Source organism: Mucilaginibacter sp. L3T2-6 (genome assembly GCF_030519355.1).
Classification (GTDB): domain Bacteria; phylum Bacteroidota; class Bacteroidia; order Sphingobacteriales; family Sphingobacteriaceae; genus Mucilaginibacter.
The window spans coordinates 1-57500 of the sequence record NZ_JAUMKC010000013.1 but is presented as its reverse complement, the minus strand read 5'-3'; the positions used below and the strand labels follow the sequence as shown (position 1 = coordinate 57500).

The 57500-nt window shown below is 44.3% G+C and carries 55 protein-coding genes and 2 tRNA genes (1 of these 57 running past the window's edge); 31 read left to right on the top strand and 26 right to left on the bottom strand.

Annotated features, from left to right (window positions below):
- Window positions 1–240 carry the 5' portion of an STAS/SEC14 domain-containing protein gene (locus tag Q3W13_RS15140; RefSeq protein WP_302865127.1) on the bottom strand. The gene continues 126 nt to the left of window position 1, outside the view, so 240 of the gene's 366 nt are visible here — the first part of the coding sequence; the start codon lies at window positions 238–240; the stop codon falls past the left edge of the window.
- A 150-nt stretch (window positions 241–390) separates the two neighbouring features.
- On the opposite strand from Q3W13_RS15140, the gene queG reads away from it, so the two are divergent.
- Window positions 391–1332: a tRNA epoxyqueuosine(34) reductase QueG gene (queG, locus tag Q3W13_RS15135; protein ID WP_302865126.1), complete on the top strand. Its 942-nt coding sequence runs from the start codon at window positions 391–393 to the stop codon at window positions 1330–1332.
- Window positions 1333–1437: 105 nt separating this feature from the next.
- Here the strand turns inward: queG and Q3W13_RS15130 are convergent, their stop codons facing one another.
- The gene (locus tag Q3W13_RS15130) at window positions 1438–2481 is read right to left on the bottom strand and encodes a 3'-5' exonuclease (RefSeq protein ID WP_302865124.1); all 1044 of its coding nucleotides are present in this window, start codon (window positions 2479–2481) and stop codon (window positions 1438–1440) included.
- 176 nt (window positions 2482–2657) lie between these two features.
- On the opposite strand from Q3W13_RS15130, the gene Q3W13_RS15125 reads away from it, so the two are divergent.
- Both Q3W13_RS15125 and Q3W13_RS15120 read left to right on the top strand, forming a co-directional pair.
- Complete coding sequence (locus Q3W13_RS15125; protein WP_302865123.1) at window positions 2658–4640, top strand: DUF3857 domain-containing protein; 1983 nt, start codon at window positions 2658–2660, stop codon at window positions 4638–4640.
- Window positions 4640–6547 carry a DUF3857 domain-containing protein gene (locus tag Q3W13_RS15120; RefSeq protein ID WP_302865121.1) on the top strand — a complete coding sequence of 636 codons (1908 nt, stop codon included), beginning with the start codon at window positions 4640–4642 and terminating at the stop codon, window positions 6545–6547. Before Q3W13_RS15125 ends, Q3W13_RS15120 begins: the two co-directional genes overlap by 1 nt.
- 176 nt (window positions 6548–6723) lie before the next feature.
- Here the strand turns inward: Q3W13_RS15120 and Q3W13_RS15115 are convergent, their stop codons facing one another.
- The 3 genes from Q3W13_RS15115 to Q3W13_RS15105 all read right to left on the bottom strand — a co-directional run bounded on the left by Q3W13_RS15115 (window position 6724) and on the right by Q3W13_RS15105 (window position 10667).
- Window positions 6724–7290, bottom strand: a complete 567-nt coding sequence (locus Q3W13_RS15115; RefSeq protein ID WP_302865120.1) for a C40 family peptidase — start codon at window positions 7288–7290, stop codon at window positions 6724–6726.
- A 353-nt stretch (window positions 7291–7643) separates the two neighbouring features.
- Window positions 7644–10253 carry a DNA mismatch repair protein MutS gene (mutS, locus tag Q3W13_RS15110; protein WP_302865119.1) on the bottom strand — a complete coding sequence of 870 codons (2610 nt, stop codon included), beginning with the start codon at window positions 10251–10253 and terminating at the stop codon, window positions 7644–7646.
- Window positions 10254–10430: 177 nt separating this feature from the next.
- A complete protein-coding gene (locus Q3W13_RS15105; RefSeq protein WP_302865117.1) occupies window positions 10431–10667 on the bottom strand; it encodes a 4a-hydroxytetrahydrobiopterin dehydratase in 237 nt (78 codons plus the stop codon).
- A 175-nt stretch (window positions 10668–10842) separates the two neighbouring features.
- Between Q3W13_RS15105 and Q3W13_RS15100 the strand changes: the two genes are divergently transcribed.
- Window positions 10843–11070 (top strand): hypothetical protein, encoded by a 228-nt coding sequence (locus tag Q3W13_RS15100; protein ID WP_302865116.1) that lies wholly within the window; start codon window positions 10843–10845, stop codon window positions 11068–11070.
- 19 nt (window positions 11071–11089) lie between these two features.
- Here the strand turns inward: Q3W13_RS15100 and Q3W13_RS15095 are convergent, their stop codons facing one another.
- Together Q3W13_RS15095 and Q3W13_RS15090 are read right to left on the bottom strand one after the other, a co-directional pair.
- On the bottom strand, window positions 11090–11497 hold the full coding sequence (locus Q3W13_RS15095; protein WP_302865114.1) for a CoA-binding protein: 408 nt from the start codon (window positions 11495–11497) through the stop codon (window positions 11090–11092).
- 1 nt (window position 11498) lies between these two features.
- A complete protein-coding gene (locus Q3W13_RS15090; RefSeq protein ID WP_302865112.1) occupies window positions 11499–12734 on the bottom strand; it encodes an alpha/beta hydrolase in 1236 nt (411 codons plus the stop codon).
- 179 nt (window positions 12735–12913) lie between these two features.
- Here Q3W13_RS15090 and Q3W13_RS15085 point away from each other — a divergent pair, with 179 nt between their 5' ends.
- From Q3W13_RS15085 to Q3W13_RS15075, 3 genes are read left to right on the top strand one after another with little or no spacing between them, the layout of a single operon-like run.
- Window positions 12914–13297, top strand: a complete 384-nt coding sequence (locus Q3W13_RS15085; RefSeq protein ID WP_302865110.1) for a DUF2809 domain-containing protein — start codon at window positions 12914–12916, stop codon at window positions 13295–13297.
- A 5-nt stretch (window positions 13298–13302) separates the two neighbouring features.
- The gene (locus tag Q3W13_RS15080; protein ID WP_302865108.1) at window positions 13303–14067 is read left to right on the top strand and encodes an oxygenase MpaB family protein; all 765 of its coding nucleotides are present in this window, start codon (window positions 13303–13305) and stop codon (window positions 14065–14067) included.
- A 32-nt stretch (window positions 14068–14099) separates the two neighbouring features.
- Window positions 14100–14975 carry a DUF817 domain-containing protein gene (locus Q3W13_RS15075; protein WP_302865107.1) on the top strand — a complete coding sequence of 292 codons (876 nt, stop codon included), beginning with the start codon at window positions 14100–14102 and terminating at the stop codon, window positions 14973–14975.
- Here the strand turns inward: Q3W13_RS15075 and Q3W13_RS15070 are convergent.
- Complete coding sequence (locus tag Q3W13_RS15070; RefSeq protein WP_302865105.1) at window positions 14964–15173, bottom strand: hypothetical protein; 210 nt, start codon at window positions 15171–15173, stop codon at window positions 14964–14966. The two genes, Q3W13_RS15075 and Q3W13_RS15070, sit on opposite strands and share 12 nt — an antisense overlap.
- Before the next feature lie 264 nt (window positions 15174–15437).
- On the opposite strand from Q3W13_RS15070, the gene Q3W13_RS15065 reads away from it, so the two are divergent.
- The 14 genes from Q3W13_RS15065 (at window position 15438) to Q3W13_RS15000 (ending at window position 28779) form a co-directional block, all read left to right on the top strand.
- Window positions 15438–15635 (top strand): hypothetical protein, encoded by a 198-nt coding sequence (locus tag Q3W13_RS15065; protein ID WP_302865104.1) that lies wholly within the window; start codon window positions 15438–15440, stop codon window positions 15633–15635.
- A 141-nt stretch (window positions 15636–15776) separates the two neighbouring features.
- Entirely contained in the window at window positions 15777–16325 is a 549-nt protein-coding gene (locus Q3W13_RS15060) for a DUF6252 family protein (RefSeq protein WP_302865103.1), read from the top strand.
- A 187-nt stretch (window positions 16326–16512) separates the two neighbouring features.
- Window positions 16513–17004, top strand: a complete 492-nt coding sequence (locus tag Q3W13_RS15055; RefSeq protein ID WP_302865102.1) for an HAD family hydrolase — start codon at window positions 16513–16515, stop codon at window positions 17002–17004.
- A 92-nt stretch (window positions 17005–17096) separates the two neighbouring features.
- A complete protein-coding gene (locus Q3W13_RS15050) occupies window positions 17097–18593 on the top strand; it encodes a hypothetical protein (RefSeq protein ID WP_302865101.1) in 1497 nt (498 codons plus the stop codon).
- A gap of 61 nt (window positions 18594–18654) precedes the next feature.
- The gene (locus Q3W13_RS15045) at window positions 18655–19887 is read left to right on the top strand and encodes a DUF2264 domain-containing protein (RefSeq protein WP_302865100.1); all 1233 of its coding nucleotides are present in this window, start codon (window positions 18655–18657) and stop codon (window positions 19885–19887) included.
- A gap of 324 nt (window positions 19888–20211) precedes the next feature.
- Complete coding sequence (gene hisG, locus Q3W13_RS15040) at window positions 20212–21063, top strand: ATP phosphoribosyltransferase (RefSeq protein ID WP_302865099.1); 852 nt, start codon at window positions 20212–20214, stop codon at window positions 21061–21063.
- Between the two features lie 101 nt (window positions 21064–21164).
- Window positions 21165–22451: a histidinol dehydrogenase gene (hisD, locus tag Q3W13_RS15035; RefSeq protein ID WP_302865098.1), complete on the top strand. Its 1287-nt coding sequence runs from the start codon at window positions 21165–21167 to the stop codon at window positions 22449–22451.
- Window positions 22452–22544: 93 nt separating this feature from the next.
- The gene (gene hisC, locus Q3W13_RS15030; RefSeq protein WP_302865097.1) at window positions 22545–23624 is read left to right on the top strand and encodes a histidinol-phosphate transaminase; all 1080 of its coding nucleotides are present in this window, start codon (window positions 22545–22547) and stop codon (window positions 23622–23624) included.
- Window positions 23621–24769: a bifunctional histidinol-phosphatase/imidazoleglycerol-phosphate dehydratase HisB gene (gene hisB, locus Q3W13_RS15025; RefSeq protein WP_302865096.1), complete on the top strand. Its 1149-nt coding sequence runs from the start codon at window positions 23621–23623 to the stop codon at window positions 24767–24769. The genes hisC and hisB overlap by 4 nt, the downstream gene beginning before the upstream one ends.
- A 75-nt stretch (window positions 24770–24844) precedes the next feature.
- On the top strand, window positions 24845–25435 hold the full coding sequence (gene hisH, locus Q3W13_RS15020; protein WP_302865095.1) for an imidazole glycerol phosphate synthase subunit HisH: 591 nt from the start codon (window positions 24845–24847) through the stop codon (window positions 25433–25435).
- A 4-nt stretch (window positions 25436–25439) separates the two neighbouring features.
- Window positions 25440–26189, top strand: a complete 750-nt coding sequence (locus Q3W13_RS15015; RefSeq protein ID WP_302865094.1) for a 1-(5-phosphoribosyl)-5-[(5-phosphoribosylamino)methylideneamino] imidazole-4-carboxamide isomerase — start codon at window positions 25440–25442, stop codon at window positions 26187–26189.
- Window positions 26190–26318: 129 nt separating this feature from the next.
- On the top strand, window positions 26319–27077 hold the full coding sequence (gene hisF, locus Q3W13_RS15010; protein ID WP_302865092.1) for an imidazole glycerol phosphate synthase subunit HisF: 759 nt from the start codon (window positions 26319–26321) through the stop codon (window positions 27075–27077).
- A gap of 131 nt (window positions 27078–27208) precedes the next feature.
- Entirely contained in the window at window positions 27209–27796 is a 588-nt protein-coding gene (hisIE, locus tag Q3W13_RS15005) for a bifunctional phosphoribosyl-AMP cyclohydrolase/phosphoribosyl-ATP diphosphatase HisIE (RefSeq protein ID WP_302865090.1), read from the top strand.
- Between the two features lie 74 nt (window positions 27797–27870).
- The gene (locus tag Q3W13_RS15000) at window positions 27871–28779 is read left to right on the top strand and encodes a WD40 repeat domain-containing protein (RefSeq protein WP_302865089.1); all 909 of its coding nucleotides are present in this window, start codon (window positions 27871–27873) and stop codon (window positions 28777–28779) included.
- On the opposite strand, the gene Q3W13_RS14995 is transcribed toward Q3W13_RS15000, so the two are convergent.
- Entirely contained in the window at window positions 28730–29536 is an 807-nt protein-coding gene (locus tag Q3W13_RS14995; protein ID WP_302865087.1) for a C40 family peptidase, read from the bottom strand. The two genes, Q3W13_RS15000 and Q3W13_RS14995, sit on opposite strands and share 50 nt — an antisense overlap.
- 107 nt (window positions 29537–29643) lie before the next feature.
- The gene (locus tag Q3W13_RS14990) at window positions 29644–29997 is read right to left on the bottom strand and encodes a 4Fe-4S dicluster domain-containing protein (protein WP_302865085.1); all 354 of its coding nucleotides are present in this window, start codon (window positions 29995–29997) and stop codon (window positions 29644–29646) included.
- Window positions 29998–30097: 100 nt separating this feature from the next.
- Between Q3W13_RS14990 and Q3W13_RS14985 the strand changes: the two genes are divergently transcribed.
- Entirely contained in the window at window positions 30098–31129 is a 1032-nt protein-coding gene (locus Q3W13_RS14985; RefSeq protein ID WP_302865084.1) for an acyl-CoA reductase, read from the top strand.
- A gap of 66 nt (window positions 31130–31195) precedes the next feature.
- On the opposite strand, the gene Q3W13_RS14980 is transcribed toward Q3W13_RS14985, so the two are convergent.
- The 3 genes from Q3W13_RS14980 to Q3W13_RS14970 form a co-directional block, all read right to left on the bottom strand.
- Window positions 31196–32533 (bottom strand): polysaccharide deacetylase family protein, encoded by a 1338-nt coding sequence (locus Q3W13_RS14980; protein WP_302865083.1) that lies wholly within the window; start codon window positions 32531–32533, stop codon window positions 31196–31198.
- 61 nt (window positions 32534–32594) lie between these two features.
- The gene (locus Q3W13_RS14975) at window positions 32595–33179 is read right to left on the bottom strand and encodes a hypothetical protein (RefSeq protein ID WP_302865082.1); all 585 of its coding nucleotides are present in this window, start codon (window positions 33177–33179) and stop codon (window positions 32595–32597) included.
- Window positions 33180–33213: 34 nt separating this feature from the next.
- Window positions 33214–33657, bottom strand: coding sequence for a secondary thiamine-phosphate synthase enzyme YjbQ (locus tag Q3W13_RS14970; protein ID WP_368077632.1), 444 nt, complete (start codon window positions 33655–33657; stop codon window positions 33214–33216).
- A gap of 220 nt (window positions 33658–33877) precedes the next feature.
- Here Q3W13_RS14970 and Q3W13_RS14965 point away from each other — a divergent pair, with 220 nt between their 5' ends.
- The gene (locus tag Q3W13_RS14965; protein ID WP_302865081.1) at window positions 33878–34675 is read left to right on the top strand and encodes a 5'-nucleotidase, lipoprotein e(P4) family; all 798 of its coding nucleotides are present in this window, start codon (window positions 33878–33880) and stop codon (window positions 34673–34675) included.
- On the opposite strand, the gene Q3W13_RS14960 is transcribed toward Q3W13_RS14965, so the two are convergent.
- The 7 genes from Q3W13_RS14960 to Q3W13_RS14930 form a co-directional block, all read right to left on the bottom strand.
- Window positions 34668–35477: an SDR family oxidoreductase gene (locus tag Q3W13_RS14960; RefSeq protein ID WP_302865080.1), complete on the bottom strand. Its 810-nt coding sequence runs from the start codon at window positions 35475–35477 to the stop codon at window positions 34668–34670. The two genes, Q3W13_RS14965 and Q3W13_RS14960, sit on opposite strands and share 8 nt — an antisense overlap.
- 1309 nt (window positions 35478–36786) lie before the next feature.
- The gene (locus tag Q3W13_RS14955) at window positions 36787–37647 is read right to left on the bottom strand and encodes an SDR family NAD(P)-dependent oxidoreductase (RefSeq protein ID WP_302865079.1); all 861 of its coding nucleotides are present in this window, start codon (window positions 37645–37647) and stop codon (window positions 36787–36789) included.
- Between the two features lie 64 nt (window positions 37648–37711).
- Entirely contained in the window at window positions 37712–38617 is a 906-nt protein-coding gene (locus Q3W13_RS14950) for an AraC family transcriptional regulator (protein WP_302865078.1), read from the bottom strand.
- Between the two features lie 138 nt (window positions 38618–38755).
- Window positions 38756–40579, bottom strand: coding sequence for a beta-L-arabinofuranosidase domain-containing protein (locus tag Q3W13_RS14945; RefSeq protein ID WP_302865077.1), 1824 nt, complete (start codon window positions 40577–40579; stop codon window positions 38756–38758).
- Window positions 40580–40734: 155 nt separating this feature from the next.
- Window positions 40735–41496, bottom strand: a complete 762-nt coding sequence (locus Q3W13_RS14940) for an SDR family NAD(P)-dependent oxidoreductase (RefSeq protein ID WP_302865076.1) — start codon at window positions 41494–41496, stop codon at window positions 40735–40737.
- Between the two features lie 176 nt (window positions 41497–41672).
- Complete coding sequence (locus tag Q3W13_RS14935) at window positions 41673–42596, bottom strand: AraC family transcriptional regulator (protein WP_302865075.1); 924 nt, start codon at window positions 42594–42596, stop codon at window positions 41673–41675.
- A 26-nt stretch (window positions 42597–42622) separates the two neighbouring features.
- A complete protein-coding gene (locus Q3W13_RS14930; RefSeq protein ID WP_302865074.1) occupies window positions 42623–43153 on the bottom strand; it encodes an HdeD family acid-resistance protein in 531 nt (176 codons plus the stop codon).
- Window positions 43154–43248: 95 nt separating this feature from the next.
- Here Q3W13_RS14930 and Q3W13_RS14925 point away from each other — a divergent pair, with 95 nt between their 5' ends.
- Window positions 43249–44400, top strand: a complete 1152-nt coding sequence (locus Q3W13_RS14925; RefSeq protein WP_302865073.1) for a glycoside hydrolase family 105 protein — start codon at window positions 43249–43251, stop codon at window positions 44398–44400.
- A 1-nt stretch (window position 44401) separates the two neighbouring features.
- Here Q3W13_RS14925 and Q3W13_RS14920 read toward each other — a convergent pair whose 3' ends face one another.
- From Q3W13_RS14920 to recR, 4 genes are all read right to left on the bottom strand, one after another.
- Complete coding sequence (locus Q3W13_RS14920; protein ID WP_302865072.1) at window positions 44402–45016, bottom strand: hypothetical protein; 615 nt, start codon at window positions 45014–45016, stop codon at window positions 44402–44404.
- 171 nt (window positions 45017–45187) lie between these two features.
- Window positions 45188–46003, bottom strand: a complete 816-nt coding sequence (locus tag Q3W13_RS14915) for an SDR family oxidoreductase (protein WP_302865071.1) — start codon at window positions 46001–46003, stop codon at window positions 45188–45190.
- A complete protein-coding gene (locus tag Q3W13_RS14910; protein ID WP_302865070.1) occupies window positions 45990–46829 on the bottom strand; it encodes a glycosyltransferase family 2 protein in 840 nt (279 codons plus the stop codon). The genes Q3W13_RS14915 and Q3W13_RS14910 overlap by 14 nt, the downstream gene beginning before the upstream one ends.
- Before the next feature lie 251 nt (window positions 46830–47080).
- Window positions 47081–47698: a recombination mediator RecR gene (gene recR, locus Q3W13_RS14905; RefSeq protein ID WP_302865267.1), complete on the bottom strand. Its 618-nt coding sequence runs from the start codon at window positions 47696–47698 to the stop codon at window positions 47081–47083.
- 246 nt (window positions 47699–47944) lie between these two features.
- On the opposite strand from recR, the gene Q3W13_RS14900 reads away from it, so the two are divergent.
- From Q3W13_RS14900 to Q3W13_RS14885, 4 genes are all read left to right on the top strand, one after another.
- Window positions 47945–49444, top strand: a complete 1500-nt coding sequence (locus tag Q3W13_RS14900; protein ID WP_302865067.1) for a sodium:solute symporter — start codon at window positions 47945–47947, stop codon at window positions 49442–49444.
- Between the two features lie 110 nt (window positions 49445–49554).
- The gene (locus Q3W13_RS14895; protein WP_302865065.1) at window positions 49555–50262 is read left to right on the top strand and encodes a TIGR00730 family Rossman fold protein; all 708 of its coding nucleotides are present in this window, start codon (window positions 49555–49557) and stop codon (window positions 50260–50262) included.
- Between the two features lie 106 nt (window positions 50263–50368).
- Complete coding sequence (locus Q3W13_RS14890; protein ID WP_302865064.1) at window positions 50369–51625, top strand: TCR/Tet family MFS transporter; 1257 nt, start codon at window positions 50369–50371, stop codon at window positions 51623–51625.
- A gap of 61 nt (window positions 51626–51686) precedes the next feature.
- Window positions 51687–52904, top strand: a complete 1218-nt coding sequence (locus tag Q3W13_RS14885; RefSeq protein ID WP_302865062.1) for a TCR/Tet family MFS transporter — start codon at window positions 51687–51689, stop codon at window positions 52902–52904.
- Window positions 52905–53289: 385 nt separating this feature from the next.
- Here the strand turns inward: Q3W13_RS14885 and Q3W13_RS14880 are convergent, their stop codons facing one another.
- Both Q3W13_RS14880 and Q3W13_RS14875 read right to left on the bottom strand, forming a co-directional pair.
- Window positions 53290–53880, bottom strand: a complete 591-nt coding sequence (locus Q3W13_RS14880; protein ID WP_302865060.1) for a DUF502 domain-containing protein — start codon at window positions 53878–53880, stop codon at window positions 53290–53292.
- 11 nt (window positions 53881–53891) lie between these two features.
- Entirely contained in the window at window positions 53892–56354 is a 2463-nt protein-coding gene (locus Q3W13_RS14875) for a bifunctional UDP-N-acetylmuramoyl-tripeptide:D-alanyl-D-alanine ligase/alanine racemase (RefSeq protein ID WP_302865059.1), read from the bottom strand.
- Between the two features lie 235 nt (window positions 56355–56589).
- Here Q3W13_RS14875 and Q3W13_RS14870 point away from each other — a divergent pair, with 235 nt between their 5' ends.
- The 3 genes from Q3W13_RS14870 (at window position 56590) to Q3W13_RS14860 (ending at window position 57421) form a co-directional block, all read left to right on the top strand.
- The gene (locus tag Q3W13_RS14870) at window positions 56590–57072 is read left to right on the top strand and encodes a regulatory protein RecX (protein WP_302865058.1); all 483 of its coding nucleotides are present in this window, start codon (window positions 56590–56592) and stop codon (window positions 57070–57072) included.
- 120 nt (window positions 57073–57192) lie between these two features.
- Window positions 57193–57268, top strand: a tRNA-Gly gene (locus tag Q3W13_RS14865).
- Window positions 57269–57335: 67 nt separating this feature from the next.
- Window positions 57336–57421, top strand: a tRNA-Leu gene (locus Q3W13_RS14860).
- Window positions 57422–57500 lie beyond the last annotated feature (79 nt).

Here is a 57500-nt window from a genome sequence, read left to right as displayed (position 1 = left end):
CCCTACCCTTCCCCAGCTAAAAAAATATTTGAAACCGATTTTCACATTTCCGCACCAGGCACCCGAAACAAAGTTTTTGATATTAGTTTCGAGTATGAGCACAAAGTTTATTTTATGGTTACGGCTGAGTTGTTCATTTATAATTTTTATCAATGCTTCCTCATATTCAGTTTCCAGAACTTCACCGTGCGCGTGCAGCCCCGTAACATGAGGGGGTAAATCAGGAATCGGTCGCAGCATATATTATTTTGATCTTTCTTTTCCTATTGCAATAACTGCACCATTATGATGATTTAACAACTTAAATGTTAAATAAATATCATTTAAGTTAAAATATGTATATTATACCGTATACTTATCCCTTTTGTTTTGTATTATCTTTGTAACAAAATGCAGCAAAAAAAGGCATACAGCGACCAAATTAAAACCTGGGCAAAAGAACTGGGCTTTTTGTTTTGCGGCATTGCAAAAGCCGGTTTCCTGGAAGATGAGGCTCCCCGGCTTGAAGCATGGCTGAATAAAGGCATGCACGGTGAAATGGGTTATATGGAGAACTACTTTGATAAACGCCTTGACCCAAGGTTGCTGGTTGACGGAGCGAAGTCTGTAATATCCCTTGGTCTGAATTATTATACAGAGGACAAACAGACCGATCTGAACAGCCCTAAACTATCCAAATACGCTTATGGCGCCGATTACCATCATGTTATAAAAGGCAAGCTGAAACAATTGCTTGGATTGATGAACGAGCATATCGGGGAGATTGGCGGCCGCGCATTTGTGGATTCGGCGCCGGTGTTAGATAAGGCGTGGGCAAAAAAAACAGGGTTGGGTTGGGTTGGTAAAAACAGCAACCTGATCAATCAAAAGAAAGGGTCCTTCTTTTTTTTGGCCGAACTGATTGTTGACATTGAATTAGAATATGACATTGCGCCTACGGCCGATCATTGCGGCACCTGCTCCCGTTGCATTGATGCATGCCCTACCGAGGCTATTGTTGCGCCTTATGTGGTTGATGGCAGCCGTTGTATATCATACCTTACCATCGAGTTAAAGAATGAGATACCGCAGGAGTTTACCGGCAGAATGGATAACTGGATGTTTGGCTGCGACGTTTGCCAGGATGTATGCCCCTGGAACAAGTTTTCCGTACTGCACAACGAGCCTGCGTTTATGCCGCACAACGAATTACTTAGCATGAGCAAAAACGACTGGCAGGAATTAACCGAAGATGTTTTTCAAAAAGTCTTTAAAAACTCTCCCGTAAAGCGTACAAAATTCAATGGGCTAAAGAGAAATATATCTTTCTTAAAGGTAAAAGGCGAAAGCTAAAAGGTAAAAAAACACAGAACCGGCAGGCTAAACTGCATCTTAAAAAAAAACGTTTAGCTTTGGTGGTTCAACCTTCAGCTTAACCTAAGCTTTGAGCTCTAGCTCCTACCCCTTCTTAAATTTATCGGCCAGTGCCTTCAGCATATCATCATTAACGGGAGTCGCCGGTGTATCGTCTTTCTTTTTAAACGGGCGATTATCATATCGCGGCTGGTTATTGGTACGAGTATGGTCGGGTTTGTGGAACTCACGTTTAACAAGATTTTCTGCAGGCTTATTTTGCGCGGGTCCATCCAGTGGTTTTGAAGGCTGCTGTTGTTGTTTTAAAACCCGTTCAGCGTTCTTTTTGGCATTCCAGCGGGTGTATATCTGCTCTAACTTACGTTTAGTGTACAGCGGAAAATCACCCTGCATCATCCATGAATAATAGCTTGGTTCAATCCTGAATACATCTTCAACTGTTTTGCCCTTGTGCTTGCCGAAGTTAAAGGTTTCTTCCCCGTTCTCATTGTAAACCATTCGTCCTGCAAAATCAACAGGCTTGCTCAGGTTGGTAAAATGGTGCAGCGCTTCTATATCATTTACCACCGGAATGGTTCTATTTCCTTTTTTGTCCTCCCACTCCACATTTTCATATCGTGCTATCTGGGCAAGCAACACCTCCATGGTAGCCCGGGTGTCTGCCTCGGCGGAGTGTGCGTTCACAATCTCTTTATTGCAGTAAAACTGATAGGCAGCCTTCAGCGTACGTTGCTCCATCTGGTGAAAAATATTCTGCACGTCAACAAAATGACGGTTATCCAAATCAAATAAAACATCGGCACGCAAAAACTCTTCCATCAGCATAGGTATATCAAACTTATTTGAATTGTAGCCTGCCAGATCGCTTTCGCCTATAAATTCAGCCACAGCAGCAGCCAGGGCGCCAAATGCAGGCTCATCCTTCACATGCTCGTCATAAATTCCATGCACCAGCGACGATTCCAGCGGAATAGGTATACCGGGATTCATGCGCCAGGTTTTCACCTCTTCACTGCCGTCAGGATGTAGTTTAATAACCGACAGTTCAACAATACGGTCGACGCCCAGGTTGGTTCCGGTCGATTCAATATCGAAAAAGGCAAGAGGACGTTTTAAGTTTAATTTCATTTTAAAGCTATGTTTTACCGGCATCAACAGTTCGCAAGTGTCGCTGCCATTGCATCTGCCTACAGGCAAAGGTCGCAAAAGTCTTAAAAAGAATCTGAACTATAAATTTTTAATTTATTTAATTTTAAAGATAAAAGCATTATTTTGTAGCACCTGATTTTATTTAAACAAAAAATATGAAAAGACCTTTACTCACATTTTCCTTCGTACTAATTGCTGTCATCTTCTCACAAGCCCAGGATTTCCGCTTTGGCCAGATCACCACGCAGGAGATGAACATGAAAAACTATAAAAATGATACATCTGCGCACGCCGTGGTATTGAATGAATTTGGAAAATCAACGATAAATATCGGCAGCGACGATAATATCAAGCAGATTTATGAGTATCACGTAAAGATCAAAATATTCGACCCAAAGGCATTCGATAAAGGCACTGTAAAAGTTTTGCTATACAGTAACGACAAAAATGAAGCTTATGAGGACATATCCGACATCAAGGCTATCACTTATTACAAGGATGACAACGGCTTTACCCAAAAGGCAGAGCTTGAGAACAAAAAAATCTATCCGGTAAAGGAAAACAAATATTGGGCAAGCGCCAAATTTGCTTTGCCGGGTTTGCGTCCGGGTTGTATAATTGAATACAAATACAAAATAGAATCCTTTAGATGGGATAAAATCAGGACCTGGGAATTCCAGGACGATATACCAAAAATTTATTCGGAATTAGAAGTACATATACCTGCGTTTTTCACCTTCAATGCGTCGATAAAGGGTTACCTGAAACTTACAAAAAATAAGGCAGAGGTAGAAAGCAAATGTTTCGAAACTCATGGAGCCAGTTGTGATTGTTCGTTAATAAACTATGGAATGGCTGATATACCGGCTTTTAAAGAGGATGATTACATGACGGCGCCGAAAAATTTCGCATCGGCTATAAATTTTGAATTGGTTGAATGGCAAAGCCCATATGACGGGTTGAAACATAAGCAAACTAAAGAGTGGAGAGATATAGACTATTCTCTGAAAACCGACTACTCATTTGGGGGCCAATTGAAGCGAAAAAGTCTGTTTAAAGATAAAATCGCGCCTATGATTGCCGGCAAGACCGACGAACTGGCTAAGGCGAAAGCCATTTACCAGGGCTGGCAAAAATGGTTTAAATGGGACAATTTCATAGGCATTTATAGTGACAATATCAGCAGAGCCTGGGATTCGCACAGCGGAGATGTGGCATCTATAAATCTTTCGTTATCCGCGGCTTTAGCTGCTGCGGGCCTTAATTCGGAGGTGGTTTTGTTATCACTGCGCGATAATGGAGCAATCAATACGTTATATCCTGTTGTTAGTGATTTTGACTATGTAGTGGCGAAAGTAAATATCGGCGACCAAGCCTACCTGCTGGATGCTACTGATCCGCTGCTGCCTTTTGGCGTATTGCCTTTTAAATGCCTTAATGATAAGGGAAGGGTATTCAGCTTAGACAAGCCTTCATACTTTATGGATATGAGCCTTCCGCAGCGCGAAAAAAGCGCCTATATATTAGACGTGACCCTAACTGATGATGGTAAGCTTAAAGGTACCCTGACTAACTATTCTACCGGTTATGAAGCCTACAAGCGCAGGGTGGAAATTAAAAAATACAATAGCACCGATGAATATGTAGAAAGCCTGAACAACAGGTTGCCAAAGTGGAAAATCACCAATGCTAAAATAGATAATATCGACAGCCTGGACATGCCGGTGGCTGAGCATTACAGCGTTGAAATAAAAGTATCTGATAAGCCGGAAGACGCCAGCAAACTTACCTTTAGCCCGTATTATATCGGCAGGCGCAGCACCAACCCGCTTAAGTTGGATGAGCGCTCCTTCCCTATCGATATGGGTATGGCATCAGAAGATCGTTACACGTTGATAGTACACCTGCCGTCTAACTATATGGTGGAAACGCCACCGCAACCAATTTCTTTGGCAATGCCAAATAATGGCGGCAAATATTTGTCGAGCTACCAGCCCGGCGATAATTCGTTCAGCTTCGTTTATCTCACGCAATTCAACAAATCGGTCTACGGGGCAGAGGAATATCCATCTGTGAAAGAGTTTTTTAACAAGATCATACAATCGCAAAAGGCCGAGATGGTTCTTAAAAAGAAATAATGAAACGACCGATAGCCGCTTGCTTCTTTGCAGTGCTGACATTTGCAGCAAAAGCACAAAAAAGTTACGATGCAAGCCTGATACCGAAAGATTTGCTGCCCTACGCAAGCTCTGTGGTGCGGGATGAGGAAATAACAATAGAGGTAAAGGATTTAGATAATGCTATATATCATGTTAAGAAAGCTATAACAGTTTTAAATAAAAATGGCGATGAAGACGCACGGATAGTAATTTATCACGACAAAAGCGATGTGATCAGGGGTGTAAAAGGTACTGTTTACGACCAGTTTGGCAAGCAAACCGAGAAATTTTCAGAAAGTAAGTTTGATGATGTAAGCGTAGGAAGCGGCTCATTATTTGATAGCATGCGCGCCAAGCATTATCTGCCGCCTGTTACCGATTATCCATATACGGTGGCCTATGAATACGAGGAGAGGTCAAAACAAACATTGAATTTTGACCCATGGATACCGAATGCCGGCGAAGGCATCGCTGTTGAAAAAAGCACATTTACCTTTATCTGTAACCCCGGTTTTAACATTAAGATTAAGGAGAACAACCTGCATGACAAAGTAGTTACCGGCCTTAATAAAGACGGACAGAAAACTTACACCTGGCAGGTAAATAATCTTAAAGCGCTCCGTTATGAACCGTTGAGCCCCTATTTCAGAAACTATGCGACCAGCGTTCAAATAGCACCGGAAAAGTTTGCTTACTATGGTTTAAAAGGCTCATATACCAACTGGAACGACCTGGGTAAATGGATAAGTGATAAACTGATGGCCAACCGTCAGGCTTTGCCCGCGCAGACTATTGAGCATGTGAAGGAAATCACCCAAAATATCACTGACCCAAAGCTGAAAGCCCAAAAGATATATGAATACATGCAATCGAAAACGCATTACATCAGTGTACAGGTTGGTATTGGCGACTATCAGCCATTTTTAGCATCGGATGTAGATCAGCAGAATTATGGAGACTGTAAGGCGCTGGTAAATTACACCCAAGCACTGCTGAAAGCCGTAAATATCGACTCGTATTACTGCATAGTTAAATCGGGCCGACAGCATAACGTCAGCCTGCTAAGCGATTTTGCAAGCATGGGTCAGGCCGACCACATTATTTTATGTGTGCCTTTTAAAAATGACACCACCTGGGCCGATTGTACCAGCCAAACTATACCTTTCGGCTATTTGGGCGACTTTACCGACGACCGCACTGTGCTGGCGCTGACGCCAGAAGGGGGTAAACTGTTGCATACGCCAAAATATCCGGCGGCGCTAAACCTGGAAAAACGTAAAGCAGAGTTCGTTATCAATGCAGACGGAGAACTATCAGGATCAATGTCCACTGTATTTAAAGGAACGGAATATGAAAACCGGGACGAATTGCTAAAGGAGCAAACCAGTGAGCAATATAAAATGGAGCGAAAGAATTATCCGATTAATAATATGGATATTCAACACCTTGAAATTAAGCAAGACAAAGGCTTTGATCCATCTACCACAGAGACCATCAGGATGCGTGCCCGGGACTACGCCACCTTCCAGGATGGGAAATATTACTTCCTGCTCAACCCCGCCAATCGTGAAACTTATGTACCCAGGCAAGTGCGCAACCGATTAAACGATGTCAACATTACCCGCGGTGTTACAGAAGAGGATGAGGTGACCTATACCGTTCCGCCAGGGTACAGGCTGGAAAAACGTGTTTTGGACGTGAACCTTGATAAATCATTCGGTAAGTTTACTGCAAACATGGAGCTAAAGGGTGATAAGCTAACCTATAAGCGCAAATTTCAGCTGATAGGCGGCACTTATGATAAGTCTTTATACCAGGATGTGGTAGATTTCTTTCAATCAGTAGCCGATGCGGATGAGTATAACGTGGTATTAGTGAAAAATTAGTATTGGATCAACTAAAAATAATAATGCCCAATATAATCCCTACAATCATGATTACATACAATAGTATCTCGGTGGTGGCAAAGCGCTTATATTTTGTCCAGAATGAATAGCGGTTATTTGGATCAGCCATAATGGCGCAAAAATACCTATTAAATATTTATTTTAAGCTATTGAACTCACATGCCCTGGTCAGAGTTGGCATAGGCCGTATCTAACTTTATCGATCCGCAGCGCGAAAAATATTTATAGGTATAAGGGTCGTGCAGTTTAGTGATGATAACACCTTTTGAAGAACTGGCATGTACGTAATACCCGTTTTGAAGATATACGGCCACGTGACTGAATTTCTTGCCGTCGTAATCAAAAAACAACAGGTCGCCTTCAACCAGTTCTTCCTCATATTTGCGTTTAATAACGTTTATTTGCTGACTGGTTGAGCGCGGAATATTTATGCCATATACCTGTTGCTCTAACAACTGCACCAGGCCTGAACAATCAACGCCGTCCTTATCTTCGCCGCCGAACTTATAGGGTGTACCCATCCATTGTTCCACAAAAGCATACAAACGGCCATTTTGTATATTGCTTTTATCAACCCCTAGTATAGCCGCATATTTATCTGCAATACTCACGTCCGGTTTTACAATCTCACCCGGCTGCCCGCGCATCGCAACGCGCCTGCTATGGCACGACGACATGATGACCACGAGAACCAATAAATAAAACAGGTAATGTTTATTCATACCGTAAAATTAACGGCAATAGCAATATAGTGATTTGAAGATGTTTTTAACATATTAACATTGAGTGAAGCCCAAAAGTCGGTAAAGCGGGAAAAGTCAGTAAAGAAATGCCTGATACCATATACTTGGCGCCTTGTTATAAAGATAAATGGCAGTTGTCCGATAGCTGGGCAAACCTTGAAAACAAAGCTCAGTTTAGGAGTAATTCATTCCGCAAGCGCGACAAGGTCCCAGCGGTGTTAGGCGCCCGCATTTATTTATTGCAATACCGGCCAGGTTAAGCATGCCTGATCGGTCCGGTTTCTTCTTTCCGGGCACCCCGACTCGTATTTCGGGCTTTCCCGTCTCTAATATCAACTCTTGATCAGCCTTTGTATCTCATCCAGCTTCATTAGCGCCTCGACAGGTGTAAGCGTATTTACGTCGAGGTTGTTTAGCGTGTCGCGTATTTTTACCAAAACAGGGTCGTCGATACTGAACATCTGCATTTGTACGGCCTGCTTTTGCACCTTGCGGATACTTTCCTTGATGTGTTCGCCGCCGGTGCGCTCGTTCTCCAGTTTTTTTAATATCTCGTTGGCGCGGCTAAGCACTTTTGGCGGCATACCTGCCAGCTTGGCAACGTGTATACCAAAACTATGCTCACTGCCGCCAGGCACCAGCTTACGAAGGAATATAATTTGGTGCCCTACCTCTTTTACCGATACGTTATAGTTCTTGATGCGGCTGAATGAATTGCTTAACTCGTTAAGCTCATGATAATGCGTTGCGAACAGTGTTTTAGCGCGTGCTGCAGGCTGGTTATGCAAAAACTCGGCGATAGACCAGGCGATAGAAATACCGTCGTAGGTAGATGTACCGCGGCCGATCTCATCGAGCAATATTAGGCTTCGGTCAGACAGGTTATTCAGGATGCTGGCGGTCTCGTTCATCTCCACCATAAACGTCGACTCGCCCGACGACAGGTTATCCGATGCCCCTACCCTGGTAAATATCTTATCCACTAATCCTATCGACGCTGATTTAGCCGGCACAAAGCAGCCCATTTGCGCCATCAGCACGATCAGGCCGGTCTGCCGCAGCAGCGCTGACTTACCCGCCATGTTGGGACCTGTAATAATGATAATTTGCTGTGTTTCCGAGTCCAGGAAAACGTCATTGGTGATATAGTCTTCGCCCAGCGGCAGATTCTTTTCTATCACTGGGTGACGACCGCCTTTGATGTCGATAACGCGGCTGTCATTAATATCAGGCTTAACATAATAGTTTTTAATAGAAATAGTGGCGAAATTAAGCAGCACATCCAAACGGGCCACCAGTTGTGCATTCAGCTGTATGGGTTTGATATATTCAGCCAGCGCATACAGCAACTCGTTGTAAAGCCGCGTTTCCAGTGCCAAAATTTTTTCTTCGGCACCTAATATTTGCTCTTCATACTCCTTTAATTCAGGCGTAATGTAGCGTTCTGCATTTACCAGGGTTTGCTTGCGTATCCATTCGGACGGCACCTTATCGCGGTGGCTATGCGTAACCTCAAGATAGTAGCCGAAAACGTTATTAAACGAAACTTTAAGCGATGGAATACCGGTTGCTTCGGCCTCGCGGCGCTGAATCTCCAACAAGTAATCCTTGCCACCGAATGCTATTTTACGCAGCCGGTCGAGCTCCTCGTCAATACCATCATTCATTACGCTGCCCTTAGCCAGCAACACCGGCGGTTCAGCGCTCAACTCGCGTTCAATCTTTTCGCAAATGGATTGACATGGGTTTAACTGTTCGGCAATGGCTTTAAGCGGGGTGCTGGTAGACGTCTCGCCCAGTTTCTTTATGGCATTAATGGCCTGTAAAGCCTTTTTTAGCTGGCACACTTCCCGGGGATTAGCCTTCTGTAAGCCAATTTTTGATATCAGCCTTTCCAGATCGCCTATCAGGCGTATGTTTTGCTGGAGGTTTTCTCGCAGCTCTTCGTGTGCTATCAGGTACTCCACCACGCCCAGGCGGTCGCTTATAGGTTTTAACTCCTTCAGCGGCATTACAATCCAGCGGCGCAAGAGCCTCGCCCCCATTGGCGAGCATGTGTGGTCGAGCACATCCACCAGCGTGGAAGCATTTTCATTAGCAGAGCCAACTAATTCAAGGTTACGTACGCTGTAACGGTCGAGCCACAGGTAACGGTCCTCCTCTATCCTGCTGATAGCTGATATATGCTGCAGGTTGCGGTGCTCCGTTTCGTTCAGGTAATGAATAGCCACCCCGGCAGCAACAATGCCCAAATTAAGCCTGTCGATGCCGAAACCCTTAAGTGATTTTACTCCAAAATGCTTTAAAAGTACCTCGGTAGCGTAGTCGCCGCTATAAGCCCATTCATCAAGCGGGTAGGTATAAAATCGGTCGCCGTAAGTATCTTTAAATTCGCGCCCCCGGCTTTTAGGAAAGATAACTTCCGACGGCGAGAAGCTTTGCAACAGTTTATCGATATAATCGCTGTTGCCCTGTGCGGTTAGAAACTCGCCAGTTGAAATATCTATCAGGGCAATCCCCACGCTATTTTTCTCGAAATACAGCGAGGCCAGGTAGTTATTACTTTTTTGGTGCAGTATATTATCGCTGATGGCTACTCCGGGCGTTACAAGCTCGGTAACACCACGCTTTACAATAGTTTTGGTAGTTTTGGGGTCTTCCAGCTGGTCGCAGATCGCAACGCGCTGCCCGGCCCTTACCAGCTTAGGCAAATAAGTATCGAGCGAATGATGCGGAAAACCAGCCAGCTCGATATGGGTAGCTGCGCCGTTAGCCCTGCGAGTGAGCACTATACCCAAAATGCCCGCGGCTTTAACAGCATCCTCGCCAAAGGTCTCATAAAAATCTCCCACTCTAAACAGCAGCAGGGCACCGGGGTACTTCACCTTAATCTGGTTGTACTGCTGCATTAACGGCGTCTCTTTGGTAGCGTCTTTTGCCAAACGTTATGCTCCTCTTTATTAGGGTGGTAAAGTTAATGCATTCCCTGTGGTTTGGCGGCGATGTGGAAAATTCAGAAGAATGTGGAGAGAAAGCGGGATTATGCGGATTTTATAAAGCAAGTTATATTATCACAAGCAGGCAAACTTGCGTTTAGTTTTGAAATTGAAGTTTATAACTCAATTAGTATTTAAAGCATCAATTTCATCTGCCAGCAGCCTATCTTTTTCGGTTACCTTATCGCCGGCATCATGCGTGGAGAGCCATATTTCAACTTTATTATAAGTGTTTGTCCACGTTGGGTGGTGATTGCTTTTTTCGGCGAGCAGGGCCACCCTGGTCATGAATGAAAACGCGGATATAAAATCTTTAAATTCAAACGCCTTGTATAGCTTGCTTTCTTTTTCCTGCCACATGATATCGTGTTTATTACTAGAACCAACCGTTCTTGCTAAAGTTTGCGTTAATTTCAGATATAAACAGTGTTATAACTAAAAAAATTAATCAAAAATATTTTGAAATTAGTTTTATTAGTAAACACTTTTATTTTTAAACAAAAGCATTTGCAATACTGTTGTTTGAATAAAGAATATGAAGATCTACAGAATTTTTCCTGCGATTTTATCTTTTGCAATATTGGCTTTGATTTCGTGCAGTGGCAGCAGCTTCAAAAAACATGCTGACACAGGCGCAGGCAAAACAAAGGGCGATACATCGATTATAAGCCATGGCAAAGCGGATGCTCCGCACGATTCTGTTTCGGGCGACCCGTATTCGAAAGGTACAGATGATCCGAATGCAAAGCTACCTAAGAAGTAAGCAACCGGTTTCTCATTTGTTAGCAGATAGTTGTGACGCAGCATATAGCAATATCATGCCCCTCAACAAAGTTTAGTTTGTGCTTCCTTGTGAGCTCAGCTGTTTTTGCGGATGTAATAGGCGGATGAAGCCATATGGTTTTTGCTTTTAACGGCAATGCGTGACGATTTATGATTTCCTCGTGCTTTTCTTCGGGCCTGAAAATATTCACTATTTCCACCTGTCCCGGCGACCTTTCCAAATTGCTAAAAACAAGCTTATCTTCAGCGTAACTGGTCTCGTAAGATAGCAAAGTGTATTTTTCCGGCGAATAACCGATTACCATAAAACCCGCTTTCAGCAAAGCTAACGGCACAGTTTTATCCGGCCAGTCAATCAAAAGAATAGTTTTTGCGTTTTTAAGAACGTCGAGATGTTTGGCTTCCATGTTAATCGGATAATTTTTTGAGCTTTTCTTTTATCGCCGGATTTTCCAAAATACTCAACGACTTGTTATAAAACTCCGCAGCCTTTGCTTTGTTTTTTTCTAGTGCATAATAGTCGCCGATTGACGCATACACACCGGCACTATTCGGGTAATATTTTGCATTCAGCAAAAAAACTTCCAGCGCACGGCCGCGCATATTAAAGTCAAGACAGTCATGCCCAATACCGTCTAGTATTGCTTCGGATGGAATTACCCTGTACCCCATATTCTCCGACACTTTATCGTAGTGCGCCGTGATACCTGCGGCGACGTCGAACTTTTTGTTGGCATCAAACAGGGCAGATTCCGTTTCCGCAGGCAGCTTGTAGTAGCCAAATAAAAATCGCAGCCCGTCGTATTCGGTTATCAGGGGCGAGGAATTATGATTGTCATCATTATAGTATTTATAACTAAATGTCATTCCGTTTCCCCTGTTTCGCTTAAACTCATCGGCCAGCTTTAAAATAGACCGGATATGGTTTGTTTTTGGTGACGTATCCCGGTGAGCATGCGCGGTGTCGTCGCCCGGAGGCATGGTATTGGCAATGCCCATAAAAACGTATTTACCGGTAAATTTCTTCGTTTTTAATACGTCGTGCGCCTGGTTCAGCAGCTTGTAATTATCCCACCACATACTGGGGTCTACTATAATATAGGCTTTAAATAAATCGGTATGGTTTATCAAAATATTAACTGCGGTGAGTCCTCCAAAGGAGTGTCCTACCAAAACCTTAAAGGGTGCCGCCGGGTATTTTGATTCAATATAAGGCATTAGCTCTTTTTGCAGAAAAGCTGTAAACTGTTCGCCCCCGCCTGATGTTTTGAAGGCTGTGGTGGGCTTATTTTCGTAATCAATAGTACCATTGGTAGGCGTAAGGTCGCGGGTGCGGTCAGTATTGATAATGCCCACCACAATCATGTCCGGGCAAACCATATTGCCGTTAGCTTCGCTCAGGTATTGGATAAGGCCCGAAAAAGACGCGAAATGCTCAGAACCGTCCAGTACATAAGCTACAGGATAGCGCATAATGCTTTTGTCGGCCCCCGCAGGCAGCCTTACCCAAAAAGAGCGTTTTTCATTTAATATTTTTGACTGAATACTATCGGTGTGACCGAGGACAATTGTGTTTCCCTGAATGTCCTGGGCGTTAGTGGCAATGCTTATAACCAACAATGCAAACACGAAAAATTTTTTCATAAAAGCTTATTATCCGTCACCAATTTAAACAATTGAGCGCATAAACCATGAAGACCTGGAAATAGTCCTGTAGAACAGGCAAGACATATTATGTGCTATCTATGTTAAAAAAAGCTTCAAACTGCCATCCTTGCAAATTCCAATTTTATTAATTTACTTTGTAATTCAAAGTACTTTTAATGAAATCACGATTTTCCAAATGGTATTTCCTTTCTGCGATACTGTTATTTACTGTTGAATTTATAATCGGCGCGGACTTCCACGATACCATTGTACGCCCGTACGGGGGTGATTTTTTGGTGGTGATATTGATTTATTGTATCATTAAAAGCTTTGTAAACATGCCACCTGTTACCACGGCTCTCGCCGTATTGATGTTGTCGTACATAGTTGAAATATCGCAGTATTTTCACTTAATTAAATTACTCGGCCTGCAGCATTCCAACCTGGCGAAGATATTGCTGGGCACCTCTTTTTCGTTTACAGATATATTGGCCTATACGCTTGGGATTATTACAGTACTTATAGTTGAACAACTAAAAAATAGTTTGAAAAATTTTTGACCGATATGGAAAAATGTTTTGTAGATAAAAATTCCATTGTAAGGCAAATATGGGGTAAGGCCGATACTGTCTTGTTTATTTTCGCTGGCGCAGCGGCGGAGTTTGCACTTAATAAGGCGGTAGATTGGCTGTACTTTACGGGCCGGCTACCTGCTGACCCGCTCGGACGTTTGTTTTCCACGGTTTCCTATTCCAGCCGTATTATATTTTCTGACGAGGACAGCGCATTAAAGGCTATTGACCAGATCACCGCGATTCATTCGGACGTTGAACAAAATCGCGGGACAAAAATACCCGGCTGGTCCTACCGTGATGTATTGTTTTTACTGATTGATTACTCTATCCGCTCCTTCGAACTACTGGAGCGAACACTTACCGAAAAAGAAAAATCCGAAGTTTTCCGCGTATTCTGTCGCGTGGGCGCCCGGATGAATCTAAGTGGACTGCCAGGGAATTATGAAGAATATCTCATCATGCGTGAAGAACATCTTCAACAAAATCTAACAAACAGCAAGTTTACAATTGATTTGTACAGGCAATATCGCAGGCATCTCGGCCGGTTAAGATATATAATCCTGAAACAAGTGCAGCTAGTTTTAGTACCAGATACGGTGAAGCAGTTATTGCCTGTACGCAAAGCAAGCTGGATTAAACCATTTGTGGTACTTTATAAATTTTTCAGGCTGATAAAAGCCGAAAAAGCGTTCAAGATGGCGCTGCTGCCGGACGCATACAAAACACAAGTTTTGAAAATGGATGTAGCAGATTAAAAACCTTATTTAACCCTATTGTCTTACCACTAATGCGCCACTTCCTGCTTTTCATAAAAGAACAAGCACTATGCTGTATTTTTCCAGTATTGGTTTTTATCTTATTGGCACTGTCGCATTTGTTTACCGGCATAATTTACCGGTATGACTTTATACTGGCAGGCTGTCTTGGTGCACAATACCTGCTCTATACGCTAAAGTTTGAAACGCCGGATGAAGTATTGGTTATATGTGTCTTTCATCTTCTGGGGTTACTGATGGAATTGTTTAAAACCCGCGTTGGCTCGTGGAGTTATCCGGAATATGCGATGACAAAGGTTTTTGGCGTCCCTTTATACTGCGGGTTTATGTATGCCAGCGTAGCCAGCTATATGTGTCAGGCATGGCGCCGGTTAAAGCTGAAGCTTTATAACTGGCCCAACAACAGGGCTGCGCGGCTGATCGCAGTTTTTATCTATCTCAATTTTTTCAGCAATCATTTTATTCCTGATTTCCGCTATCTTATCGCAGTATTTATCATTTATTATTTCAGAAAAGCATTTGTTGAATTTACTATTGAAGGCAGGACTTACCGAATGCCGGTGGTCCTGTCGTATATGCTGATCGGATTTTTTATATGGCTTGCTGAAAATATTGCAACCAGGTTAGGCGCGTGGAAATACGCTTACCAGCACCATGCCTGGGCTATGGTGAACTTTCAAAAAATAAGTTCGTGGGCATTTTTGGTTATAGTGAGCTACATCATCGTAGCCGAATTGAAGACATTTAAACAGATGGAGAACTTGCCCGAACCGGAAAAGAAAAAGATGTGTGAAAAAAATGATGCCCGGCATAAGCAAATTGGGTTAACACCCAATGAGCATAAGCCAGGCATAAATTATAGACAACAATACAGACTACCAGCCTGAACCTTTTTTGGCGTTGCCGTTCTTAATATGTTCTTCGGCAGTTGCCTTGCCCATGATAGCGGCCATTTTGTTACCCTGACCGTCGGTTCCTGTTGCAATGTACCTGCCTGATTTAACGTCAATAACCGGGTCAACCATTGGTACATTTTTAGTTTTTGTTTTTACTGAATACGCAGTAATTCCACTTGTTGTTGCCATGATAAGTTTTGTTTTTTAGAGTAACCCTGTCCAGGGCATTTTTGTTTTTAAATAGGTTTTTACTTTCGATATGGTAGATATCGGATGCCAAGTTATATATTTATGCTTAAGAAACAAATTTAACTTAGCCTTGAAGGCCTAATAGTTATTAACATTACCTAAATTCATCGTTAAAAAACCTGGCCTGGCGAGGCGATTAATCTGGGAAACAAACCTTATTTTTGGTGCTATTGAGAAAATTTACAACTAACTAAAATAACTATCATGAAAAGCAGAGACACCAGTATACTCTACCTGGTTTTAGGAGTTTACTCATTAATGATAAACTGGTATTATAATCACAGCATTATTTACTTGATAATCAGCTATATATTCTGGCCAGTCTATCTCATTTATGAATTATTGATTGGCAACCTGGCACACGGGATGTGGAAGGAAATTCCGTTATCCTATTTTAAATAGGATAAATTGTATGTCGGATCATCTGTCGCCGCCAGAATGTGGACAACTAAAGATAGCAGGCGCAAATGTTAAAAAATGTAAAAAACGAAATACTATGTATTTAATTTAGCTAAAAGTCGTTCCTTTGCTAAATAAATATATATGAAGAAATTTTCACTTATTGCTATTTTATTTTTAGGTATTTTATTTCTGGAGAATTGCAAAAAGGACACTGTTGCGGCAACTGCTACAGCAACAAACAAAATGATTGCCAATATAAAAGATAGTACCTGGTTTACTGATACTGTAACTTCTTCTCTCGTATATAACTCATCTGCTAAAACCAAAACTTTCACCTGCGAAGGCACTGCTTTTAACAGGAGGATAACTATATCGCTCACCAGCGGCAGTTCAAGCAACACAAGCGGCTTCCCGTTAGGAACTTACACTGTTGATGACACACCGAACGTACTGCTGGCATTTTCAACACCCAAAAGGAACAACTCAGGTGCAATTGTATGGGTTCCAAATGGTTCCGTGGCGCCTGGTTCGGGCTCTGTAGTCGTTACCAAGGTTGATTCTACAAAAAATGAGATAACCGGCACGTTTACTTTTACAACCATTGTGAATAACCCCGACGGGAGCGTAAGCGTAGCTAATGTTACCGGCGGTGGCTTTAATAATGTGCCGTACACCTTTACATCTAATTGATTACCCGGCATTAAAATATGTTAAGCGCACATTGCTGCGCTTTTTTTTGATCATCACAGAACATCAATTCCATTTTTTTGCCCGCCCCGGCAGAGATAAAAGCGTAAACAGTAATTTGATATGGTACCGGATTGCAGGCGCCGACCCGATATTTTAAGTTTTACTACCTTTGCGAAAAAATTATTGAATGCCCGGAAAAAACAAAGCCGTTTTCTTAGACCGCGACGGCGTACTTAACCGCGAAATGGGTGACTACGTCTGCCGGATTGAAGATTTCTATATCCTTGACAATTTTGAAGCCTTAAAAACGCTGCAGGACAAAGGTTATTTGCTGCTGGTAGCCACCAACCAGGGCGGACTGGCCAAAGGTTGGTACACCGAAGACGAACTAGCTAAAATGCACATTAGTTTAAAAGAAACCTACAGACAGCACGGTGTAGAACTGACCGACTTTTTTTATTGCCCGCATCACCCTAACTTTACCGGCGACTGCGACTGCCGTAAGCCTAAACCTGGATTACTGTTACAAGGCATCGCAAAATATGATATTGACCCTGCAAAGTCCTATTTTATCGGCGACCGCGAACGCGATGTCGATGCAGGTACTGCTGCCGGCGTAAAAGGCATCCTGATCAACAGTGACCAGCCCATCAGCGAAATACTGGATTTGATTGATTGAGCGAGGCGGGAGCTCTAAAGTCCGGAAGAGAATAATGTTACAAATTTTAACTTTACAATTTTCCAGCATTTTAATATTCCAACAGACAACTCATGAAACGCTATTTAACCAATCTTGACTCTTTAATTGCTGCTATTATCGGTTTTGTGGTTATTTGTTTATTTACAAATTACAGCGGTGTGGGCATTTCGCCTGACTCCATCATGTATGCCAGCACGGCGACAAACATGCAGGCGCATGGCACAATCATTACGTTTAATAAGGGTCCGCTGGTTTTCTTCCCGGTATTTTACCCGTTCTTTCTGGCTATTGTCCAGTTCATCACCCGGATAGACCCTATTGAAGCCGGAGCTATGATAAACGCAACGCTGTTCGCTGCGGTAATATTTACAAGCGGCTGGATAATGGAGAAATTCCTCTCACACTCGCGCATTTACAAATGGCTGATATTAATTGCCATAATCTTAAGCCCGGGCTTACTGGAAATTTATACTTACCTGTGGTCTGAAACGCTGTTTATCTTCGAGATTTTACTGTTTATAATAGCTTACCGGAGATATCTGCGATCGCACACTGTCAAGGCGCTGGTTTGGGTAGCTGTGATAGCCGCTATCAGTTGCATAACGCGCTATGTAGGTGTTACCGTTGTGGGTGCGGGCGGATTGATGCTTTTGCTGGATAACCAGCTGCCCTTAAAAAAGAAGATTGGCCATATCCTTTTATTTGGCGCGATTTCGATATCACTGCTGGCAGGCAACCTGATCATGAATAGCATCAACTCCGGATTAAGCACGGGAACGCGCTATCCATCACAAACGCCATTCGTTGATAACCTGTATTACTTTGGTACCGTAATTTGCGATTGGGGCGCGATAAGTAAGGATGCCGACCCCTATGCGGCCGTTATAACGTCGGTAATTATGTTGGCACTGATAGCCCTGCTGCTTTGGAAAGCATTTAAAGGTAAGATTAACAGCTTTGAAAATATCGTAATAGCATTTGCCATTGTATACGGGCTGTTTCTTATCATATCCGCAAGTATATCACGATATGAAAGATTGAACAGCAGGCTGCTCTCCCCTATTTTTATTCCGCTGCTTATAGCCTGCACCAGTTGGGTGCCTGACGTGATCGGTTTAATCAAATCAAAGGCGAAATATGCGCTGGCCGCTGTTGCAGTGTTGCTGATGCTGGCCTTTGAATATCAAACTGCTTTAGTTGATTACCAGCGTTACGACGATGAATCCGATTATGGCGTACCAGGCTACAGCGACGATGACTGGAACAAATCGGAGTTTATCGTGTACCTGCGACAGCATAAAAATATGTTCAAGCCGGGCATCCCTATCTTTACTGATGCGGATGAGGCTGTTTACTTGTTTACCCGAATGTCGTCTACAATTATCCCTCACAAAGCCAACCCGGTTGAACTTCAGAAATTCTACGCGCAAAAACGTTTTTATCTCATTTGGTTTGATAACCTGTACAATAGCGAGCTGGTCAACCTGCCGGATATTATGAAGAACAAAAAACTGGTTAAAATAGGCGGCGCAAAGGAAGGGCAGATATTTTTGTGCGAGGAAAAATAACGAAGATTGCAGATTCGCATCATTTTGCGTCTTTGCATTGCTGCGGTGCAGAACTTATATTATGGAGAGAAGAAAATTCATACAAAATGCAGGCCTGCTAAGTGTCGCGCCATTGTTGTCATCTTCTCTTTCAGCCGGAACGTCATCGCCCGCAAGCACGCGTCATTACTGGATAAATTACCTGCAAAAATTAGCCGAGCCTATACTGGTGAATCTTTCCAACGATCAGCTTAAAGAAAAAATGCCCGTTGAGGCTAAGGATCAGTCCCTGGTTAACGACCGTGTAAAATATACTCACCTTGAGGCCTTTGGACGTTTGCTGGCGGGCATTGCCCCATGGCTGCAGTTGGAGCAAACCAGCGGGGCTGAAAAACAGTTACGGGATAAATACTTTCAATTGGAATTAAAAGGAATAGCAAACGCTACCAGCCCCAAAGCCAAAGATTATATGAACTGGGGCGATGAAGGCGGACAGCCATTGGTAGATGCTTCCTTTTTTGCGTACGGTTTAATACGTTGCCCTAAAATATGGGCTGCATTGGGCCCACCAGTGAAACAAAATGTAATTGCCTGCCTGCTTAAAACCCGCAAAATAAAGCCGCCCGAAAATAACTGGCTGCTCTTTGCCGCCATGATAGAGGCTTTTTTCATAACTATAAATGAGCCGTATGATAATGAGCGGATTGATTACGCCATACAAAAGCATACCGATTGGTACAAAGGCGATGGAGTATACGGCGACGGCAATGAATTTCATTGGGACTATTACAACAGCTTTGTAATTCACCCTTACTTGTACGATGTACTTAAAATTGCAGCAGCAAAAGACGCACAGTATGTACCTATCTATAAAAAAGTAATTGAGCACAATGCCCGTTATGCGGCTATACAGGAACGATTGATTGCGGCAGACGGCAGCTATCCGGTAATTGGACGATCGGTTACTTATCGCACAGGAGCATTTCATCATTTAGCAAATACAGTCCTGACCAAGCAAGTTCCGCAACAGCTGAAACCTTCACAGATGAGGTGCGCGCTGACAGCCGTAATGGAGAAATTCACCGACAATAAGGAAATGTTTGACGAGAATGGCTGGCTACGCATCGGCCTTTACGGCCACCAGCCTGCATTAGCAGAAAGTTATATTTCTACAGGCAGTCTGTATCTTAGTTCAGTGATATTGCTGCCGCTTGGCCTGCCTGAAACGGACCCATTCTGGAGTGATGCTGATGAAGAATGGACAGCGAAAAGGCTTATAAAAGGCGAAAATGTACAAGCTGACCACGCTTTGTAATCCCCCCCTGCAAAAGTAAGCACTTCTGTACCTTTGCGATAATTAATACGCTAAAGCGTTTTATCACCTAAATATCTTCCAAACTTTATTCGGCCCGAAATATTATTGTTTATACATCTATTCAAAATTTAATTTTGATTTAATAATCCATTCCCTATATTTGCACGCAAAATCTATCGTTTTACTATACAAAAATGAACGGTTATACATTATATCAACTGCACCTGCACCATCACCACTTTGTGGTGATAAGATAATGTATGTTTCTACGCGAAATAACAACCCTCCGTTTAATTTTTATTTATAGTCCCTTAAAAACAATCAGTGAAAACACTTAAAATAGCTATCCAGAAATCTGGCAGGCTCAACGAAAAATCCGTTGAATTATTAAAAAATTGCGGCTTAAGCTTCGAAAATTATAAAAGCTCGCTTATCTCTCCTGTATCCAATTTCCCGCTCGAAATTCTTTTTTTGCGCGATGACGACATCCCTGAATATGTACAGGACGGTATTGCCGACCTGGGCATTGTAGGCGAAAATGTAATACAGGAGACAGAAGTTGAGGTAAGCTACCTGCAGCGCCTGGGATTTGGCCGCTGCTCTTTGAAAATTGCGGTTCCGAATACCAATGATATCCAGCACATCAATGAGCTTAATGGTAAATCTATCGCAACCACCTATCCTGCCATACTGAGCAAATTTCTGAAGGAAAAAGGTATCAAGGCGGATATTCGCACCATATCCGGTTCGGTTGAGATCTCTCCGGGTCTCGGTTTGAGCGATGCTATCTGCGACCTGGTGTCAACCGGCGGAACATTGAAAAGCAACGGCTTAAAGCCTTTTGCGGACGTAATGTCCTCCGAAGCGGTATTAATTGGCCGTAAGGGCAGCGAGAACGAAGAACTGGTAAAGGAGTTGATACAGCGCATCCAGTCGGTATTGCGGGCTAAAGAAACAAAATACGTGGTATTAAACGTGGAGAGGGACAACCTGTCTGCCGTAATCAAATTACTCCCGGGTATAAAGAGCCCGACGGTAGTGCCCTTAGCCGAAGAAAACTGGGTGGCGGTACATACTGTTATACCTGAGCGCGACTTTTGGGACAGGATAAGCCAGCTGAAACAAGCAGGAGCACAAGGCATTGTGGTAATGCCAATTGAGAAGATAATTTTGTAGTTAAGCCCCAGCCCCCTAAAGGGGGGAGAAAAAGGGTTTGACAAAAATATTAATTAACAAAAACAGCTTCTAAGCCCCTTTATGGGGAGAGAGCTTGAGATATGAAGATTTTCAACTATTCAGAATTAAATAAGAGCGACATCAGCCAACTGGTTCAGCGCAATGTTGACCCTGCGAACGAGATAAGGGCAATTGTAGAGGATGTAATTTCACATGTTCAACAGCACGGCGACCGCGCTTTGATCGACTATGCTTTAAAATTTGACAAAGTTGAGTTAGACAAGTTATATCTTGACCAAAAGGAGCTTGAAGAAATCGCAGCTGCGGTCAGCGACGAGCAAAAGGCAGCGCTGCAAACTGCGTATAACAACATCAATACCTTCCATAAAAGCCAGCTAAAAACCGAAGACGAGGTTGAAACCATGCCGGGTGTAACCTGCTGGCGGGAGTTAAGACCGATTGAAAAGGTAGGTTTATACATACCGGGCGGATCTGCGGTGTTGCCGAGCACATTTTTGATGCTGGCAATTCCGGCAAAAATCGCAGGCTGCCACGAAGTAGTAGTTTGCTCGCCGCCGCAAAAAAATGGAAAGGTGAATGCGTTTATAGCTTATGTAGCCTTACTACTGGGAATCGATAAAATATATCTTGCCGGTGGTTCGCAGGCGGTTGCGGCTATGGCTTACGGAACGGAAACTGTACCTAAAGTTGATAAGATTTTCGGCCCGGGCAACCAATTTGTTACCAAAGCCAAGACAATAATTCAATCAACCACAACCACTGCCATCGATATGCCCGCCGGCCCGTCGGAAGTGTTGGTGATTGCCGATGAAACTGCCAATCCGGTTTTTATTGCCGCCGATTTACTGGCGCAGGCCGAGCATGGCATGGACAGCCAATCTATTTTGGCCTGCACTTCAAACGCCATTGCTGTAGAGGTATTAAGGGAAGTTGATGAGCAATTAACTGTTTTGCCGCGTGCCGAAATCGCGAAAGTGGCGATCGAAAATTCATACATCGTGGTAACCAACAGTTTGGATGAGGCTATGGATTTCAGCAACCTGTATGCACCGGAGCATTTGATATTGGCAACCGCAAACTGGCAACAGCTAACCGGGCGCATCATCAATGCCGGTTCTGTTTTCCTTGGTAATTTAACACCGGAAAGCGCAGGCGACTACGCATCAGGTACTAACCATACACTACCAACCAGTTCTTACGCGAGAGCGTATTCCGGAGTTTCGGTTGATTCGTTTGTGAAGAAGATCACCTTCCAGTATATAACGCCGGAAGGCATACAAAACATCGGACCGTCGGTTGAGATACTGGCGGAACTGGAAGGGTTGCATGCGCATAAAAATGCGGTAACCCTTCGGATGAAAGAATAAAAAATTATTTGCGGGCGAGGAATCAACGCTGCAACCTCATTGCCGAACTTAGGTTGGTTATTTCATAACGACGCGGTTTCTTCGTTCCTCGCAATGACAAAGTTTGTAAAGTTTAGTAAAAAAGAAATGTTTAGCATAAACAACATATTACGAGAAAACATTAAGAACCTCACACCCTACTCCTCTGCACGCGACGAGTACCAGGGCGAGGCCAGCGTGTTCCTGGATGCTAATGAAAATGCATTTGGTTCTCCGCTGGAGCAGCAATATAACCGCTATCCTGACCCTTTACAGGCTGATTTAAAAAGACGCATCACGGATATTAAGGGGGTGCCTCCCCGTAATATTTTCCTGGGCAATGGCAGCGATGAGGCTATCGATATCCTGTTTCGTGCATTCTGTAATCCGGGAGCCGACAATGTCATTCTGGTTCCCCCAACTTACGGTATGTATCAGGTATCGGCCAATATCAATGATGTAGCCGTAAAAAATGTACCACTTACCGAAGAGTTCCAGTTGAATTTGGAAGGCATCGCTGAAGCAATAGATAAAAACACCAAGCTCATTTTCATTTGTTCACCAAATAATCCAACTGGTAATTCTATCAACCGAACGGATATTGAGACTTTACTGGCCAACTTTAACGGTATTGTGGTGGTCGATGAGGCTTATATCAATTTCAGCCGCCAAAAGACTTTTATACAGGAGCTCACCGAATACGCCAACCTTGTGGTACTGCAAACGCTGTCAAAAGCATGGGGATTGGCCGGGCTCCGTGTGGGAATGGCATTTGCCAGCGAAGAAATCATCGAGGTAATGAATAAAGTAAAACCTCCCTATAATATTAATGAAGCCTCACAGCAATTGGCTTTACAAGCACTGGCCAATGTAGCCCAGGTAAACAACTGGATAAAGGAAACACTTGCGCAGCGTGACAGGCTGGTTTTAACATTGAAAAATTTTGATTTTGTTGTCGACATCTATCCGTCTGATGCAAATTTTATCCTGGTAAAAACCACCGATGCTAACGGTATCTACAATTATCTTGTTAAACAGGGCATTATCGTACGTAACCGTTCAAAAGTAGAACTATGCGAAGGTTGCCTCCGCATAACTGTTGGTACGCCTGAAGAAAATAACACATTACTGCAAACATTACAAGACTATAAATGAGCAACCTGCAAAAAGTACTTTTTATCGACCGCGACGGAACCATGATCCTGGAAACTCCGGATGAGCAGATAGATTCCTTTGCCAAGTTAACTTTTTATCCGGGCGCACTGCGTTATCTTCCGAAAATTGCTACCGAACTGGATTATGAACTAGTGATGGTGACCAACCAGGACGGCCTGGGAACAGCGTCGTACCCTGAAGACACTTTTTGGCCGGTGCAGAACCTGGTATTAAAAACGTTTGCCAACGAAGGGGTGAATTTTTCGAATATATGCGTCGACCGTACATTTCCATCAGAAAATTCACCCACACGCAAACCGGGAACCGGGATGCTCACCAGTTATTTCGACACGGAAAAGTACGACCTAAAAAACTCCTTTACCATAGGCGACCGTAAGAATGACGTGCTGCTTGCACATAATCTTGGCGCAAAAGCCATTTGGCTGAACGATGGCTCCAACCTGGGCGGCAACGAATTTAAAGAAGGCGAAGAGGAAATTGTAAATAAAACCGCGGTACTGCAAACTACCGACTGGAAAAAGGTTTATGAGTTTTTAAAACTTGGTAAGCGTGAGTTTGAGCACCGCCGTGTTACCAAAGAAACTGACATCTATATAAAAATAAACCTAGATGGTAAGGGTGACGCGAAGGTGTCGACCGGTTTGCATTTCTTCGACCACATGCTCGACCAGATTGCCCGTCATGGCAGTATGGATCTTGAGATTATTGCCAAAGGCGACCTGCATATTGACGAGCACCATACCATTGAGGATACCGGCATTGCACTTGGCGAGGTATTTGCCCTTGCATTAGGCGACAAAAAAGGCATAGAGCGCTATGGTTTTTGTTTGCCAATGGATGACTGCCTGGCACAGGCAGCTATTGATTTCGGCGGTAGAAACTGGATAGTTTGGGATGCCGACTTTAAACGCGAAAAAATAGGCGAAATGCCGACTGAAATGTTCTTCCACTTTTTTAAATCATTCAGCGATGCGGCAAAAGCCAACCTGAATGTTAAAGCGGAGGGCGTTAATGAACACCATAAAATAGAAGCCATATTTAAAGCGTTCGCAAAAGCCATCAAAATGGCTGTAAAAAGGGACGCAGAGAAAATGGTGTTACCGTCAACTAAAGGAGTTTTATAGTAGCAGTTTGTAGTAGCAGTCGGCTAACACCTAGACTTTACTGCTACTACCCACTGTTACTGCTACTAAATATATATGATTGGCATTATACAATACGGCGCAGGAAACATCTTCTCTCTTACAGCTGCCCTGGAGCGGCTGGGTGTTCTGTATGGGATGATAAACAAGGAGGCCGATTTCGAGCTTTACGACCGCTATATTATTCCGGGTGTGGGTCATGCAGGGGCAGCTATGCAAAAGCTGGAGCAAACGGGATTGGTGCCTGTAATAAAAGCATTAAAAAAACCGGTGCTGGGCATCTGTGTTGGCATGCAGTTATTAACCGCTTATTCTGAAGAGGGTGACTCGAACCTACTCGGTTTATTCCCGATAAAAACATTACGCTTCGCCGGAAGTCCGGATCACAAGGTGCCGCATACCGGCTGGAACCAGGTTTTTGCTGAGCAGGACAGTGCACTTTTTGCAAATATTCCTAACGGTTCCCACTTTTACTTTGTACATTCATACTATATTGAGTATGATAAGTTATATACTTTGTCGTCAACTACATATTGCAACAAGTTTTCGGCATCAATTATGCGGGACAATTTTTATGGAGTACAGTTCCATCCCGAAAAGTCTGGCGCTTATGGTGAAACCTTACTGAAAAACTTTTCAAAAATTTAAAAACATGTACATTATTCCGGCAATTGATATTCTGAATAAAAAGGTTGTGCGCCTGCGCGAAGGCGACTACCAACAGGTGACAGAATATGACGTTTCCCTCGAGGAAATGATAGAGCGCTACCAGTCGAACGGCACCAATTTCATCCACGTTATCGACCTAAACGGCGCCAAAAACGATTTCAGCAACCAGGAGTATCTGTTTAACGTTATCCGCAAAACAGATATGATGGTGCAATACGGTGGCGGGGTCCGCAGTATCGATAAGGTTAAGGAATTGATCGATGCCGGTGTTCACCGCGTAATAGTAGGTACACAGGCACTTACCAACCCGCAATTCCTTCCGGATCTAAGTAAAGAAATTTGCGGCAAGGAAAAGTGCTCAGACCAGGTTGTAGTGGCTATTGATGTGCTGGACGAGGTAATCAAATATTCAGGCTGGATGGAAAGCTCGCCAATAAAACTGATGGATTATGTTGATAAATGCCTGGGGCTTGGCTTTTTTCGCTTCCTGTGCACCGATATCAACAAAGACGGAAAGCTGGGCGGTGCAGGTATTGACCTTTACAGGAAACTGCTTGACCATTCTCCGTTCATCAAGCTTATTGCATCAGGCGGCGTAAGCTCTATGGATGATATTGAAAAGTTAAGCCGTTTAAAAGTTGAATCAGTTGTAGTTGGGAAAGCGATATATGAAGGACATATTACTATTGAGGATGTAAAAGCGTGGAACCTTGAGGCGCTCATCAGCATATAAAATTCTAAAAAATACTGTCATTGCGAGGAGGAACGACGAAGCAACCTCGTCGCCATGCATGTTGAACTATGGATGGTGGACAATTTTATCGACGAGGTTGCTTCGTTCCTCTCAATGACATACTGACTAATGCTTAGTAAGAGAATCATCCCCTGTTTAGATGTTAAAGATGGACGCACTGTTAAAGGTGTAAACTTCGTCGACCTTAGAGACGCCGGCGACCCCGTAGAACTTGCCTGGAACTACTCGCAGCAAGGCGCCGACGAATTGGTTTTTCTTGATATCACCGCCACTGTCGAACGTCGCAAAACTATGGTTGAGCTGGTGAAGGCAGTCGCGAGGCAGATAAATATTCCGTTTACTATTGGTGGCGGGATTAATGAGATTACCGATGCAGATGCATTATTGAATGCCGGGGCAGATAAAATCAGCATTAATTCTGCTGCCGTGCGTAATCCCGAATTGATTGACGAACTGGCAAAAGCTTTCGGCGTTCAGTTTGTTGTAGTAGCGGTTGACACACGGGCTATTGCCGGTAAAAACATTGTACACCTGAATGGTGGCCGCGTACCAACCGAGAAGGAATCATTAGATTGGATCCTTGAAGCCGAAAGCCGCGGCGCCGGTGAAATTTTACTAACCTCGATGGACCATGACGGCACTAAAGCAGGTTTTGATAACCATTTTTTAAAGGAAGTGAACAAGGCGGTTAACATCCCGGTTATCGCTTCCGGCGGAGCTGGTAACGTACAGCATTTTGTTGATGTGTTTGAACAAAGCAATGTAGATGCCGCATTGGCAGCATCAGTATTTCATTATGGCGAGATTTTGATACCGGATTTAAAAAGGGTTTTAAAAACCAATAATATTGAGGTAAGGGAAGTATAAATTAAAATTTGGTCACTAAATCGTGTCATTACGGGGAATAAACAACCTCGACGCTGTGCATAGCAAAACTACACATACCTGCGAGGTTGCCGCGCTTGTTCCTCGCAATGATAAAAAGATAAATAACGTAAATGAACATCGATTTTACAAAAACCGACGGCCTGGTGCCGGTAATTATACAGGACGAGCAAACGCTTGAAGTACTTATGCTGGGTTATATGAACCAGGAAGCCTACCATAAAACCACGCAGGAAAACATCGTCACCTTTTACTCCCGTGCTAAACAGCGGTTATGGACTAAAGGCGAAACCAGCAGCAACTTCCTGCATGTAAAGAGCATCGCTCTTGATTGCGATAACGATACGCTGTTGATAAAAGTTAAAGCCGACGGACCTACCTGTCACACAGGTTCACGTAGCTGCTTTAATACAGCGTTCAATCAAAACTTCATTATGGAGCTGGAGAACATCATTGCTGACCGGTATGACAACCCAAAGGAAGGCTCATATGTAAATAAGCTGCGTGCCAAGGGTTTGAATAAAATCGCGCAAAAAGTTGGTGAAGAAGGTGTTGAGACCGTGATTGCAGCTTTAGCCGAAACAGAAACTGACCTCATCAACGAATCGTCAGACCTCGTTTTTCACCTGCTGGTACTGCTTCGCGAAAAAGGGCTTACCTTGGAGCAGATAGCTAAAAATTTAGAGCAAAGACATAAATAAGTCCATAGTCTGTAGCCCATAGCCATTAGTAAAATACAACGGCTATGGTCCATGGTCTATGGTCCATCGACTAAATGGACGTACAAAAAACAGCAGAACTTACAGGGCACGGCAACCCTATTTTCACGCTGGAACTTTCTCAAAAGCCGGGGATATTGTTTACCGGCGGAAACGATAAGGGCGTTGTTGAATGGAGCCTGAAAGACAATGTTTTCATCAAGGTGATGTTCCCTGTAGCTGCATCAGTTTACGCTATCCACGCACCTGTGGGTTTGCCCCTGCTCCTTACGGGTTTACGGAATGGGGATGTACTGGTCTTCGACTTTTTGCAGCAAAAACTATTGCCGGCACTTAAACATCACCAAAAACCCATCTTCGATATTAAATCGATAAAAAACAAAAAGGAACTACTGGTTGCATCCGAAGACGGAACGGTTTCGGTATGGAGCACAGAAACCTTTGAATTATTGTATACCGTTAATGCGTCAACTGACACCATCAGATGCATCGCTATATCTCCTGATGAAAAGCAAGTAGCCTTTGGTTGCCGCAACAATCAAATCCACATATATGATTTGGAGGATTATACATTGCTGAAAACCCTTCATGGCCACACCATGGCAGTGTTTTCATTACAATACTCGCCCGATGGCAGTCAGCTCGTATCAGTAGGAAGGGACGCACAGGTAAAAATATGGGACACCACGTCTTACAACCTTATTCATAATATACCCGGGCATCTGTTCGCGGTGAACAGCATTGCTTTCCATCCTTCGCGGCCCTATTTTGCAACGGGGAGCATGGACAAAAGCATAAAGCTTTGGGGTTGCGACGACTTTAAGCTGTATAAAAATATCAGCCGCGAAAAGGGCTATGCAAGTCACCAGCTATCGGTGAACAAAGTTACCTGGAACGGCGATCAACTGCTATCCGTTAGCGATGATAAAAGGGTAATTGCCTGGCAGTTTGATTTTGACCGTTAAAATGTCTTTTAATGGTAGTCAGCTTATGGGTGTAGCGTTTCAGCTCTTCACTGTAAATGCCCTTTTCATCAATAGAATCGATTTTAACTTTGCCCGATGCGTGAATGATTTTCTCGTTATTCAGCATGATCCCAACGTGTACAATCTTTCCTTCCGGATTTTCAAAAAAGGCTAAATCGCCTAATTGCGTATCATGCAGCGAGTTAACTTTTTCACCCTGCTCCGCCTGCATGCTGGCATCTCGTAATAGTTTTATACCTTGTAGCCTGAGTACGGCCTGTGTAAAACCCGAACAGTCGATGCCGAAGTGGGTACGACCGCCCCAAAGATAAGGAGCGTTCAGGAAAGAGCTTGCTGTGACTGCGAGACTTTGGGCTTCGCCTACCTCTCCTATTATTTCAAATTTCTCATCGCCAATACGGCAGGTGGTCCCTTCTAAAAAAGAAAGCGAGCTGCCTACAGGCAAATACAAACTGCTGTTATTGGCTATTTTCCAGGCCTGTGTAACAGCCCTGTTAGTAATGCGCGGCGGCGTTTGGGTAATACGTTTATGGGCAAGGTGGCCAAGCATATTAAACTGCAGCCTGCCTATCCAGCCGGGATAATTATCCAGCGTAGTAATAATTTTCACCCAATTGTCCTGCCACTCCGTAATCTCAAAAGTCTCCCCAAACAAAACCTGCGACACCTGTTCGCTGCGCTCGCTGGGTTCTGCCCGCAGAGGTATAACTGAAAGATTACAAATACCGTATTCCATTAGGTTGTAAAAGACTTCAAACGAAACTTAATAATTAAAGTTTCATTGTACAAAAAAAGGGGAAAGTATTAGCATACCATCCCCTTTTGTATGTTGTAACAAACTTGTTACTCATCCATATGAAGCCAGTCTTTTTTTGCTAATAACTCTTCTTTGGTTTCGCGCACGTCTTCATCATCTACGCAACAATCTACAGGACAAACCGCAGCACATTGCGGCTCGTCATGAAATCCCACACATTCGGTACACTTATCGGGAACTATATAATAGATGTCATCTGATAATGCCGCCTGGGTCTCTTCAGCATTTAGTGTGTTTCCATCGCCAAAGTCGATAACTCCCCTTAAGCCGGTTCCGTCCGAAAAACGCCACGAGGCGCCGGCGTCGTAGATTGCGTTGTTAGGGCATTCCGGTTCGCAAGCTCCGCAGTTTATGCACTCGTCGGTGATTTTAATCGCCATATTTCTTTAATGTTATAATCTCAATTAACTTTGCCTGCTGTTAACAAACATGCAAATATAACAAAAAAAGATTTTAAGGGTTTCAACCCTTACCATATATATGTCAAAAATTGATAAATCACGATTAATCGAAATATTCTCTCAGCTGGGCACGAGTTTATCACAACCGGACGAAGCACTGAGTGAATTAATAAATACAGAACACATTTATAATCCCTGGTTCACACCTAAAAACGTATTACAGGCAGTTAAGGCTATCGGCGCTATGCTGAATGAGGCTGATTTAAGCAAATGGCTAAACCGCTATGATATTCATAATAACAGACCAGCCAAAATAGTCGGCCTGATACTGGCGGGGAATATTCCGCTGGTAGGTTTCCATGATGTTTTGTGTGTATTGGTTACCGGGAATTTTGCAATGATAAAGACCTCATCCCAGGACGCCCGGTTAATTAAACACATTCTGCATTTGATGACCAATATTGAGCCTGCCATGGCGGACCAGTACAGCTTTGTTGAACGCCTGGAAAATTTCGATGCGGTAATCGCGACCGGCAGCAATAATACCTCCAGATACTTCGATTACTACTTTGGAAAGGTGCCGAATATCATTCGTAAAAACCGCAATAGCATAGCAGTACTAACCGGCGAAGAAACGGCGGATCAATTATATAATCTTGGCCACGACATTTTTGATTATTTCGGATTGGGCTGCCGGAATGTATCTAAGCTATTGGTACCAAATGGCTACCAATTCGATTATTTTTTTAAATCGATCGAGCAGTTTGAGCCAACCATCAATCATAATAAATACAACAACAACTACGGTTATAACAAGTCGATTTATTTGGTGGGCGGCGAACAACATCTGGATAACGGTTTCTTGCTTTTAAAAGAAAACCCATCGTTGTCATCGCCTTTAGCTGTGATTTTTTATGAATATTATGATGACTTGCAATCAGCAGAAGAAGCTTTGAAAGAACAGACTGAAAGTATTCAATGTGTAGTGAGCGGCGCGCCCCTCCGTATTAATAACCAGGTGGTCTCTTTCGGAAATGCGCAGCGTCCCGCTCTGTGGGATTATGCCGATAATGTAGATACGATGGCCTTTCTAACGAAAATTAAAGAATAAAACAGATCCCCGTTAAAACTTGCCAACCCTTTGAAATTTGTAGTTATTCGTAAGTCGTCGCTACCACTAATCCTCCTTTCCGGACAATGTCAGCGGCGCACCGGTAGGATAGGCCTGGTAAAGTACGTAGGTTCCCTTAGCGTCTGTTTGGGCTTCTACTCTTTGCATACGCTTGCCCTGCCATACCCAGACGCGCTTCCATTCCGGTGAGACATAGGTCTTCAAGGTCAGTGGCAGATCGTACATAGTTTTATCAAGGCTATGGCTTAAGCTTACTGTTATCTTACCGCCTCTTTGGCTTTGCTCAACCCTGGCATGTTCCTTTTCGCGCATGTATTTAGCAACATCGCCGAAAGTAGCTATCCAAACCCTGTCCTGCCGGTTTTTGATGTATTGGAAATACTCGTCGAGCATGGTATGCGGAAGCGCTTCATAACCCAGATTATCCACGCCGTGAAATACGAGCACCAACCACGTATCTTTTCTTTCAGCTGCGGTATCCACCCAACTTTTCATCAACGGCAATGGTGTTTTAGTAGTCGCACCACGCTGCCATTGTATATAGTCCTTATCCGGTTTTCCAGGCGTTTGCCTGCTGGCGCGGTCTAATTCCTTCAGCCAGGGCTCGGGCATGCGGTTGCGTAATGCCGGGTAAATTTTATAGGCGATTTTCATCACGCGTTCGTTTTCGTATCCGTAAGGCACCTCGGACGAAAATGTGTATTTCCATCCCATCTTATCCCTAATCTCTTCCTTGCTTTTCTCAAGTTCATAAGCAATATTAACCGAATCCAACCCCGGCATACTGGCATGGGTGATAGAATGGCTGGCAATTTCGTACCCCCGGCCACCATAATTACGCAGGTCCTCCCAGGTAAGGCCGTCTTCCTGCAGAACTTCGTCGCAAGGCTGATAACCTGGCTTAAACTCGCCGGCACGAACCTTTTGATAAAGCGTATCCATTATCTTAAAAGCGCGATCCCTGTGTTTTGGGCTATCATACGCGCTGGCAGCCCTGGTAACGTAAGTGATGGTACCTTTATAACCAAGGTAACCACCTGCAGAGCAGCGCTCCAAAAAGTTCTGATCGTTTGTTGGAATGGTTGCAGATTCCTTTATAATGGCCTTTACGTTTCGACCAATAAATTTACCGTGGTATTTTGAACCGGGTATGCCGCCTGTAATTACAAAAAACGTGGCCGGGATTCTGAGCCGTTCCATTATCGGCAGGGCATATTTAAACTGATTTATCGAGCCGTCATCATACGTCAGTGAAACTGCGCCGTTTCTGCCGTATTGCCATTTAGTGATTTCAGTTGCGCCTGTGGTGGTTTGCTGTGCTTGCGAGACGATTGGCTGTAAAATTATAGCGGTTACGACCAGTCTTTTGATTACTGCGTTCATATATCAAATTTAACGCAATTAGGTTAATTTGAGAATAATAGCAGGAAAGTTACAATAAGACTTAATTGCTTAAACTGATACTCATCCCTATTTCCCTTCCGTTAAAACTTATCGGATTTTTCTCGAAAAACCGCCTTAATTTATTCCCATTACTCCGATGTGTTGCATACATAGTGCCATCAAACAGTAATAAGAATAGGCCTTGTGGTAACAGCGCGGTACCATATCCTTTTAGTTGTGCCGACCCGTGAGTTATGCCGCGATGATTGAGATAAATGCCTGCGCCGATATAGGCCAAATCCAGTCCGCCGTTGATCAGGAATATCTTTTGGATTTTTCGTTGAGCTTTTAGCGTTTCAGGTGCACTAAGCTGTTTGTTTTTATTCCCGGTATAACCTAATATAGCGGCGCCAAGATTGGCAGCACCCCAAAAGGTAGTCATCTGGTAAAAGTACTTATTCTGACCGCCCTTCGAACCGCCCCAGCCTGCAGCTCCAACTCCAATATTAGCTATAGCCCAGCTTCCCAGCACGGTCATGCCGGTTTTGGTTATTTGGTAACGCATGCTGTTAAAATATTTAAGCGAATCCTGCCCCCTGGCAATTAAACTTATAAACAGCAGGATAACAGTGAGGCGGTTTTTCATAACGGCAGACTTGTAACAGCAACTACGTACAAATCTATCCAATAGTTTCTATCGTTTCGTTATCTGTTCCCCAGGCTGTAACTATTAAATGGCGCGGCTCAGCATGGTTTCGGTGCTCACACAGGTAAATTCCCTGCCAGATTCCCAGCGCAAGCCGGCCATTACGGATCGGGATCGTTACCGAACTTCCCAATAAAGCTGCTTTCAGGTGCGCAGGCATATCATCGGGACCTTCATCGTCATGGCGGTAATCCGGGTCGTTCTCTTTAACGGCTTTGTTAAAATACATCTCAAAATCCTGCCTTACCGTGGGATCTGCATTTTCGTTAATGGTGAGCGAAGCCGATGTATGTTGTATGAATACCTGGCAAATGCCCGCCGTTAGTTCACTTATCTGCGGCAGGGCCAGTGTAATTTCTGAGGTGATAAGGTGGAAGCCTCTTTTTCTTTCTTTCAGCACTAATGCCTGCTGGTACATTTTTATCATGTCGGATAAGTATATCGTCACTTAAAGTTATGCAATATTTATACCAAGGAAGAAAATACCCGGCATTTGGAACAGGGCTACAGTGTGATCAACGCTAGTCGACTTTTTAATATGCGAACGGCAATATATCCCGAACCATAATTTAGATTTTAATTAATATAACTTCAATCTTTATCTTTACCCGTGCATTACAAATAAAACCGTATCACCTATGAAAAAGGCTCTGATATTTATACTTCTTTGTGGTTTTGGCACCACCGTATTTGCACAAAACGGGCAAGATATACCCATTTCCGCAGTCAACAGCGGGAAAATATGGGGGGCGGTTTACCAGCAGCGGGCCGCAGAATACAAGGCTTTATGCTTCCAGGCCTACAACATTGCCAAATTTCGGCTTGATATGGCTCTTAAAAAACATCACCGCAAACCATTGGCGGTAGTTACTGATATCGATGAAACATTATTAGACAATAGCCCCAACACTGCCGGCCGCGCCATTCAAAATAAAGATTTCGACCAGCAGGCCTGGCATGCATGGACAGCAAGGGCCATCTGTGATACCGTTCCGGGCGCGCCTGCATTTTTTAAATACGCGGCATCAAAAGGCGTTGCAGTTTATTACATCACCAACCGCCTGGAGGATGAACGGGAAGGAACCATTAAAAATCTGAAGCTTCACCATCTGCCTTTTGCTGATAACAAACATTTGATATTAAAGTCTACCTCGTCAAGCAAAGAAGCACGGCGCCGGGATGTCTTAAAAACGCATGAAGTAGTACTGTACTGCGGCGATAATTTACCCGATTTTAACGCGCTTTACGACTCGCCATATACCGAGCAAAGCCGGAATGCCGCAACAGAAAAACTCAAAAAAGAATTTGGCCATAAATATATAGTGATACCCAATATCGGTTACGGCGATTGGGAAAACGCCTTATTAAAAGGGGCTTTAACAAACGCACAAAAAGACTCCCTGATTAAGACTGTGGTTAAAACTGACCTCAAATAAAGTTGCAGTCGTCCCAATTGGCGACGCTGAATTGATAGTTTAATTCCTGCAAAAGGACAGTACTATCGACAATTTTCCATGCGTTAAGCTCATCCATAAACTGTGGAATTTCCAAGCCGGCCTGTGCTGCGGCCCTGCGGTAAAAATTCATCTTTTGAGGATGGTGCGGCGCAACGCCGTTAATGATTAGCCCGAATTTATTTTGGCGAATGACAACTTTACTAATGCCAATACAGTCGGTGAGGTGGACTAAATTAACCGGAGCCCGCCCGTTTGGTACATTTTTTTTTCCGGCAAAGAAACGCCCGGGATGCCTGCCGTGCCCTACCAGTCCGCCAAAGCGGATGATGGTTGTTTTTAGCGTTTGCTGTGCATTAAAAAGATTTTCCGCTTGCAGCAATATTTCGCCGGAAGCTGTGTCGGGCTTTGGTATATCGGCCTCCGTTACTTCGGTGCAGCTTTCGCCATAAACAGCGGTTGAGCTAATGTAGATTACATTTTTGCCGCCGTAGTGCGTAACCGCATCGATAATCCGCTGTATTTTGCGCAGATAATCGCTGCCCTCGCCATGCCGGGTTCGTGGGGGGATGCTGATAATTAACACATCACAGGCGAAAAATTCCGGCGTGTACGTTTCCTGGTCAGCCTTAAAGTCAACTACAAACGGTTCAATACCGGCGTCAGCCAACGCCGCGAGCTTTTCCGCCGAAGTAGCCGAACCTTTAACCCGGTGACCATCGGCGATTAATGCCGTCGCCAATGCCTTGCCATACCATCCGCAGCCTAAGATACTTATCGTCATTTGTGCGGTAAAGATATGTCAAATAATATCAAGCGGAAATGTTATACGCGGTAAACCGTCCCGGTATGGCGCTGGTACGGTAGAATGATTAACGAGGCGCAACATGTGCGCGGGTTACGCACCTACGGAGCGTATGCCCGGTTGACTACATTTTCTACCAATATTTGGCTCCTAACGGAGCCTATAAAACGGATTTAGCTTAGTCAATAAAAATAAGATGAGCTATGAACCCATAAATTAGCATAACAGGCGTTCCCAGCGGAAATAATATTGTAACCTATTCGCGGTTTAGGCACCGCCGGGCGCATGTCCGGTTGGTTATGTTTTCTACCAATAATTGGGCTCCTAACGGAGCCTATAAAAGAAATTTAGTTTTGTCCATAAAAATACGACAACCTATGAACCGATAAATTAGCATAGCAGGCGTTTCCAGCGGAAATAATATTGCAACCTATTCGCGGTTTTAGTCACCACCAAGCGTATGCCCGGTTGACTACATTTTCTACCAATATTGGCTCTTAACGGAGCCTATAAAAGGAATTTAGTTTAGTCAACAAAAATAAGACGAACTATGAACCCATAAGTTAGCATAACAGCGTCCCCAGCGGAAATAATATTGCAACCTTTCCGCGGGTTTTAGTCACCACCGAGCGTATGCCCGGTTGACTACATTTTCTACCAATATTGGCTCCTACGGAGCCTATAAAACGAATTTAGTTTAGTCCATAAAAATAAGCTGAACTATGAACCCATAAATTAGCATGACAGTCGTTCCCAGCGGAAATAATATTGTAACCTATTCGCGGTTTAGGCATCGCCGGGCGCATGTCCGGTTGGTTATGTTTTCTACCAATAATTGGCTCCTAACGGAGCCTATAAAAGGAATTTAGTTTTGTCCATAAAAATACGACAACCTATGAACCCATAAATTAGCATGACAGGCGTTCCCAGCGGAAATAATATTGCAACCGATTCGCGGTTTAGTCACCACCGATCGTATGCCCGGTTGACTACATTTTCTACCGATATTTGGCTCCTACGGAGCCGTTAGGGAATCATCGCCGGAAAAAACATGAGGCCATAAACCGAAAACTAACCTTACGGGCGCCCCCATTCGGGGGCTAATATTGGCAGAAAACGAGATAAGCAGTTTTCGCTCCGTAGGTGCGTAACCGAGCATGCTGAGTGGCGCAGCTAACGGCGTGTACGTGTTGCTTGTTATTTATTTACTATCGATATTGAGTTCCGGAGGGATTTGGTAAAGTAAGGCAGCTGTTAAGGTCAAGATGCATTATCAGAAAGAATTCATTTACCCCTGGTAAGCCATAGATTTGGAAAGCTCTTCGTTCAGCTTGAATTCATGCTCCAGTACTTCAAGTTTATTCATAGCGCGATTGTAAGCATCCTCGCCCAATAGTAAATGCACGGGCGGATTTTCTTCGCCTGCTATACGAATAATAGCTGCCGCAGCTTTTTCAGGGTCGCCGGCTTGCTTGCCATCCATTTGCAGGTATCGTGCGTGTGAACTCCTTACATCGGCGTAGGCATCAATTGGATTCCTGGCTATGACCAGTGAATCTCCGCTCAAAAAGTTGGTTCGGAATGCGCCAGGCGCAACCACAGTTACTTTTATACCCATTGACTTTACATCTTCGGCCAACACCTGCGAGAGACCGATCACCGCAAACTTGGTTGCCGCATATAATGCCCAACCCGTAGCAGGTGCGATTCCGGCGATGGAGGAAATATTGATGATATGCCCCGATTGCTGGTCCCTTAAATAAGGCATAGCAGCACGGATAACATTTAAAGTGCCAAATACATTAATATCGAAGCTTTCCCGGGCTTCTTCGTCAGTAAGCTCTTCGATGCTGCCGCCGATGCCATAACCGGCATTATTGATAACTACGTCCAGACCGTTAAATGTATTACGAGCCGTTTCGATTGCGTTTGCTACACTTTTATCGTCAGCCAGGTTTGCGTAAAGCGGCAGAAAATTTTCAGACACCTCACCCGCAGCGCGCAGCAAGCTATCTACATACCTGGAAGTTGCTGCTACTTTTTGTCCTCCGGCGAGTAGTTGCTTTACCAGGCTCAGTCCAAAACCTTTGGACGCTCCGGTGATAAACCATACCTTGCTTTTGTTTTCATTGTTGCTATTGTTTTTCATAACACAAAAATACCATCGCAAAAAAGGCGACCGCTTGCATCATTCAAACCAATACTTACAAAATTCAAACAATACGATAGGCAGAGGGTGCGTTAGCGGTTTGTTTCTTAAAGAAATTATTGAAATGGGAAGGCTCTTCGAATCCCAGGCAGTAGCTGATCTCCGAAACATTCCAGTCAGTATGTTTCAACAATGCTATAGCCTCATTGGTAAGCCGCTCCAATATATGATCAGTGGTGGTCTTGCCGGTTGTTTTCCGGATAGCACGATTAAGATGATTAACGTGCACTGCCAACCTTTCTGCAAAATCACTGGCCGAGCGAAGGGTAAAACGTTGTGAAGGCGATTCAATAGGAAACTGTCTTTCCAGCAGCTCGGTAAATACTGCAGTAATGCGCGAATTGGCGTCCGGGTGCTTGTATAGCGCCTGGGCAGGCTCAATCTTCATGGCATAGTGGAATAGTTCGGTAACGTAATTGCGCAGCAGGTCGTATTTGAATTTATAGTCCGATTTTATCTCGGCAAGCATTTTCTCAAATATTTGTCCTACATAATCATACTGTGCAGCATTCAGTATGTACGACGGATTACCGCCAGGTATCAGCATAGGCATTTCGCTCAGGTGACCGCGAACTATGTCAGTAAAAAACGACTCCCGGAAAATGCAAAAGTAACCTTGCCAATCAGGGCTTATATGCTCAATTGTATAGGGCACCTGCGGATTAAAAAATATCAGGGCCATACCATCAATCTCAATACTTTTTTCGCCGTAATGGTAAACATTGTGCCCCCTTACCAGGCTTATCTTATAAAAATCACGGCGGCTGTATTTCGGCGGAGTCTTTGCATTGGCGCCCATAAACTCTTCGGTTCGGAAAACATTGAAATGGCCAATGTCATTACTCAAATTCTCAGGCAGCCAGTTAAATTTATGCTGATAAAAATCATTCAGCGTTTCCACGGTAGTCATAAAGCAAAATTACAGAATTCAAATAATGGATTGTAACTGAAATGTAATAAAAGAGAGTCTTGATAAAATGAAAATATTCCCGTTTGAGAGCGAGAAACCGATAATAAAGTTTTTATGCAGCCAGCGGCTATTGACCATTTACTTGTTGACCCAAACCTCAATCTCAGAAGCCTTTTGTCCCGCTTCCGAAAACGGTACCAGGACGACCTTTTGCAGCCTATCGTTTACCTTCATTTCCACGTGGTAGGCTTGCTTCCAATCCCAGCCTTGCGGAAGGCTGGCTGTTGCATCAGTCAGTTTTCCGTTATTCAGGGCGTCCACATCTTTTAACGAGCCGATGGAGGGATTTAAAAGCTGGTCTACGGCCATAATTTGCGGACCGCGTTTAAATGCTATTGAGTTTGGATAGGACAATCCTCCGGGTAATACCTGTAAAGGCATATCGAAATTGACCGAAATATGGTCGCCAGTGTTCCATTTCCTGTTGATTGTCATCAATTTGCCTTTTTTGCCATGCCATTGCTTGCCGCCAACGGTCGCTGTAAAATTTTCAGACCATTCCGGTACACGGAAATTTATGGAAAATGCGGACGGTTTTGACGGATTAACGATGTAATCCAATTTGCCATCCAATGGAAATTTGGTGGTGGCTTGCAATTTTAGGTTAACTGAAGATTTGTCAGCTGCGTTTATAGTCACTGATGCTGCGCTGTTCTCATAAAATAAAACCGTGAAAGTATTATCAATCTTCCCTCCCATCATTTCGGGAATAAGCGATATACCACGCGGCACACTGGACAGACAGCAGGAAAATCCCTGGTCACAGCGGTAAGGCTTTGCACCTTGTAAAGCAGTATAGTAGCTTACACAACCGGTTTCTGGGTTTTCGGCAGCAAACAAGTGATTATAAACTGAACGCTCCAGTTCTTCCGCATATTTGGGCTCGCCGGTTATTTGCAGCAATTGCAGGTTAAACTGTATCCAGGTTACAGTGACGCAGCCCTCACCCATTTTGTCGCTGTTTTCGGCACGCAAAACATGCGGCTCGCGGAAAATTTCATTATCGCTGGCGGTACCGGTTATATACAGCCTGTTCTTAGTGATATCCGTCCAGGCGGTTTGTAACAAAGGCAGATATTTTCCGTCGCCGGTAAGCATGTAGTATTTCAGTATACCTAAAAAGCAGGACAGCATTTCATAAGCCTTGGCATCGCCCACTTTAGTTACATCCGCATATTTTTGCAGCTGACTAATAATTTTCGGTCCGGTTGGCTGTTCAAACGCACGTAAAATATATTTGCAGAATTCGAGGTAACGCTTGTTCCCTGTATAGCGATATAAATCAACCATCGGCTCCAAAATGCTGCCCGGCGCTAAACCGTTATGTTCGCCGGCAGTCATCAGGTCGCGCTTGCCTTTTTCATCGCCGAAGGTACGGCAAATCAAATCCGCTGCGCGCTCAGCGGCTAGTAAAGCGGGCTTATAACCGGTTACCGAATAATAGTTCAGCAAACCAATAATTGCGTATTTATGCGCCCAAACATCCCATTCCGTCCAGCGGTCTTTCAACAGGTAGGTCCCCAGGTAGCCATCGGGCATCTGGCAGGCAATGTACTTGCGCACCATATCATCCATCAAATGTTTGATGCGTGCATCCCGGGTGTAGGCATAAGTCTTTGATGCCGAAAACAGGAACTTGCCTACATGCTCTCCAATCCAGGTTTGTGAGCCTGGCCTATGCTTAAAGCCCGATAACAATATCCCCGAATCAATTTGGAGCAGCCTCTTTTCCAGGTTTACATTCATCCGGTAGCCCAGCAGTCCGCCGATTTGCTGGTAATAAGCAGGCGTATATTTATCCTTTATTTTATTAGCGACAACAGGCTCGTAGATTTTTATCGGGGTTGCAATGGCCTGGGAACAAAAAATCAAAGTAAAAAATAGTGCATATAAGTTTTTCATACCGGCGGATATTTATTACAAGATAGTACATTTTAAATAATAAACCATCCGGCCCCAATAGGGAAAACAAAGAAACCGGAAGTATAGTGCCCCGGCTTCTTTATTCATAAATTTATGGATTTGTCAAATTAAACATCTGCACATCCGCAAGTCGATTACAACATCATCCCGCCTGATACCTCAATGCGCTGACCATTAATCCACCTTGCATCTTCTGTACACAGGAATGAAACTACGCCGCCAATATCATCAGGTAAACCGGCACGGCCCAAGGCTGTAACACTTGAAATTTGTTTATTCAAGTCGGCGTTATCCCTTACCCGGCCGCCCCCAAAATCAGTTTCGATAGCACCCGGAGCGACAATATTTGCAGCTATGCCGCGCGGGCCGAGCTCCTTAGCCAGGTAGCGTGTAAACACCTCGACGGCGCCTTTCATAGATGCATAAGCCGACGAACCAGGAAAGCTAAACCTGGCCAACCCACTCGAAATATTGATGATGCGGCCACCGTCATTCATTATTGGCAGGGATTTTTGCGTAAGGAAGTAAACGCCTTTCAGATGAATATTTACCAGGTTATCGAAGTCCTCTTCGGTAGTAGCGGTAACCGGGTTATAGTAGCCTGTGCCAGCATTATTGATAAGAAAATCGAAACGAGATGAATTAAACTTATCTTTAAGCACCTGTTCAACCTGTTTGATAAAGCCATCGAAGCTTTTTATATCGCCTACGTTTAATTGCAGGGCGGCTGCCTTTTGGCCGGCCTTTTCAATTTCAGCAACTACTGCTGCGGCTTCAGCTTTTTTACTGTTATAGGTAAGCAATACATTGATGCCTTTTTTTGCCAGGCTCAGGGCCGTGTTTTTGCCAAGTCCGCGGCTGCCGCCGGTTACTAAAGCTATTTTACCGTTCTCCATTGCTATTTGTTTTATAATTCAAAGGTAACGCGGAAAACGCGCTTGGGTTTGCAAACTTCAATCCATTATTTGCAAAAATCAAATCGGTTGCATACGCACGAGCTGGGGTTTGTGCTGAGTTTTTCCGCCCCGCCGCGACTTTTTAACGATTCCCGCCCTATTCACAATCAGCTTTCTTATGCCCTAAACGCCAGCGGTGCCATTTGCGTTTGTTTTCTGAAAAAGTTCGAAAAGTGCGCTACTTCCTCAAAACCGAGGCTGAAAGCAATTTCCGACACATTCCAGTCCGTTTGTTTCAAAAGGATTTTCGCCTCCTGAACTATACGGCTGCTAATGAGATCGGTGGTTGTTTTACCTATATTTTCCTTCAGCACCTTATTTAAATGATTTACATGCACTGACAGCCGGTCGGCATAATCTTTGGCGGTACGCAATTGCAGTTTTTGATGAGGAGATTCGATAGGAAACTGGCGTTCTAATAATTCAATAAATAACGACGATACGCGTGCCGATGCGGTGTGCGCAGGATAGAGCAAGGTTGCCGGTTGTAATTTTTGCCCGTAATGGATCAGTTCGAGCACATAATTGCGCAGCAGATCATATTTATAAGCATAGTCTGATGATATCTCTTTATACATCTTTTTGAAGATGTGGGTAATATCTTCCGCCGCCTCATCCGTTAACTGAAACACGGGGTAGCCGCCGGGCTGAAATATGGGCAGTTCATCGAGCACTACCCCACCTTTGTTTTGGGTTAAAAAATCGTGGGTAAAAATGCAGAAATAGCCAAACTGATTATCATCCTGCGGCAACCAATGATAGGGTATCTTCGGCGTAGCAAATAGCAACGCATTCTTTTCTATATCTATAACCTTATCAGCATATTCGGCTTTATTGCGCCCGCTGATACAGCTTATTTTATAATAGGCACGCCTGTTGTAGGGCATTACATTGCGTTTCTTAAGGTTGGCGTGCACTTCATCAATCTTAAACACATTAAAATGACCTATTTCTTTATTGATATCGGGCGGGATAAGCGTCGACGTTTCTTTATAAAAATCTTCCAGCGTGGTGACATCCATAGCAGCTTCTATTTGCAAAATTCAAATACCCGCCAAATATACCACTAAAGTTTATAATCCTTCATGCGCAGGCCGAGGAGCACATTTAAGATACCGGTTATTATAAAAGCAGAAGCAGTCCAGATGATCACCGTTGCCGCGCCGAAAACTGGGTTGGCTATTACTAATATTCCGAAAAGCACCACGATTACCGCCCCGACAAGTACCCATACCGGCCTGCGCGCAAACCTGCGAAAATTAATAATCGAAAGGCCGCGAAACAGGAAGTATATTCCCATAATAACTCTTAATACTGTAGCACTTGCGGCAAGATGACTCAACAGGACTATACCGATCATTAAATCTACCAAACCGACAAACAGGTGCCATCCACGGGCTGCTGATCCGCGGTCTTCATAAGCATGTATAAGCTCAGCAATACCTGCCAGCAATATTACCAGGCCCAACATAAAACCAAGCGCCAGGTAAGCGCTAACCGGAGACGCAAACATGTATGCGCCCAGCGCTATAAACATCACACCCCTTATAACAAATACCCACCAATGGCGCAGGCGGCGATCTACAGTAATTTCCATAATTAAACTTTCTTTAAGTTGAACTATCAAGTAAGCGGATTGATTTTAAAGCAATATCTTTTATCTTTAACCCTCAACCAATAGTATTCCGCATTATGTTATTAACAAAAAAATCAGCCCGCCGTTTTCTGTATTTTAGTTTGATCATCTTATCGGTTACGACAGAATCAGCCCAGGCTCATAGTAAAAAAGACTCACTGTTAAGGCGCAAGACGATATTAAAGATGATGGATAAAGTGGCTGACTGGCAGCTGAATGAATGGAGCTCTAAAGGCATGCGGCACCCGGCCTATGATTGGACGAACGCGGCCTGTTATACCGGCCTGTATGCCTTTGGCTCGATGAAAGGCAATGAACGATACCTGGATACGCTGGTAAAAATCGGCACAAAACTGAAGTGGCAAACCGGACCTTCGCGGTTTATGGCTGATGATTATTGTATCGGGCAAACTTATTCGCTGCTTTCGGTAAAATATCACGACAGAAAGATGATGGCGCCGTTTATGCAATTAGCTGACAGCATAGCAGGCAAACCACATGACGAGTCGCTGGAGTGGAAAAACAATATTGCAAAACGCGAATGGGCCTGGTGCGATGCACTGTTTATGGGGCCGACAGCCTTAAGCTATTTGAGCACAGCCACGCATGATAAAAAATACCTGGACATAGCCACCAAACTTTGGTGGAAGACAACCGATTACTTGTATGATCCGGCTGAACACTTGTATTTCAGGGATGGGAGCTACCTCAACAAAAAAGAAAAAAATGGCAAAAAAGTATTTTGGTCGAGGGGTAATGGCTGGGTGCTGGCAGGCCTGGTAAGGGTAATGGAGAACATGCCGTCCAACAGTCCTGAAAAAGCAAAATTTGAAAAGCTCTACAGGGAAATGGCGTCGAAAATAGCTTCGCTCCAGCAGCCTGATGGCAGCTGGCATGCCTCTCTGCTGGACCCTGCAAGTTACCCGGTGAAGGAAACAAGCGGCACAGGCTTTTATTGCTATGCCTTACTATGGGGTCTAAACCATAACCTGCTTGCCCAGGCAACGTATTGGCCGGTCGTAAAGAAAGCATGGGCGGCGCTTGCTTCCTCTGTTCACGCCAACGGCATGCTGGGTTACGTACAACGCATTGGCGACAGCCCGGACATGGTTACGGCAGAAAGTACCGAAGTTTATGGCGTGGGGGCGCTTTTGCTTACCGGCGAGCAGCTTTACAAATATGTTAGTAAGCACCCGGATGCTAAATAAACTATTTACTTATCTTCAAGTTTTTCCACGAGCCATCTGAACCATAACCAGCCCAATAACCAAGCATAGTTCCATTCATGGGCTGGATCTGCTCAACCGTTAACGAAGGTGTTCGCTCGTTATTTACATACACTTTTACGGTTTTATCCTTTATATGGATAAGGACATGAAACCAGTCGTTGGCGCCCGGCGGAGTTTGCAACGACTGTTCGTATTTATTCGGAAATCTGTTGCGTAATATTTCCCAGTCGTACTTTGGTTCAGACACATATTGCACTGAATGTGATCGCCTCACTTTATCCGAAGCGTTAAAATTGAACGGCCGGAAATAAATACAGTCATAGGTGGTATCATTAACGCCATGAAAAGCAATGCCTACAAAGCTGCGCTGCAACATGTCTCTGCCTTTTATATCACATTCTATATTCCCGTCAGTAAATTTTACATCTTTCAGCCAGGCTATGCCGGCACTATTCCTGTCATTTAAATAAATGACGTCGGCATTTCCGGCTTTATTGATTGACAGGCTACGATTATAGACCTTAAAATCGCTTTGTTGCTGGGCAAAACAGATGCAGACACTAAGCATTAAGGCAGCGGTAAGAAATATCTTCATGATGCGGGTTTTGTTTGATATTGAGTTTAAATGCAGAGGCACAACAAATATACCATCCGCACATTCTCATGTAAATCAATCAATTTAACGAATACAGGCAATTCCGCTGTCCGCTTATGGCATCAAACTGTTCATTTACGGGCAGTGTACAGGCCATTTATAACTTAAATTTTATCGCAGCAGCGAATTACGTTCCTTGGCCAGTTTATTATAAACTAACCCATCGAGCAAGGCTGGAAAAAGCTTACCAATAAGTACCGTTAGCGTTCCTTCTCCGGTCATTATCAAAGTCCGTTTTCTTTTCTCCACTCCGTTAACAATTCGCCTTGCCACTTCCTGGCTGCTCATCATTTGCTCTTCATTCAGGGTGCTTTCGCGTTGCTCGTTACCTTCTTTATCCAGGGCCGTGTTGCGAATATTTGATGCGGTGAAGCCCGGGCAGGCCGTCAGGATATGTACCCCGGTTTTCAAATTCTCTACTCTCAGGGCATCCAAAAAACCATTCATTGCGAATTTTGAAGCAGAATACCCGGATCGGCCAGGCAGGCCTTTATAGCCTGCTATTGATGAAACACCGACAATAACACCGCGGGTTTTCAAGATCTCAGGCATTGCATATTTCGTGCAATAAACCGTGCCCCAGAAGTTCACATCCATTACAGATTTTAAAACCTTAAGGTCTGTATCTTTAAACAATGCCCGCATGGAAATCCCGGCATTATTTACTAACACATCAATTTTACCGAACGTAATTAAAGCCTGGCTGATCAGCGCTTTACAATCTTCTTCAATTGTAACGTCGCATTGCACCGCTACAGCTTTAATATTGAATTCCTGTTCGAGTTTTTGGGTAATAGCACACAGGTTTACAAAATGCCTTGCGCCGAGTATCAGGTTGGCGCCGCGTTTGGCAAATTCATGAGCAAGGGATTTTCCGATGCCGGAGGATGCACCGGTTATAACGATTACTTTATCATTTAACTTCATAAGTTGGAGGGAATAGCTGCGGGATACCCTTTACCTTAATTTCAGGTACCCTTATTAAATATTTGACCGCGAAGATAAACATCGCCCCATAAAAATATTTAATGTATTCCCAGCTAAATTTCTCCTGGTTTAAGCTCTCGTATTTAATGATATAAGTTTTGGGGAAGTAATAATTTTTAAAACCAGCAAGCCTTAAACGGTACGACAGATCAATACTGGCACCATGTGCAAAGAAACGTTCGTCAAGTAAGCCGGTTTCATTTAAAGCCGATTTGCGCAACAACATACAAGCGCCGTTCACTATATCGATTTCGGAAACCTGGAACTCCTCTACCCAGTCCTTGCGGTTCCGGTCGTAAAGGCGGGTTTTTGATAAATGTTTGGCAAAGCCGATAAGCTTTAAAAATGCCCCCCAGGTACTAGTTAAGCCATGGATAGATTCAGGCATAAAACGCCCTTGCGGACTAAGCATCCGCACAGTCATTCCACCGGCATTTACATGCTCATCCATAAAGCTTATCATTTTCTCAACCGAATCCTTGATGGTCATCGTATCAGCGTCCAGCAGCAAAATGTATTCACCGGCAGCTTGCTGTATGCCCTGGTTTTGCGCATGAGTAATCCCGAGGTTAGCTTCGTTAGCTATAACCGTTATACCTTCAAAATTATTTGCAAGCATCTCTAAAGAATTGTCATCCGAATTATTATCGACAACAATAATCTCATGCTCAATGCTTTTGCAGGCTTCAACTACAGACTGTACCGCCTGTTTAAGCAAGATGCGCGAATTGTGATTTACAAGGATTACGGATAGTTTCATACTCATTTCGACATGACATTTAGTGTAAGGATTAAGCGGCGTTAAAAAAATTTTAGAGCGCACTTTTGCCCTTTCAGGATCAAGTACCAAAACTCATGCCATGTAAAGAACCGCTGCAAGAATATGTGGAAATTTTACCGGCTTGTGCAAATTATACAGCCGTTATACAGCACTGAGCGGTTTTAAGATTAAGAAGTTGGGCTCCGCCTCCGCTAAAGTATCAGCCGGGTGTGCTGAAATAAATACGATATTTCGTTTTATTTCGACATGGCGTTAACGTAGGGTACGCGCGTAGCAATCGACCGCCCAAGCGTAATCTCATCTACATATTCCAATTCCCCGCCAAAAGCAATGCCGCGAGCGATGGTAGAGACGGTTATATCAAATGACTTTAGTCTTTTATCGAGGTAAAATATGGTGGTGTCGCCCTCCATCGTAGCGCTTAGTGCAAAGATGATCTCCTTTACCTCACCCTCTTTTAAGCGTTCCAGCAAAGGCTCTATCTGCAAATCGGAAGGACCGATGCCATCCATAGGCGAAATCAGTCCGCCTAAAACATGATATACGCCATTGTATTGATTGGTGTTCTCAATAGCCATCACGTCGCGCGTGTCTTCTACAACACAAATGGTGTTCTGGTCTCGCTTATGCGAGGCGCATATTTCGCAAACGGCTGAATCGGATATATTGAGGCAAACGCGGCAAAACTGTATTTCATTGCGCAGCTTGCTGATGGCAGTGCTGAATTTCTCTACATCCTGTACATCCTGATTGAGGAGATGCAACACGAGGCGTAACGCAGTCTTTTGCCCAACGCCGGGTAATTTGGCAAATTCGGCTACAGCATCTTCCAGTAATTTTGATGAGAAATTCATGTTACGAAGATAGGCATTACCAGGGAGGTTTGGAAAGTTAACCATAGAGACAAATAACGCACGTTGGCGCACTGAGCCCGTCCACCCTCCGTTCTCCGTTGAGCCTGCATTTTCACTCAGAGCCTCCGTGGTTAAAAATAAACGGGGCATGTTTTAAATATGTTACCCGATAACCCTTGTATTTTGCGTCAATTATAATCAACTTTAAAAAATCGAACTACTGGATTTTTATACTAAAAGAAAAGCATGTCGCCAGGAATACTACTCTCATTCATAATCGGATATTTTCTCGTACTACTTATAATTTCTTGGCTCACCTCCCGAAAATCATCAGATAATGATACTTTTTTTATTGCCAACCGTAATTCCAAATGGTATCTGGTTGCCTTTGGCATGATCGGCACAGCACTAAGTGGTGTCACGTTTATATCCGTTCCCGGCAAGGTTGGGGCAGTAACCGGCGACCAATTTGAATATTTTCAGTTCGTTTTAGGGAATGCTGCAGGCTTTATAGTGATTGCCCTGGTTCTGTTGCCGTTGTATTACCGGTTAAAGCTTACGTCGATATACAGCTACATTGAAGGCGCGCTAGGCGTGTGGAGTTATAAAACAGCCGCAGGTATATTTCTCATCAGCAGGATCATCGGCTCTTCGTTCAGGCTTTACCTGGTTGTGATCGTATTACAGAAATTTATCTTTGATAGTTATCATGTGCCGTTTGTGGTGACGGGGCTTATTTGTTTGGTGCTGATATGGTCTTACACATTTAAAGGCGGGTTAAAAACGATCATCATCACCGACAGTTTGCAGACGCTGTTCCTGGTATCGTCGGTATTTTTATCAATTTACTTTATCTGCCGCAGTCTTGATTATAATATTTTACAAGCTGCGGAAGCTGTAAAAGAGAGCAGCTATTCCAAAATCTTTTTCTTCAGCGATTTTCTGACCAGCAAATTCCATTTTACTAAGGCATTTTTAGGCGGACTTTTTATCACCGTCGCCATGACCGGGCTGGACCAGGATCTGATGCAGAAAAACCTCAGTTTAAAAAACATTCACGAGGCGCAAAAAAACATGTTCAGCTTTACCGGCGTGTTTGTTGTTATCAACATCTTCTTCTTGTGTGTCGGAGCTTTGTTGTATATGTATGCTGCCAAATACGGCATCACCGTTGAAAAGACCGATTACCTGTACCCAACCATCGCCCTTAAGTATCTTGGCATTGTACCTGCTATGGTGTTTATGCTCGGTTTAACGGCAGCTACCTTTGCCACAACAGATTCGGCTTTAACGGCACTTACCACTTCTTTTTGCGTCGATTTCCTGGGTTTTAATAAAAAGGGCGATGTAAACAGCAAGAAAATGGTGAGCACCCGGCACTATGTTCACATTATTTTTTCCGGCGCCATGCTGCTTACCATCGTGATATTCAACAGCATCAACAATACGGCAGTAGTTAATGCCATATTTAAGGTTGCGTCCTATACGTACGGTCCGCTGCTGGGGCTTTACTCGTTTGGGCTTTTCTTAGGTAAGCGGCAGGTAGCGGATAAACTCGTTCCGTTTATTTGCCTGGTATCGCCTGCAATATGTTATTACTTAAGTACAAATTCCGCTAAACTAATGGGCGGCTATGTTTTCGACAATGAACTGATCATTGTAAACGGACTGATAACGTTTATCGGTCTATGGGCAACTTCAGCTCCGAAAGCCCATAAGCTACGAAAGTCTGTAAGGCCCGCGTAATTGTTAGCAAATTCAAAACTTACCTATTCCATTATTGTAATATTATTGCAGATATCTAAAAACTTTCCGGACTTTACCGACTTTCGGACTTTACGGACTAAATACACAACATGACAGGTGAAGAGAAAATAAGACAAGCGTTTGAAAATAAAAACTGGCAGGAAATAAAAGTAACCGACTCCTGGCAGATATTCAAGATAATGGCCGAGTTTGTGGACGGCTTTGAGAAACTGGCAAAAATAGGCCCCTGCGTATCCATTTTCGGCTCCGCCCGCACCCACAACGATAATAAATACTATAAGATTGCTGAAGATACCGCCCGTATACTGACAGAGCGCGGCTATGGTGTCATTTCAGGCGGCGGCCCCGGTATTATGGAGGCGGCCAACAAAGGCGCCTACGAGGCGGGAGGTAAATCGGTAGGCTTAAACATAGAGCTGCCCTTTGAGCAGTTCCACAATAAGTATATCGACAGGGATAAACTGCTGGAATTTGATTACTTCTTTATCCGTAAGGTAATGTTTATGAAATATTCGCAGGGATTTATTGTACTACCCGGGGGCTTCGGCACACTCGATGAATCCTTCGAAGCGATAACCCTGATCCAAACCGGAAAAATCGCCCGTTTTCCCATTATCTTCGTGGGCGTTGATTACTGGAAGGGTTTATTTGACTGGATAGAGGAAAAGATGCTGAACGAAGAACACAACATTCACCCCGATGATCTGATGCTTTACCGCGTGGTGGATACCGCCGAGGAGGCAACAGAACATATCTTCCGCTTCTACGACAAGTATGTGCTGAAGCCGAACTTCTAACAGAAATTCTCTCCACAGGAAATTATGGCATAATTGCTTTAAGAGGCGCTTATCTCTAAATAAATATTTATCCTGTATTCGGTGATAAATATTTATTTTGCAGGCTATGCACAAACCTAAAAAGCAGGCCGCCCTTGGCTTCATTTTCGCGACGTTGTTTATCGACATTATGGGGTTGGCCATTATCATCCCCGTAATACCCAAACTGATTGAAAAATTAATTCACGGCGATGTAAGCGATGCTTCGTGGTATGGCGGCTGGCTAACTGCAGCTTATGCCATCATGCAGTTTCTGTTCGCCCCCGTAATCGGGAACCTGAGCGACCGGTTCGGGCGCAGGCCGGTATTGCTTTGTTCGTTACTGGGTTTTGCTGTCGATTATTCCTTTTCGGCCTTTGCGCCTACCATTGGCTGGCTGTTTGTGGGCCGTATTGTGGCAGGCATAACTGGTGCAAGCTATACTACCGCCAATGCCTATATCGCCGACATCAGTGAACCCGAAAAACGCGCGGCTAATTTCGGCCTGGTGGGTGTGGCTTTTGGCCTAGGTTTTATTATCGGGCCTGCACTGGGCGGTTTTCTCGGAAAACTCGACGTTCACTATCCATTTATCGCTGCCGCTGCGCTGGCATTGCTGAATGCCATTTATGGTTATTTTATATTGCCTGAGTCGCTGCCGGAAGAACACCGGCGTCCCTTTGAACTAAAGCGCGCCAACCCGCTGGGCACGCTGCTCCAACTTAAAAAGTACAAATCCGTTATCGGGCTGGCTGCTTCATTGTTTTTAATCTATATGGCCGGACAAGCGGTGCAGAGCGTCTGGACCTATTATACCATGCAAAAATTTAACTGGGACAACAGCACGGTAGGTTTTTCTCTTGCCTTTGTCGGCGTATTAACTGCCGGTGTGCAGGGCGGGCTTATCAGGGTAATTTTACCAAAACTTGGTAATGAGCGAAGTATATGGATAGGTTTGCTGTTGTATGCTTCGGGACTTATACTTTTTGCATTTGCTTCAAAAGGCTGGATGATGTTTGCATTCCTTATCCCCTATTGCCTGGGCGGAATTGCCGGGCCGGCCATACAGGGATATATCAGCAGCAGCGTGCCGCCGAGCGCACAAGGCGAATTGCAGGGCGGCTTAACCAGCCTGATGAGTATCAGTGCGATATTTGGCCCGCTGTTAATGACTGAAACGTTTTACTACTTTACCAAGCCCAACCCGTTCTTTCAGTTTCCCGGTGCCCCCTATGTTATCGGCTCCATACTGATGTTATTGAGCGCCATCCTGGCTGTAAGAAGTTTTAAAAAGGGAAAGTCGGCCCCGGTGGCGGTTGGCGACCAAGTTTCAACCAATCTTTGATCGTCAACAAAAAAACAAAACTTTTACACGCAAAAATCCTTTTTCACATTGAACTAACCGTATGGCAAAACGTAAAAAGAAGACCGCAGCCCTCGGATTTATTTTCGTAACCATTTTTATCGATGTGCTGGGCCTGGGCATTATTATCCCTGTTTTGCCAAAACTGCTGGAAGTACTGGGTAATATCAATATCAGTAAAGCATCCACCTATATCGGCTGGCTTACTTTTGTTTATGCGTCCATGCAGTTTGTGTTCGCCTCGGTAATGGGTAACCTGAGCGACACGTATGGGCGCCGCCCCATCCTGCTGATCTCATTGTTCGGGTTTGCGATAGATTACCTGGTAATGGCCTTTGCACCATCAATTGCCTGGCTTTTTGTGGGGCGTACCATTGCAGGCATATGCGGAGCCAGTACCTCTACCGCGACTGCCTATATAGCCGATATCAGCCGGGGCAATAAGCGGGCCGCCAATTTTGGTTTGGTCGGGGCAGCGTCGGCGTTGGGGCTCATCATCGGTATAGCGCTGGGTGCTTATCTTAGTGCCATAAACTTAAGGTTTCCCTTTATGGCAGCTGCTGCCTTTGCCTTTGCCAACGGCTTTTATGGCCTGTTTGTGCTGCCCGAATCCCTGGCTCCGCGGTACCGCCGGAAATTTGAATGGAGCCGGGCAAATCCGTTTTTATCCTTATGGCGTATTTATCAAAAGCGCCCTGGGCTGGCCGGGCTGCTGACTGCGGCAGGTATTGTGTATATCGCACAGAAAGCGGTGGAATACCTGCTATCAACTTATTTATATGAAAAATTCGACTGGACGCCTGCCAGTGTAGGTACGCTGGGCTTATTCATCGGCCTGATCTTGGTAGGCATACAGGGCGGACTGATCCGGTATACCGTGCCGAAATACGGGCATAAAAAAAATATTATATGGGGATTGGTATTTTATGCCATCGGCCTTGCGCTGATAGCATTTGCGTCAAAGGGCTGGATGGTTTATCTCTGTATGATCCCGTATTGCCTCGGGGGACTATCGGGCCCGGCCCTGCAGGGCATCGCTACTGAAGAAGTAGCCAAAAATGAGCAGGGGGAACTACAGGGGGCCTTTGCTATTCTGAACAGTATCAGTTTGGTTATAGGGCCGTTGTTGTTGAGCTACGTGTTTTTCTTTTTTACCAAAAGTCCGCGATCTGTTCATTTTCCGGGTGCGCCGTATTTGTTATCTGCGATTTTGATGCTGATCAGTACGGTTATTGCTGTGAGGAGTTTTAGGAAAGCGTGATTTAATGACTACTTCTATCACACGGTTCTCAAAAGTATGTTTATGATATAACTTCAGACTTCAGCGCCGCTCATTTGCCGCGGAGGCTGTTACTTTGTCTTGATAGGAGCCCATATACGTGTTATCGCTTTCTTATCCTGTATCTGAAAAGTTTCTATGCCCTGCCCATCGCACAGGCCGGCGGCATTTCCGGCTTTTTCCCGAGGCTTCTCTGCTGACGGATTCCAAATGATGCTTTCGTTACATTTAATAGTAATTGATTGGTTGATTGAGTTGGATTAAGTTAGGTTGATTAAGTTGATAGACTATGGATACCATCAGTAACAAAATCCGGTTTTAGCGATTACTCCAAAATACTGTAAATCAAAAAAATACTGCAATCGTGTTAAAGACCTGAAACACCGCCGGAAATTACAAATTTCATCATGTCGGCAGCGCTTTTGTCGATGGGTTTTACTTTATCGGCAGAGATAATGATGACTTGCCCGGCAAAGGAGTATGACCATGGAAAATATACCGCTACGTGGCCCGGAAGGCCCAGGGCTGTAAGATCCTTCTGTGTTACAAACCCTATCTTTTTTACGCCGAATTCATTGATCTCGACCAATACGGGCTCGTTAAATTTCTTTTCTTCACCAACAAAAGCCTCGGTTAAGTCTTTGATGGATGAATACAGGAATTTGAATAATGGCAGACGGTTAAGCCAGCGGTAAAACCAGCGTTTTATCGGGTCGGTAACTACGTTGGTTACCAGTATGCCGGCCACCAGTATAATAACAATAACATTTAAGATGCCGAGACCGGGGATATACATCGGCTTGCCATGGGCATCCGTCCATAAATAATCGCTGAGGTTGAGCGAGGTATCTATTGTTTTTACCGCCCAAAAAATCAGGAAAAATGCAGCGCCGAGGGGGACTACTATTAACAGCCCTTTAATAAAATACCGTAAAAGTGCGCGCGCTATTTGCTTCATTCGTTTATATCCTACTCATAAAAATACACCCTTTTTACCCTTTGCGAAACATTGGTTAAAATTTCATAGGGGATGGTGCCTATCTGGTTGGCCAGCTCATTTATACGCTGTTCTTCGTTAAATATTATTACTTCGTCGCCTTCCGTTACGTCGATACCGGTAACGTCTATCATGCACATGTCCATAGTGATGTTGCCAACAGTTGGTACCAACTGCCCTTTTACCAGCATCCTGCCTACGCCATTACCAAAGGCACGTAAATAGCCGTCGGCGTAACCTATGCGTACGGTGGCAATTTTGCCGTCCTTCGCCAGGCTGCCACTGCGGCTGTAGCTGATGGTCTCGCCGGCTTGTACTTTTTTTACCTGGGCGATACTTGTTTTCAGGCTGGCGATGGGCTGCAGGCCGGTGTCGGGGGTTTCCATGCCCATATCAATGCCGTAAAGACCAATGCCCAATCGCACCATATCATAATGCGCCTGCGGCCAGCGGATAATGCCCGATGTATTGCTCAGGTGCTTAATCACCTTATAACCCAACGTTTTTTCTATCTGCTTGTAAGCCTTTTCAAAGCGCTCGATCTGGCTTTTGGTAAACTCGTCATGCTGCTGATCTTCACTGGCTACCAAATGCGAAAATATGGACTGCACATGTACATAGCGGTTTTCTTCCAGCAAATCGCAAAGCATTTCCACATCCGCATTTTCGAAGCCCAGGCGGTGCATGCCGGTATCTATTTTGATGTGAATGGGATAGTTGAGCACATTTTTTTCCTGCGCGTATTTAATATAATCGTCAAACAGGCCGAAGCTGTAAATTACCGGCTCCAGTTTAAATTCCGTCAGCTTGTCAAAGGCGGAGGCCTCGGGGTTCAGTATCATGATCGGCAGACTGATGCCTGTATTGCGCAAAGCCACACCTTCATCAATATAGGCTACCGCCAGGTAGTCCACATTATTATATTCCAGGATATTGGCCACCTCGAACGTGCCGCTTCCGTAGCTGAACGCCTTTACCATCGCCATCACCTTTGTGCCCTTTTTTAACTTAGAGCGGTAAAAGTTAAGGTTGTTCAACAAGGCGTTCAGGTTGATCTCTAAAATGGTTTCATGTGCCTTTTGTACCAATACACGGCTGATAAGTTCAAACTCAAAGCTGCGCGACCCTTTTATGAGTATGGTTTCATCCCTGAAGTTGAGGGTGCGCAAATGCTGCAGCATGGCCGGCGTATCCGGGTAAAAGAATTTCTCCGCCACTTCAAAATAATCCTTGTGGTTCAGCAAGGCCTCTCCCACGCCGATGAATTTATCCACCTGCTTGAGCTTTATTAAATCAGCCACCTGCCTGTACAGTACGCCGGCCTGCAAGCCGGACTGGTAGATATCCGACAGGATCACCGTTTTTTTATGGTGCTGATTTTGCTGCGTTAGAAAGTTCAGGGCAATTTCCAGCGATTGCAGGTCGGAGTTGTAGCTGTCATCGATCACAGAGCAATCGTTGATGCCGTTTTTAAGCTCAAGCCGCATGCTTACAGCGCTCAGATGTTCTATGCGGTCGTCGGTGTCAATAGGGCTGTAGCCCATGGCCAGCATGGTCGCCCAGCAAAGGGTAGCATTTTCGATAGACGCTTCATCTAAAAATGGGATCAAACACTCAATTTCCCTTTCCTTATAAATCGCCCTCAGGTAATAGTTTTTCGAGATGGCTGTCCCGCTGAAAACATACAGATCAGCCTGTTTAAATTCGGTGCTCCAGGTAAAGCGTTCTTTGGCTGTAATGTCGTCTTCAAACCCAAGCGATTGCTCATAATTATATACCAGCAGGCGGCAATTTTTAAACAGCTTCAGCTTCTCACGTACCTTTTGCTCGCGGCTTTCAAAACCTTCGTCGTGCGCCGGGCCCATATGGGTCAACACGCCTACCGAGGGTTTCAGAATGGCTTCCAGCTTATCCATTTCGCCAATGGTGGATATGCCGGCCTCGAAGATGCCCAGGTCGTTCTTCTCGTTTATCAGCCAAACCGAAAGCGGCACACCGATCTGCGAATTATAGCTTTTGGGGTTGCGTACAATGTTTTTGTCGGGCGCCATCAGCTGGTACAGCCATTCCTTTACAATGGTTTTGCCGTTGCTGCCCGTAATGCCTATCACTTCCAAATCAAACCGGCTGCGGTGGTACGCTGCCAGCGTTTGCAGTGCGGCCAGTACATCATCCACCATTAAAAAATTGGCTTCCGGCGCTTTTATTTCGCTGCCCTGCCGCACCACAAAATTGCGGACGCCTGCGGCATAGGCCGAGGCGATAAATTCATGGCCATTCCTCCTGCCGCTCAGCGCAAAAAACAAAGCGCCTGCCGGGTTGCTGATGCGGCGGCTATCCGTTAATAAGGTATTAATGGGATAATCTTTAACAATGGCGCCCCCGGCGTTCAGAATTTGCTTTATTTCGGCGATAGTGTACTGGTTGCTGAGCATGGCACGAATTTGCTGATATTTCTGTAGATAGAAGAATTTTTAGCGATTTTTGGTTTTACATGGACGAACCAAAAAGTGTTTGCTTAAAGTGGCCTGCGATATGGGCTCGCGTTAGGCCTCACCCTGCCCTCTCCAATGGAGAGGGTGCTCAATTACACGAAGTTTAAGTGCTCTACTTTGGATAGGATTTCGCTTAGGCGATACGAGCTTTCTTACATAAACGAGATATGATTTAATGGACGAACTTAAAAAATTAAAAATAACCGACCCCAAAGCCGCCCTTGCCAAAGCAGAGCATTACTGTGCCTACCAGGAACGTGCCCAGCAGGAAGTAAGGGACAAACTGTATGAATGGGGCCTGTGGCCGGATGCTGTTGAAAATATCATTGGTGAACTGATCAGTACTAATTTTTTAAATGAGGAACGCTTTGCCAAAGCCTATGCGCAGGGCAAGTTTAACCAGAAAGGCTGGGGAAAAAACAAGATTAAGCAAGGCCTGAAGTTTAAAAAAGTGCCCGATGTTTTGATTAAGAAAGCGCTGCAGGCCATTCCGGATGATGATTACAGGCTGGCGCTGGAGGCTATTTTGACAAAAAAAGCCAGGACGATTGAGGAAAAGAACAACCTGAAACGCCGCTTTAAACTACAACAGTACGCTTTAGGCCGCGGTTTTGAAAACGATTTGATTTTAGATATTTTGAAAACCAGCGACTTATAAAAAACTTTAAAAAAAGTTAAATTTTATCTTGCAGAAAATCCTTTTCTGCCTATATTTGCACTCCCGCAAACGAGGTAAGATGTTCAGCAAGTAAACATCGGGTTGCAGGAATGAAAAAATGCGAAAGTAGCTCAGTTGGTAGAGCACGACCTTGCCAAGGTCGGGGTCGCGAGTTCGAATCTCGTCTTTCGCTCCAAATCCCTTCCAAAACAGAAGGGATTTATTGTTAAAGGTTAGTATATTAGCCAAAACAATGGAACCACGCCTAGGTGGTGGAACTGGTAGACACGCAGGACTTAAAATCCTGTTCGCCTTAAAGCGAGTGCGGGTTCGATTCCCGCCCTAGGTACAAAGAGTCCGTCTCATAAGTAAAATTATGAGGCGGTTTTTTTGTATAAGCGGGAGAGATTTTGTAAATTAAAGGCATG

Coding starts and splice junctions, on each gene's coding strand:
- Q3W13_RS14990 (WP_302865085.1), bottom strand. CDS start 29,997: ATGGCGATTAAAATCACCGACGAGTGCATAAACTGCGGAGCTTGCGAA.
- Q3W13_RS15085 (WP_302865110.1), top strand. CDS start 12,914: ATGAAATCACGATTTTCCAAATGGTATTTCCTTTCTGCGATACTGTTA.
- Q3W13_RS14950 (WP_302865078.1), bottom strand. CDS start 38,617: ATGACTACCGTGGAAACGCTGAATGATTTTTATCAGCATAAATTTAAC.
- hisIE (WP_302865090.1), top strand. CDS start 27,209: ATGAACATCGATTTTACAAAAACCGACGGCCTGGTGCCGGTAATTATA.
- Q3W13_RS14930 (WP_302865074.1), bottom strand. CDS start 43,153: ATGGAAATTACTGTAGATCGCCGCCTGCGCCATTGGTGGGTATTTGTT.
- Q3W13_RS14900 (WP_302865067.1), top strand. CDS start 47,945: ATGTCGCCAGGAATACTACTCTCATTCATAATCGGATATTTTCTCGTA.
- Q3W13_RS15070 (WP_302865105.1), bottom strand. CDS start 15,173: ATGGCAACAACAAGTGGAATTACTGCGTATTCAGTAAAAACAAAAACT.
- Q3W13_RS14895 (WP_302865065.1), top strand. CDS start 49,555: ATGACAGGTGAAGAGAAAATAAGACAAGCGTTTGAAAATAAAAACTGG.
- Q3W13_RS15045 (WP_302865100.1), top strand. CDS start 18,655: ATGGAGAGAAGAAAATTCATACAAAATGCAGGCCTGCTAAGTGTCGCG.
- Q3W13_RS14875 (WP_302865059.1), bottom strand. CDS start 56,354: ATGCTCAGCAACCAGTACACTATCGCCGAAATAAAGCAAATTCTGAAC.
- Q3W13_RS15080 (WP_302865108.1), top strand. CDS start 13,303: ATGGAAAAATGTTTTGTAGATAAAAATTCCATTGTAAGGCAAATATGG.
- Q3W13_RS14980 (WP_302865083.1), bottom strand. CDS start 32,533: ATGAACGCAGTAATCAAAAGACTGGTCGTAACCGCTATAATTTTACAG.
- Q3W13_RS14945 (WP_302865077.1), bottom strand. CDS start 40,579: ATGAAAAACTTATATGCACTATTTTTTACTTTGATTTTTTGTTCCCAG.
- recR (WP_302865267.1), bottom strand. CDS start 47,698: ATGAATTTCTCATCAAAATTACTGGAAGATGCTGTAGCCGAATTTGCC.
- Q3W13_RS15055 (WP_302865102.1), top strand. CDS start 16,513: ATGCCCGGAAAAAACAAAGCCGTTTTCTTAGACCGCGACGGCGTACTT.
- Q3W13_RS14985 (WP_302865084.1), top strand. CDS start 30,098: ATGTCAAAAATTGATAAATCACGATTAATCGAAATATTCTCTCAGCTG.
- hisH (WP_302865095.1), top strand. CDS start 24,845: ATGATTGGCATTATACAATACGGCGCAGGAAACATCTTCTCTCTTACA.
- Q3W13_RS14970 (WP_368077632.1), bottom strand. CDS start 33,657: ATGTACCAGCAGGCATTAGTGCTGAAAGAAAGAAAAAGAGGCTTCCAC.
- Q3W13_RS15120 (WP_302865121.1), top strand. CDS start 4,640: ATGAAACGACCGATAGCCGCTTGCTTCTTTGCAGTGCTGACATTTGCA.
- Q3W13_RS15105 (WP_302865117.1), bottom strand. CDS start 10,667: ATGTGGCAGGAAAAAGAAAGCAAGCTATACAAGGCGTTTGAATTTAAA.
- Q3W13_RS14915 (WP_302865071.1), bottom strand. CDS start 46,003: ATGAAGTTAAATGATAAAGTAATCGTTATAACCGGTGCATCCTCCGGC.
- Q3W13_RS14995 (WP_302865087.1), bottom strand. CDS start 29,536: ATGGAATACGGTATTTGTAATCTTTCAGTTATACCTCTGCGGGCAGAA.
- Q3W13_RS15060 (WP_302865103.1), top strand. CDS start 15,777: ATGAAGAAATTTTCACTTATTGCTATTTTATTTTTAGGTATTTTATTT.
- queG (WP_302865126.1), top strand. CDS start 391: ATGCAGCAAAAAAAGGCATACAGCGACCAAATTAAAACCTGGGCAAAA.
- Q3W13_RS15100 (WP_302865116.1), top strand. CDS start 10,843: ATGAAGATCTACAGAATTTTTCCTGCGATTTTATCTTTTGCAATATTG.
- Q3W13_RS15130 (WP_302865124.1), bottom strand. CDS start 2,481: ATGAAATTAAACTTAAAACGTCCTCTTGCCTTTTTCGATATTGAATCG.
- Q3W13_RS14940 (WP_302865076.1), bottom strand. CDS start 41,496: ATGGAGAACGGTAAAATAGCTTTAGTAACCGGCGGCAGCCGCGGACTT.
- Q3W13_RS14960 (WP_302865080.1), bottom strand. CDS start 35,477: ATGACGATAAGTATCTTAGGCTGCGGATGGTATGGCAAGGCATTGGCG.
- Q3W13_RS14965 (WP_302865081.1), top strand. CDS start 33,878: ATGAAAAAGGCTCTGATATTTATACTTCTTTGTGGTTTTGGCACCACC.
- Q3W13_RS14910 (WP_302865070.1), bottom strand. CDS start 46,829: ATGAGTATGAAACTATCCGTAATCCTTGTAAATCACAATTCGCGCATC.
- Q3W13_RS15000 (WP_302865089.1), top strand. CDS start 27,871: ATGGACGTACAAAAAACAGCAGAACTTACAGGGCACGGCAACCCTATT.
- Q3W13_RS15050 (WP_302865101.1), top strand. CDS start 17,097: ATGAAACGCTATTTAACCAATCTTGACTCTTTAATTGCTGCTATTATC.
- Q3W13_RS15095 (WP_302865114.1), bottom strand. CDS start 11,497: ATGGAAGCCAAACATCTCGACGTTCTTAAAAACGCAAAAACTATTCTT.
- Q3W13_RS14870 (WP_302865058.1), top strand. CDS start 56,590: ATGGACGAACTTAAAAAATTAAAAATAACCGACCCCAAAGCCGCCCTT.
- hisC (WP_302865097.1), top strand. CDS start 22,545: ATGACAAAGTTTGTAAAGTTTAGTAAAAAAGAAATGTTTAGCATAAAC.
- Q3W13_RS15065 (WP_302865104.1), top strand. CDS start 15,438: ATGAAAAGCAGAGACACCAGTATACTCTACCTGGTTTTAGGAGTTTAC.
- Q3W13_RS14890 (WP_302865064.1), top strand. CDS start 50,369: ATGCACAAACCTAAAAAGCAGGCCGCCCTTGGCTTCATTTTCGCGACG.
- Q3W13_RS14920 (WP_302865072.1), bottom strand. CDS start 45,016: ATGAAGATATTTCTTACCGCTGCCTTAATGCTTAGTGTCTGCATCTGT.
- Q3W13_RS14975 (WP_302865082.1), bottom strand. CDS start 33,179: ATGAAAAACCGCCTCACTGTTATCCTGCTGTTTATAAGTTTAATTGCC.
- Q3W13_RS15075 (WP_302865107.1), top strand. CDS start 14,100: ATGCGCCACTTCCTGCTTTTCATAAAAGAACAAGCACTATGCTGTATT.
- hisB (WP_302865096.1), top strand. CDS start 23,621: ATGAGCAACCTGCAAAAAGTACTTTTTATCGACCGCGACGGAACCATG.
- Q3W13_RS14880 (WP_302865060.1), bottom strand. CDS start 53,880: ATGAAGCAAATAGCGCGCGCACTTTTACGGTATTTTATTAAAGGGCTG.
- Q3W13_RS15115 (WP_302865120.1), bottom strand. CDS start 7,290: ATGAATAAACATTACCTGTTTTATTTATTGGTTCTCGTGGTCATCATG.
- Q3W13_RS15015 (WP_302865094.1), top strand. CDS start 25,440: ATGTACATTATTCCGGCAATTGATATTCTGAATAAAAAGGTTGTGCGC.
- Q3W13_RS15090 (WP_302865112.1), bottom strand. CDS start 12,734: ATGAAAAAATTTTTCGTGTTTGCATTGTTGGTTATAAGCATTGCCACT.
- Q3W13_RS14885 (WP_302865062.1), top strand. CDS start 51,687: ATGGCAAAACGTAAAAAGAAGACCGCAGCCCTCGGATTTATTTTCGTA.
- Q3W13_RS14925 (WP_302865073.1), top strand. CDS start 43,249: ATGTTATTAACAAAAAAATCAGCCCGCCGTTTTCTGTATTTTAGTTTG.
- Q3W13_RS15125 (WP_302865123.1), top strand. CDS start 2,658: ATGAAAAGACCTTTACTCACATTTTCCTTCGTACTAATTGCTGTCATC.
- hisF (WP_302865092.1), top strand. CDS start 26,319: ATGCTTAGTAAGAGAATCATCCCCTGTTTAGATGTTAAAGATGGACGC.
- Q3W13_RS14955 (WP_302865079.1), bottom strand. CDS start 37,647: ATGAAAAACAATAGCAACAATGAAAACAAAAGCAAGGTATGGTTTATC.
- hisD (WP_302865098.1), top strand. CDS start 21,165: ATGAAGATTTTCAACTATTCAGAATTAAATAAGAGCGACATCAGCCAA.